At 45.1% G+C, this 57671-nt stretch carries 49 protein-coding genes (1 of these 49 running past the window's edge); 32 read left to right on the top strand and 17 right to left on the bottom strand.

Annotation, left to right across the window (positions count from 1 at the left end; all coding sequences use genetic code 11):
* Window positions 1–400 precede the first annotated feature (400 nt).
* The 10 genes from HMPREF9446_RS13835 (at window position 401) to HMPREF9446_RS13880 (ending at window position 15948) form a co-directional block, all read left to right on the top strand.
* Complete coding sequence (locus tag HMPREF9446_RS13835; RefSeq protein ID WP_009126331.1) at window positions 401–973, top strand: DUF3575 domain-containing protein; 573 nt, start codon at window positions 401–403, stop codon at window positions 971–973.
* Between the two features lie 13 nt (window positions 974–986).
* A complete protein-coding gene (locus HMPREF9446_RS13840) occupies window positions 987–2456 on the top strand; it encodes an OmpA family protein (RefSeq protein ID WP_009126332.1) in 1470 nt (489 codons plus the stop codon).
* Window positions 2457–2509: 53 nt separating this feature from the next.
* A complete protein-coding gene (locus tag HMPREF9446_RS18920; protein WP_009126333.1) occupies window positions 2510–3739 on the top strand; it encodes a conserved domain protein in 1230 nt (409 codons plus the stop codon).
* A gap of 110 nt (window positions 3740–3849) precedes the next feature.
* Window positions 3850–4800 (top strand): FimB/Mfa2 family fimbrial subunit, encoded by a 951-nt coding sequence (locus HMPREF9446_RS13850; protein WP_087943585.1) that lies wholly within the window; start codon window positions 3850–3852, stop codon window positions 4798–4800.
* A gap of 18 nt (window positions 4801–4818) precedes the next feature.
* Window positions 4819–6234 (top strand): FimB/Mfa2 family fimbrial subunit, encoded by a 1416-nt coding sequence (locus tag HMPREF9446_RS13855; protein ID WP_009126335.1) that lies wholly within the window; start codon window positions 4819–4821, stop codon window positions 6232–6234.
* Between the two features lie 2 nt (window positions 6235–6236).
* Complete coding sequence (gene fimD / locus HMPREF9446_RS13860) at window positions 6237–8318, top strand: fimbrial tip adhesin FimD (RefSeq protein ID WP_009126336.1); 2082 nt, start codon at window positions 6237–6239, stop codon at window positions 8316–8318.
* Between the two features lie 26 nt (window positions 8319–8344).
* The gene (locus HMPREF9446_RS13865; protein WP_009126337.1) at window positions 8345–10675 is read left to right on the top strand and encodes a fimbria major subunit; all 2331 of its coding nucleotides are present in this window, start codon (window positions 8345–8347) and stop codon (window positions 10673–10675) included.
* Between the two features lie 363 nt (window positions 10676–11038).
* Window positions 11039–12238: a glycoside hydrolase family 88 protein gene (locus HMPREF9446_RS13870; RefSeq protein ID WP_039969678.1), complete on the top strand. Its 1200-nt coding sequence runs from the start codon at window positions 11039–11041 to the stop codon at window positions 12236–12238.
* Window positions 12235–13788: a sulfatase family protein gene (locus tag HMPREF9446_RS13875; RefSeq protein ID WP_009126339.1), complete on the top strand. Its 1554-nt coding sequence runs from the start codon at window positions 12235–12237 to the stop codon at window positions 13786–13788. Before HMPREF9446_RS13870 ends, HMPREF9446_RS13875 begins: the two co-directional genes overlap by 4 nt.
* A gap of 126 nt (window positions 13789–13914) precedes the next feature.
* The gene (locus tag HMPREF9446_RS13880) at window positions 13915–15948 is read left to right on the top strand and encodes a patatin-like phospholipase family protein (protein WP_009126340.1); all 2034 of its coding nucleotides are present in this window, start codon (window positions 13915–13917) and stop codon (window positions 15946–15948) included.
* Window positions 15949–16041: 93 nt separating this feature from the next.
* Here the strand turns inward: HMPREF9446_RS13880 and cysS are convergent, their stop codons facing one another.
* Both cysS and HMPREF9446_RS13890 read right to left on the bottom strand, forming a co-directional pair.
* Window positions 16042–17517 carry a cysteine--tRNA ligase gene (cysS, locus tag HMPREF9446_RS13885; RefSeq protein ID WP_009126341.1) on the bottom strand — a complete coding sequence of 492 codons (1476 nt, stop codon included), beginning with the start codon at window positions 17515–17517 and terminating at the stop codon, window positions 16042–16044.
* A gap of 35 nt (window positions 17518–17552) precedes the next feature.
* The gene (locus tag HMPREF9446_RS13890) at window positions 17553–18407 is read right to left on the bottom strand and encodes a Cof-type HAD-IIB family hydrolase (protein WP_009126342.1); all 855 of its coding nucleotides are present in this window, start codon (window positions 18405–18407) and stop codon (window positions 17553–17555) included.
* 72 nt (window positions 18408–18479) lie between these two features.
* Here HMPREF9446_RS13890 and mnmA point away from each other — a divergent pair, with 72 nt between their 5' ends.
* Window positions 18480–19532, top strand: coding sequence for a tRNA 2-thiouridine(34) synthase MnmA (gene mnmA, locus HMPREF9446_RS13895; RefSeq protein WP_050797305.1), 1053 nt, complete (start codon window positions 18480–18482; stop codon window positions 19530–19532).
* 146 nt (window positions 19533–19678) lie between these two features.
* Here the strand turns inward: mnmA and HMPREF9446_RS13900 are convergent, their stop codons facing one another.
* Window positions 19679–21190, bottom strand: a complete 1512-nt coding sequence (locus HMPREF9446_RS13900; RefSeq protein WP_009126344.1) for a GH3 auxin-responsive promoter family protein — start codon at window positions 21188–21190, stop codon at window positions 19679–19681.
* A 130-nt stretch (window positions 21191–21320) separates the two neighbouring features.
* Between HMPREF9446_RS13900 and HMPREF9446_RS13905 the strand changes: the two genes are divergently transcribed.
* Complete coding sequence (locus tag HMPREF9446_RS13905; RefSeq protein ID WP_009126345.1) at window positions 21321–22331, top strand: ATP-dependent 6-phosphofructokinase; 1011 nt, start codon at window positions 21321–21323, stop codon at window positions 22329–22331.
* Here the strand turns inward: HMPREF9446_RS13905 and rnc are convergent.
* From rnc to HMPREF9446_RS13920, 3 genes are read right to left on the bottom strand one after another with little or no spacing between them, the layout of a single operon-like run.
* The gene (gene rnc, locus HMPREF9446_RS13910; protein WP_009126346.1) at window positions 22290–23174 is read right to left on the bottom strand and encodes a ribonuclease III; all 885 of its coding nucleotides are present in this window, start codon (window positions 23172–23174) and stop codon (window positions 22290–22292) included. The two genes, HMPREF9446_RS13905 and rnc, sit on opposite strands and share 42 nt — an antisense overlap.
* A 7-nt stretch (window positions 23175–23181) precedes the next feature.
* Entirely contained in the window at window positions 23182–24447 is a 1266-nt protein-coding gene (gene fabF, locus HMPREF9446_RS13915; RefSeq protein ID WP_009126347.1) for a beta-ketoacyl-ACP synthase II, read from the bottom strand.
* Window positions 24448–24468: 21 nt separating this feature from the next.
* On the bottom strand, window positions 24469–24705 hold the full coding sequence (locus tag HMPREF9446_RS13920; protein WP_002558672.1) for an acyl carrier protein: 237 nt from the start codon (window positions 24703–24705) through the stop codon (window positions 24469–24471).
* 149 nt (window positions 24706–24854) lie between these two features.
* Here HMPREF9446_RS13920 and purN point away from each other — a divergent pair, with 149 nt between their 5' ends.
* Window positions 24855–25427, top strand: a complete 573-nt coding sequence (gene purN / locus HMPREF9446_RS13925) for a phosphoribosylglycinamide formyltransferase (RefSeq protein WP_039969681.1) — start codon at window positions 24855–24857, stop codon at window positions 25425–25427.
* Between the two features lie 86 nt (window positions 25428–25513).
* Here purN and pdxB read toward each other — a convergent pair whose 3' ends face one another.
* Window positions 25514–26575 carry a 4-phosphoerythronate dehydrogenase PdxB gene (gene pdxB, locus HMPREF9446_RS13930; protein WP_009126349.1) on the bottom strand — a complete coding sequence of 354 codons (1062 nt, stop codon included), beginning with the start codon at window positions 26573–26575 and terminating at the stop codon, window positions 25514–25516.
* 169 nt (window positions 26576–26744) lie between these two features.
* Between pdxB and HMPREF9446_RS13935 the strand changes: the two genes are divergently transcribed.
* Window positions 26745–27620, top strand: coding sequence for a glycosyltransferase (locus HMPREF9446_RS13935; RefSeq protein WP_009126351.1), 876 nt, complete (start codon window positions 26745–26747; stop codon window positions 27618–27620).
* Window positions 27621–27629: 9 nt separating this feature from the next.
* On the opposite strand, the gene HMPREF9446_RS13940 is transcribed toward HMPREF9446_RS13935, so the two are convergent.
* Both HMPREF9446_RS13940 and HMPREF9446_RS13945 read right to left on the bottom strand, forming a co-directional pair.
* Window positions 27630–28418 carry a DUF5672 family protein gene (locus HMPREF9446_RS13940; RefSeq protein WP_009126352.1) on the bottom strand — a complete coding sequence of 263 codons (789 nt, stop codon included), beginning with the start codon at window positions 28416–28418 and terminating at the stop codon, window positions 27630–27632.
* Window positions 28419–28428: 10 nt separating this feature from the next.
* Window positions 28429–29196 carry a lipopolysaccharide kinase InaA family protein gene (locus tag HMPREF9446_RS13945; protein WP_009126353.1) on the bottom strand — a complete coding sequence of 256 codons (768 nt, stop codon included), beginning with the start codon at window positions 29194–29196 and terminating at the stop codon, window positions 28429–28431.
* Window positions 29197–29436: 240 nt separating this feature from the next.
* Here HMPREF9446_RS13945 and HMPREF9446_RS13950 point away from each other — a divergent pair, with 240 nt between their 5' ends.
* Genes HMPREF9446_RS13950 through HMPREF9446_RS13960 form a run of 3 tightly spaced genes read left to right on the top strand, consistent with a single transcriptional unit; the run spans window position 29437 to window position 32264 of the window.
* A complete protein-coding gene (locus HMPREF9446_RS13950) occupies window positions 29437–30480 on the top strand; it encodes a galactofuranosyltransferase (protein ID WP_039969731.1) in 1044 nt (347 codons plus the stop codon).
* Window positions 30481–30492: 12 nt separating this feature from the next.
* Window positions 30493–31443: a glycosyltransferase family 8 protein gene (locus HMPREF9446_RS13955; RefSeq protein WP_009126355.1), complete on the top strand. Its 951-nt coding sequence runs from the start codon at window positions 30493–30495 to the stop codon at window positions 31441–31443.
* On the top strand, window positions 31428–32264 hold the full coding sequence (locus HMPREF9446_RS13960; RefSeq protein ID WP_009126356.1) for a glycosyltransferase family 2 protein: 837 nt from the start codon (window positions 31428–31430) through the stop codon (window positions 32262–32264). Before HMPREF9446_RS13955 ends, HMPREF9446_RS13960 begins: the two co-directional genes overlap by 16 nt.
* Window positions 32265–32293: 29 nt before the next feature.
* On the opposite strand, the gene glf is transcribed toward HMPREF9446_RS13960, so the two are convergent.
* From glf to HMPREF9446_RS13975, 3 genes are read right to left on the bottom strand one after another with little or no spacing between them, the layout of a single operon-like run.
* Window positions 32294–33418, bottom strand: coding sequence for a UDP-galactopyranose mutase (glf, locus tag HMPREF9446_RS13965; protein WP_009126357.1), 1125 nt, complete (start codon window positions 33416–33418; stop codon window positions 32294–32296).
* Window positions 33393–34445 carry a glycosyltransferase family 9 protein gene (locus HMPREF9446_RS13970; protein WP_009126358.1) on the bottom strand — a complete coding sequence of 351 codons (1053 nt, stop codon included), beginning with the start codon at window positions 34443–34445 and terminating at the stop codon, window positions 33393–33395. Before HMPREF9446_RS13970 ends, glf begins: the two co-directional genes overlap by 26 nt.
* Window positions 34442–35047, bottom strand: coding sequence for a DUF4254 domain-containing protein (locus HMPREF9446_RS13975; protein WP_009126359.1), 606 nt, complete (start codon window positions 35045–35047; stop codon window positions 34442–34444). The genes HMPREF9446_RS13970 and HMPREF9446_RS13975 overlap by 4 nt, the downstream gene beginning before the upstream one ends.
* A gap of 274 nt (window positions 35048–35321) precedes the next feature.
* Between HMPREF9446_RS13975 and HMPREF9446_RS13980 the strand changes: the two genes are divergently transcribed.
* Genes HMPREF9446_RS13980 through HMPREF9446_RS13990 form a run of 3 tightly spaced genes read left to right on the top strand, consistent with a single transcriptional unit; the run spans window position 35322 to window position 38777 of the window.
* Entirely contained in the window at window positions 35322–36458 is a 1137-nt protein-coding gene (locus tag HMPREF9446_RS13980) for a glycosyltransferase (RefSeq protein ID WP_009126360.1), read from the top strand.
* A 23-nt stretch (window positions 36459–36481) separates the two neighbouring features.
* Window positions 36482–37546 (top strand): glycosyltransferase family 2 protein, encoded by a 1065-nt coding sequence (locus HMPREF9446_RS13985; RefSeq protein WP_009126361.1) that lies wholly within the window; start codon window positions 36482–36484, stop codon window positions 37544–37546.
* A 4-nt stretch (window positions 37547–37550) separates the two neighbouring features.
* Complete coding sequence (locus HMPREF9446_RS13990; protein ID WP_009126362.1) at window positions 37551–38777, top strand: glycosyltransferase family 4 protein; 1227 nt, start codon at window positions 37551–37553, stop codon at window positions 38775–38777.
* 47 nt (window positions 38778–38824) lie between these two features.
* Here the strand turns inward: HMPREF9446_RS13990 and HMPREF9446_RS13995 are convergent, their stop codons facing one another.
* Entirely contained in the window at window positions 38825–39997 is a 1173-nt protein-coding gene (locus HMPREF9446_RS13995) for a glycosyltransferase family 4 protein (protein ID WP_009126363.1), read from the bottom strand.
* A 210-nt stretch (window positions 39998–40207) separates the two neighbouring features.
* Here HMPREF9446_RS13995 and HMPREF9446_RS14000 point away from each other — a divergent pair, with 210 nt between their 5' ends.
* Entirely contained in the window at window positions 40208–42046 is a 1839-nt protein-coding gene (locus HMPREF9446_RS14000) for an ABC transporter ATP-binding protein (RefSeq protein WP_009126364.1), read from the top strand.
* A 51-nt stretch (window positions 42047–42097) separates the two neighbouring features.
* Here the strand turns inward: HMPREF9446_RS14000 and HMPREF9446_RS14005 are convergent, their stop codons facing one another.
* Complete coding sequence (locus HMPREF9446_RS14005; protein WP_039969735.1) at window positions 42098–42733, bottom strand: ribonuclease H1 domain-containing protein; 636 nt, start codon at window positions 42731–42733, stop codon at window positions 42098–42100.
* 126 nt (window positions 42734–42859) lie between these two features.
* Here HMPREF9446_RS14005 and HMPREF9446_RS14010 point away from each other — a divergent pair, with 126 nt between their 5' ends.
* The 6 genes from HMPREF9446_RS14010 to HMPREF9446_RS14035 all read left to right on the top strand — a co-directional run bounded on the left by HMPREF9446_RS14010 (window position 42860) and on the right by HMPREF9446_RS14035 (window position 47933).
* Window positions 42860–43462 carry a nitroreductase family protein gene (locus HMPREF9446_RS14010; RefSeq protein ID WP_009126366.1) on the top strand — a complete coding sequence of 201 codons (603 nt, stop codon included), beginning with the start codon at window positions 42860–42862 and terminating at the stop codon, window positions 43460–43462.
* 95 nt (window positions 43463–43557) lie between these two features.
* Window positions 43558–44085, top strand: a complete 528-nt coding sequence (locus tag HMPREF9446_RS14015) for a shikimate kinase (RefSeq protein WP_009126367.1) — start codon at window positions 43558–43560, stop codon at window positions 44083–44085.
* Between the two features lie 108 nt (window positions 44086–44193).
* The gene (gene speA / locus HMPREF9446_RS14020; RefSeq protein WP_009126368.1) at window positions 44194–46086 is read left to right on the top strand and encodes a biosynthetic arginine decarboxylase; all 1893 of its coding nucleotides are present in this window, start codon (window positions 44194–44196) and stop codon (window positions 46084–46086) included.
* Between the two features lie 12 nt (window positions 46087–46098).
* Window positions 46099–46890, top strand: coding sequence for an acetylglutamate kinase (gene argB, locus HMPREF9446_RS14025; RefSeq protein ID WP_009126369.1), 792 nt, complete (start codon window positions 46099–46101; stop codon window positions 46888–46890).
* A 61-nt stretch (window positions 46891–46951) separates the two neighbouring features.
* Window positions 46952–47461, top strand: coding sequence for an RNA polymerase sigma factor (locus HMPREF9446_RS14030; protein ID WP_009126370.1), 510 nt, complete (start codon window positions 46952–46954; stop codon window positions 47459–47461).
* Entirely contained in the window at window positions 47451–47933 is a 483-nt protein-coding gene (locus HMPREF9446_RS14035) for a hypothetical protein (protein WP_009126371.1), read from the top strand. The genes HMPREF9446_RS14030 and HMPREF9446_RS14035 overlap by 11 nt, the downstream gene beginning before the upstream one ends.
* Window positions 47934–48235: 302 nt before the next feature.
* Here the strand turns inward: HMPREF9446_RS14035 and HMPREF9446_RS14040 are convergent, their stop codons facing one another.
* On the bottom strand, window positions 48236–49099 hold the full coding sequence (locus HMPREF9446_RS14040) for a head GIN domain-containing protein (protein WP_009126372.1): 864 nt from the start codon (window positions 49097–49099) through the stop codon (window positions 48236–48238).
* Between the two features lie 262 nt (window positions 49100–49361).
* Here HMPREF9446_RS14040 and HMPREF9446_RS14050 point away from each other — a divergent pair, with 262 nt between their 5' ends.
* Entirely contained in the window at window positions 49362–50066 is a 705-nt protein-coding gene (locus tag HMPREF9446_RS14050) for a YgjP family zinc-dependent metalloprotease (RefSeq protein WP_009126374.1), read from the top strand.
* Window positions 50067–50072: 6 nt separating this feature from the next.
* Here HMPREF9446_RS14050 and HMPREF9446_RS14055 read toward each other — a convergent pair whose 3' ends face one another.
* Window positions 50073–50474, bottom strand: a complete 402-nt coding sequence (locus HMPREF9446_RS14055) for a hypothetical protein (protein ID WP_009126375.1) — start codon at window positions 50472–50474, stop codon at window positions 50073–50075.
* Window positions 50475–50632: 158 nt separating this feature from the next.
* On the opposite strand from HMPREF9446_RS14055, the gene HMPREF9446_RS14060 reads away from it, so the two are divergent.
* Window positions 50633–52507, top strand: coding sequence for an alpha-L-fucosidase (locus HMPREF9446_RS14060; protein ID WP_245532289.1), 1875 nt, complete (start codon window positions 50633–50635; stop codon window positions 52505–52507).
* A gap of 150 nt (window positions 52508–52657) precedes the next feature.
* Here HMPREF9446_RS14060 and HMPREF9446_RS14065 read toward each other — a convergent pair whose 3' ends face one another.
* A complete protein-coding gene (locus HMPREF9446_RS14065; protein ID WP_039969685.1) occupies window positions 52658–53287 on the bottom strand; it encodes an HU family DNA-binding protein in 630 nt (209 codons plus the stop codon).
* Between the two features lie 78 nt (window positions 53288–53365).
* On the opposite strand from HMPREF9446_RS14065, the gene HMPREF9446_RS18790 reads away from it, so the two are divergent.
* From HMPREF9446_RS18790 to HMPREF9446_RS14075, 3 genes are all read left to right on the top strand, one after another.
* Window positions 53366–53515, top strand: a complete 150-nt coding sequence (locus tag HMPREF9446_RS18790) for a hypothetical protein (RefSeq protein ID WP_009126378.1) — start codon at window positions 53366–53368, stop codon at window positions 53513–53515.
* Between the two features lie 207 nt (window positions 53516–53722).
* Window positions 53723–55816 (top strand): BT4734/BF3469 family protein, encoded by a 2094-nt coding sequence (locus tag HMPREF9446_RS14070; protein ID WP_009126380.1) that lies wholly within the window; start codon window positions 53723–53725, stop codon window positions 55814–55816.
* A 129-nt stretch (window positions 55817–55945) separates the two neighbouring features.
* A protein-coding gene (locus tag HMPREF9446_RS14075) for a tetratricopeptide repeat protein (protein ID WP_009126381.1) crosses the window boundary here: on the top strand, window positions 55946–57671 show its 5' portion. It continues 2 nt past the right edge of the window; 1726 of the gene's 1728 nt are visible here — the first part of the coding sequence; its start codon is at window positions 55946–55948; the stop codon is cut by the window's right edge — 1 of its three bases falls inside, at window position 57671.

A 57671-nucleotide genomic window follows, 5' to 3' on the forward strand; every position in this document is an offset into this window, starting at 1 on the left:
AACATCGGGACATCTGTTACTTTGTAGGTAACGGAACGTCTGTATCCGTCGCAAATATCAACAGAAAATTTGGAAAGAACAAGAAAAAATACCTTTTTTTTATAAAAAAAGAAACAAATATTTCTTTCACATCGCGTATATATGTATATAACTCAAATCCAGCGCATTGCTCTTCGGGAAAGCATGCAATGCCTGTCCCTCCGTGTTATATTAAATTAACACAGAAGAAATACCCGTGCCCTCCCTTCTCTCCCGACAGGAAAGGGCAGTTCTTGTATATGCCTGCAGAAAGTGGGCCCGTTGCGTTCCTTCATGCTATTCCGTTCCCGTACCCGTTACCTACAAAGTAACGGAAATGTTAATCCTCCGTTGGGAACCAAAGAATGTTTACACATAAATTATGAAGAGCATGAGAAAAAGTCTTTTCGTCATTTTATTGTTCATCGGCATTTCCCTGCCGGCCCAGAACGTGGCCGTGAAGACGAACCTGCTGTATGATGCCACGGCGACCCTCAATCTGGGAGCCGAAATCGGTCTTGCGCCTCGGTGGACGCTGGACCTGTCCGCCAACTATAATCCTTTTTCCTTCTCGGACAACAGGAAGTGGAAGCACTGGATGGCGCAGCCCGAGGCGCGGTACTGGTTCTGCGAGCGCTTCAACGGCCACTTCATGGGGCTGCACTTGCTGGGCGGGCAGTACAACGTGGGGAACGTGAAGTTCCCGCTGGGAATCCTCCCCTCCACCGAGGACTACCGCTACGAGGGGTACTACTACGGTGTCGGGCTTTCCTACGGGTACCAGTGGGTACTGGGCAGGCGCTGGAGTATAGAGGCGAGCTTGGGTCTGGGATATGTACGCGCCCACTATGACAAGTACGACTGCCCCAAATGCGGCGAGTGGAAGGAGAAGGGCGACAAGAACTATCTGGGGGTGACGAAGGCCGCTATATCATTGATCTATGTAATAAAGTAAGGAGGAACGGCAAATGAGAAAAGTGATATATACCATAGGATTCCTGCTGTGTCTCCCTCTCTTGGGACATGCGCAACAGGGGGGACTTGTCCATGTGAAAGTCCTCGACGAGCAGGTGAAAAAGAACGGGCGGGAAGTGGATGTACGCTTCACCCTCGACCTTACGGACGTGAAGTTGGGCGGGCAGGAGAGCCTGCGCCTACATCCGGTAGTGGTGGCGAAAGAGGGACAGAAGGAACTGGTCCTGTCTCCCGTGGTGGTAGATGGAAAGATACGCAGCCGGGTGCATGAAAGAGAGAAAGCCCTTAAGGGTATCTCCGCCACGGACGGCGCCTACACGGTAGTGCGCCGCAGGAACGGAAAACCGCAGCAGGTGGAATACACCGCCACGCTGCCCTACGAGCCGTGGATGGCGCAGAGTCGCCTGGTACTGCGACAGCAGGTGACGGGCTGTCTGGAATGCGCGGGAAAGGAACTCGCCACGGAGGAATCTCCTGTAAGGAACACGTTCCTGCAACTGTTCCGGCCGCAATATTCCACGGCTTTCGTGCAACCGGAAAAGGAAACGGTGAAGGTGCGCGACGAGGTGCGTGTGGCAAGGCTACAGTTCCGGCAGGACAGCCGCAAGATAGACCCCAAGTTCAAGAACAACGAGGCGGAGCTTGCCACGGTGACCGGTTCGATAGAGGCGGTGAAGACCAATTCCGACCTGAAGATAACCGGCATCTACATCACCGGATACGCCTCTCCCGAGGGTACGGTGGAATATAACCTGAAGCTTTCCAAGGACCGTGCCGACGCCCTTGCCGCGTATGCGCAGAAGAACACTAGGCTGGATGCCTTGCTGTGGCACGTGACGGGTGCTGGCGAGGATTGGGAAGGCCTGCGCGAGGAGGTGAAGAAGCACCCGAAGTTGCTACGCATAGACGACGTACTGAAAATCATCGACGAGTGCGAAGGCGACCAAGATTTGTGCGAGCAGCGTATCAGGGACCTGGTTCCGCCCGACATCTACCAGCGCCTTCTGAACGAGATGTACGGCCCGCTTCGACGCAACGAGTACCGCATAGAATATAATGTGAGGAACTTTAACCTTGAGGAGGCTAAGAAACAGCTGCAGGCCCGCCCCGACCTGCTGAGCGTGGAGGAAATCTACTCCGTGGCTGACTCTTACGGAAAAGGCACTGCGGGCTACAACGATGCCATGTTGATTGCCGCCCGTACCTATCCCTCCAATGCGGCAGCCGTGGTGAACGGTGCTTACGTGAAGATGGAGCAGGGTGACGTGAAAGGTGCCGTCACACTGCTGGAGGGATGCAAGGTGAAGGAGGACGCCGTGGTGCTGAACGCACTGGGCGTGGCCTATGCCAGGGACAAGCAGTACGACAAGGCAAGATTCACATTGGAAAGCGCACTGAAGGCGGGCAGCACGGAAGCACGGACCAACCTGGAACAGCTGGCAGGCGTGGTTGCGGACCTATAGACGGATACGGAGAGACTATTAATCTTTTATTTATTTACTAATTCTTAATAATCATGAAGTTAAACAAGTTTTTTATGCTGGGACTGGCAGGATTGGCATTCACAGCATGTAGCAATGAAGAAGAATTTGATCCGAACGATTCGGGCAAGGAAAACAAGGTGCTTGTCAATCTGACATTAGGCAGGGCTTCCACTAAAAGTTTGAGTGAGAGTGCGGCAAATCTGTACAACAATATCAATAATCTGGATATTGTATTCTATAATGCGGGAGGGGCTTATATAGAGGTACCCGAAACAGTGGAAAACGATGACAGTTATTCTAAGAACGAAGAGTTTGAGAAGGCAAAAGTGGCCTTGCAAAACAATCAGGAAGCTACTCTGACTATCAAAGGTGTACCTGTGTCGGCAAAATATATGTACATTGTGGTCAATCAGCCTCAAGAGCATGCTATCGGTACGTCTTCCTTAGACGATGCCAAAAAGTCCCCTATTTACTTAGCGGATCAGGTGACGGAAGTTGGTGAAGACTACAAATTCTCGGGCATCAATTCCACACTGACCGGTCTTGGAGAGATTGGACCGACAGATACCAAAAATATAGCTAAAGTAAGTGTCGAACTGCGTCCTGTTCCTTCGCGCATTGAAATTGCAGATGTGAGAGCCATTCCTCTTCCTACTGGAGAATCTTGGGGGGGTGCAAACATTAAGTCTTTTATTGTAGCGGGATTCTATATCAACAGCTTCTATACTTCCGGTTCCTTGGATCCAGACAGCGATGATGCAGGACGTCAGAGAGTGGATAATGCCAGTGATGCCAACAAGTATACTATGAAATCTTATGCCAATGCTGGCTATTCATATATGTGCGATGAGCCTACAAACGGACAGATGACAAGTCAGTCAGGTGCAGATGTTAGTAAAGTAATTTGGGAGAACATTACCAACGATTTGACGGTAGGAGGTGCTTCCAAACCCGGTTGGTGGGGTTATCAGATACTTCAAGGTGAGGTTCCCCATATTGTAGTGAAACTGAATGTAACATTTGATGATGACACTACAGCCATAAAATTCCTGACTATCACTAAATTCAAGAGGCTCGGTGATTCAGGAGTTGATGCAGGTTCACTCCAGAAGGTAGAAAGAGGCAAGGTATATAGAATCGAGAATATAGATTTCGATGTGACAGACTTGACGGATATTCCTTATGAAGGGACTAAGACGGTGAGTGCAGAGGTTCAAGTTCTTGCTTGGATACCTGTACCCATTGCTCCAGATTTTGACTGATGCTCTCTTGCCATCTATAGAGATACCTATAACGGTTCAGTGGTGGAATACCTCCACCACTGGATCTGTCAATCTACAACTACGATTTTATCCATAAACTTGAACTTGCGATGAAATATTCATTAAGAAATATGCTTCTGGCGACCTCGTTGCTCTGCTTTGCGTCAGGCTGCATCAAGGAAGACCGCTCCGAATGTAACCCCGGGGTGTTGCTGAAGTATGACTACTCGCTTAATACAGAACACACCAACCTATTTGGGGCGGAAGTGGGCAAAGTCACCGTCTATGTCTTCGACGAGAAAGGATTCTATTACGGTACCTACTCTGAAGAAGGCGGACATCTGACAAACGACTACCAGATGTTGTTGCCGCTGCCTGTGGGAAATTACACCACGGTGACCTGGGGAGGAAAGCTGGGCACATACCAAGTCGGCGAGACCAATGCCGATGAGACTGCATTTCAGAGCGAGTTGAAAAAGGGGGTTACACACATTGACGACTTTATGCTGACTGCCGAGAACGGAGGACAGCCTCTGGTGCATCTGGACAACCTGTACCACGGCAGGGCTGACGTAGCATCGGTTTACTGGCCCGGAACGGCGACAACCGTAGAATTGATAAGAGATACCAAGCACCTGACCGTCACGGTGGAAGACCTGTCCGTGGGACGTGGAAAGGCAAACGGGGATGCACCCTACGAAGTATATTGCACGGGCACCAACGCCCGATACCTGGCAGACAACAGCTTCGGAAAGAAAGCGGAAGAAATAACCAATCTTCCTTATGATACCTATACCGAACCGGGGAAGGCGGTTTCGAAACTCAACCTGCTGCGGCTGGTGATAGGCCGCGAATTTCGCCTGACGGTGAAGGACAAGGAAGGGGACAGGGTCTTTGACAAGGACCTGGTGGAAGCCATGCTCGCAACGGGGAGATTCAAGACACAAGAGGATTTTGACCGGGAACAGGAATACAACATTGTCATCCGTATGGACAAGGATGTGGTGATTTCCATATTCATCAACGGCTGGGAAGTGGTGGATATTGTACCGGACTTATAACAAGAAAGGAATTAGACTATGAACTATATACTGAAAAACAGATATGCCTCTCTGGTGTTCCTGCTGTCAGTGGTGCTGTGGGCAGCTTCCTGTATCAAGGACGATTTTTCCGGTGGCACGGGAACCGGTGAGGAAGACATAACCATCAAACTGGGCATCACTACGCGTGCGGGTGAGGATGGTCTGATAAGGGACAATGATGACCGGTTCGGCAGCCTGGCCGTATATGCCTTTGATGAAGGAGGAAATTTTCTGGCGCTCTACAAATACAATTTGGAGGAAGCGGCCAATACTTATACCACTCCGGCGTTCAATTGCGGAATAAAGGTACGCAAGTTGCTGGGAATAGCCAATTACGCCGCTTATCCGGATTTGGATGAAAAACTGGTGAAAGGTCTTTCGGAGGATGCAGTCAAAGCGTTGACCGCCAACGATGGAGGTACCGTTGCCCTCTCGGCAGCCAACCTGTTGATGATAGGTGAAACCACCGTGGCTTTTGCAAAGCCCGATGATGAGGACGAGGAGGTAACGGCAAGCCTGGAACTGAAACGCCTGGCGGCGCGGGTGGATGTGTTTGTATTTAAAGAAACGGGATGGACGGCAGAGGTCCAATTGGAAACGGTTGAATTTTTCAATGGCGTGAAAAATACGGCACTGAAATGGAACACCGGACAGGTGGAACTGCCTGCTCCTCTTCAATATGCCGCCCCTCAGACCGGTAAAAGCGGAGGACTTTTGGAACCAGCCCCGTCCGGCGACTATACCTATGAAAGCTATGAGAAAGGGCGTTTCTATTCTTACCGTACCCAGCAGGCAATAGCAGCCGATAATGCGCCAAAACTGAATATCACCGTGCGGGTAAACGGAAATATCACCCGGACCTATTCCGCTGTCATTGCAAACAAGGATGTGTCGGAGGCGGTACTTGATGCGGGCAACGTCTATCAGGTAAAGGCTGTGCTGGCGAAAAGCGGGCTTGTCGTTAGCACTAACGTTGTCCCGTGGGATGCAGAAGACTATGTACTCGATTTCAAGGATGACCTGCTATACAAGAGTGAAGGGTGGGCTTTCGGCTCGTTTGTGGCCATGCAGGGAAATACGGTCCAATTGTATACCGACAAGCCGGGCATTCTCAGGTTTTCATTGCTTTCGCCCAACACGGTAAGATGGAAAGCATCTCTGACCAATAATCAAGACTTCAAATTGGGCCCAGTAGAAGGCAGCTACGAAGAAGATGCTGCCGGAAACGCCATTGTACAGAAGTTGGAGGTCAGTTCCATTCCCGAGGGGAACAATGATTACGCCTCTACCGAGCTATCCGTATTTGCTGTGATTGGAGGTGTCAGTTACGAAATGGACCTGACTACCGATCAAGAAATGGGGGGAAGTCCCGGGACAATTAACAGATTTACCATAACAAGAGGAAACAGATAGTTATGAAAAGATATATTTTGATAACAGGCATTTTGACAGTATGTGCGTGGTTGCTCAACTCTTGTCAGGAAGATTTAGGGGCAGGAACCGATAATGATAAAGGTGTACTTACTATTCAGTTGAACAGTATGGCCGCCACTCGTGCCGATGGTCCTATAGCCGGTATTGAAGACCTGAATGAGAATTTGCTGAAGCAAGCGGATGTTTTCTTTTTCGATGAAAATGGCGGAAGCCAACTTTATTACGAGGAAAAGGTGAGTGTGGAGAACAACACGCTGCTGCTGATGTTGCCCGCAGAGGTGGAGGGAAAGAACTGCAAGATAGGCATCATTGCGAACTATGGCGGTTTCAGCAAGACAGATGTGGAAGGAAAGTCCTGGGCGGAATTGCAAAAGCTACAGATTACTACTGCTTTCAAAAATAATGATACGAAGGAGGAGCAATTTGTGATGCAAGGGATATCGGACAAAGCTTATCCATTGGCCAGCGGCACGACAGTGGGCCCTATAGAATTGAAGCGTGTAGCCGCAAAGATATCGCTTTATCCACAGATTCCAGAGGAGATAATTAGGGATGGACTGGAGATAGACGGCGTAACCTATAAACCCCTGTTGGGCAGAATGAGCGTGTCTATGCAGAATGTGGTGAAAAAGGCTTCGGTGGACGGCATTACTTATGCCCCGGGCAGTGATGATTTCACCACAGCACAGCGTACTTATAAGCGTGGAGGAGACCATACCGGTGATTCGGATGCGTATTCTCATTTGCCGCTTTATACCTATCCCAATGATTGGACAACGGGAAAGGAAGAGCAGGAGAGTTACCTGCGCCTTTGTATTCCCTGGACCTATACCCGGAATGGAGTCACATCTGCCACGGACTACTTCTACAGAGTGGCGATTGGCGGTGACAATAAGATAAAGAGCAACGCTTTCTATCGCATTACGGTGAATGTATCTATTTTAGGTAGTGTAGATCCTGACAATCTGACCCCTGTAGAAGGGAAATTTCTAATAAAAGATTGGACTACTCAGAAGATAGACGCTGATATGAACCGCTACGAGTACTTGGTGCTTGAAACAAATTCCGTTACGTTGAATAACGAGGACGAGGCGACTATCTATTTGGCAACCAGTAGTGCCGCTTCAGCAAAAGTGGTAAAAGTCAGCTACCCTGATTATTCAAGAGTAAATTCAACGGTTACTACCATTACCAATCCTTCCCAACTAACCGATTATGAGGTGGATGTATTCGGGCAGACATTGGTATTCAAACATGAGGTGGATCCAGAGGCATTTACTCCGCAAACTATTGAAATTGAAGTGACAAATGAGGATGGAAAAAAAGAGACGCTGATGATTGTACAGTATCCGCCGATTTATATTGTGGCGGAGAATAATCAAGCTAATGGTGGTAATAATCGTTTTGTGTATGGGGTAAAAAAGAATGGAGCAGAAGTATATGACGACCGGAATAGCAGCTTAGGTGGTGTCTATAGCTATAATTATTCAACTGGTAGTAATTCAAACCCTAATCAATATACCATATATATATCTGCATTGGATGTTAATGATAAATATTTGATTGGTGATCCTCGTCAAGAAAGCCCAACAAAATTATCGAATTTGAACAATAAGAATGGAGGATTGCAATCTTATATGCCAACGCAAGACGATAATGGAAATACAAATTTAGTGATAGCACCTGCTTTTAAAATAGCTTCATCGTGGGGTATGACAACCGGGGGAAGTTATACCCAAATGCAAAGACGATGTGCTTCCTATCAAGAAAACGGCTATCCAGCTGGCCGTTGGCGGTTGCCGACAGAGAGTGAAATTGAATATATTGTTAAGTTGTCAGACCAAAGAAAAATTCCAGAGTTGTTTGATGGAGAATATTTTGCTGCCTCAGGTAGAGTTTATAAGACTAGTACAAGTGGGGGTAGTTTTAGTAAAAATCCAGATAAAAATAGTGAACACGCTGTCCGTTGCGTTTACGATGTCTGGTATTGGGGCAATGATAAGATACCCAATCCCAATGTCTTTACATGGGGTGATACCGATCCGATAAGACCTAGTAATTAATCCTACTCTGAACCTAGTTATACGATATGAAAAAGATTTGTTTATTATTAATAAGTCTCTTCCTGCTACTCCTTACATCGTGCCAGGAAGACGAAATAGGCCAAGGTACTCAGTTACAGAAAGGCCGTACGCTCTTTACGGTCTCTCTGTCCGAACCGGTTGTCTCTACCCGTGCCGGATGGGGAGAACCGGGATCGGAGCCGATTGAGAACCTGCATGTGTTGGTCTTTGACGAGAATGGCTTTTTTGTGGCAAACTCGAAGGCTGAAATCAAGGAACAGAATGCAAGCGGAGGAACTTTTGCTGTAAACCTGCCTGTTTCCAACAATTTGCGTCGGCTGCATTTTGTGGCCAACTACGATGAGGAGAGTTATGGCGCCTATTCTAGTACTGACAGTGAAAGTTCCGTAGTGGGGGCGATGACTACTTCCAACGAGGAAGGTGCCTATTGGGGAATGGTCGAAGTGGGATATATTCCCGATCAAAGTGAAGGATGGAACTTGGGACAAACGGTTTCATTGGTACGTAATTTTGCCAAGATCACTCTTAATAGTACGGCTGTAGGTGGCAGTTTTGTAGCGGAAGGTTATGCCATATTCAATACCTCTTCTTCAGGATTGGTTGCTCCATACAACCCGGAAAACGGAACGTTTGCCGATTGTGTGACTCCGACTGATTATGTGGATTTTGTCGAGAAAAATACAGATTACGAGGGTGTTACGCAAGGAGAAATCAATGAGAATGCTCCTACGGATTTTATATCATTGGGACAATCGGTGTATGTGTATGAACGCAACCAGGACAACTCTGACATTCCGACCTCTTTGATTGTAAAAGGAGCGTATAATGGTACTACATGTTATTATAAACTGGATATCGTAAGTTTCAATGCGGATACGTATGAAACGACCACCTATAATCTTTACCGTAATTTTCATTATAATATCAACATTACCAATGTGCGTAGCGCCGGGTATGCAACAATAGAAGAAGCCATGGCCGCCGCCGCTTCCAATAACCTGTCGGCTTCCATACAGGTGAGCAATGTAAAGGAAATCAGTGACGGAAACTATACATTGGGAGTCAGTCTGATGGATACGCTGATTGTCACTTCCGATCCTCTGGAAATAACCTATCATTATAAGGGGAGAGAGGGAGACTTGACCTCGACCGAACAAGTGAAAGTGAATTTTGAACGGAACGAGAACGCTTTTTCCAGCATTACTTACGAGAAGGGTATTATTACACTGACTCCGGTGGCTAGCCTGCCCGAAATCATGGAGACACAGGAAATCGTGGTGGCTACGGAATCGGGGCTGAATCGTCGCATCGTGGTGCGTGTGCGAAAGCCCTATAAATTTGTAGCCACCGATTGCCAACAGCGTGTTAAGGAAGAAATTCAGGCTCCTTTTACTTTCATTATGGAATTGCCGTCGGAAATGCCTTCATCCATATTCCCCATCACGTTGCAGTTGGATTTGGAGAAGAATACGCTGTACCCCGATGCCAGTCGTAACTTGATGCCGGTAAAGTTGACCGGCAATAGGGATTATGTCTATGACTTGAAAGTGGATTACAACACTTATCGGCAAAACCGTACCATCTATTGCCATTTCAAGAGCAATACGGCATCCAGTGCCACTTCAATTGTGGCAAAAGGAAAATATTTTGAAGAGTCGGAAGAGGAAAGTTTTATCAATGAAGATCCGTTGGATTTCAGTAATATCACTTTCAACGGTGTAGCATATAATTCAACGAATCCTGCTCCGACCATACCTTTTGGTACCGGGCAAACAGGAACATTGCAATTCAGGATGAATCTGTTGCCGGATGAATCTGTACGTATCTTTACGCGATATCTGACGGAGCCGGTTACCGATACGGGGAAGATAAGGGCTGAACTGAACAGCGAAGGTTCCGTGGTGTGCTACCTTTACGAACCGCTCAGTGCAACTACCCCTGTACAGATAATCCGTTTCAAATCAAAAGGTGAAATTGCAGCCGAAACCATTGAACTTTTCTCTGAATATTATGCACCGTTGCTAATTCCTTATACGAATCCTTATGTGAATGTATTGTTTACTTATGGCAATGATGACACTCCAGTCCGTAATGGAGTGGTAAAGGTATATACGGACAAATACTATCAAAACTATACGGCGGATTTGGCAGCTACGGATACAAGAGGGAAAACTGTCATGCGCTCGTTTGCAGGAAATACCCGGGAGACGACCTTGTATTTCTTATACACTGCAGGGCAGACTTCCTATAGAGGTGAGGCTCTTGTCGGTGACTTGATAGACCAAGGTGACAGCAGCAAGGGTGGAGAAATAACGATAAATCTGAAAGTCAGATAAAACTCATTCCATCGTAAAAATGGAATATTAGTAATTAAGAAAATCCTATGGGCACGGACGGAAGTGTATGCCACGTCCGGCTTTCATCGATCTAGTCTGTGACAGCAGACTTTATTTTCCCCACTGTCCGGGTGGTCTGTGAAGATACAATGCCAGGACAGATTTGTTTGTTTGCTGGATGCCCTAGTCCAAGAGTGGACGGGGCATCTCGTTTTATGCCATCCTGCACGGATTTGTACATTTTCGGATGACAAGATAACGATTTTGGCTGTTTATTGGATGATTTGTGAGGGTGGATTCAGGTTGCTTTCCCTACTTTTGCAGCAAAGAAATCGTAAAACATTAATAAACAAATCCCTTATTATGAAAACAGTCCTCACTTCGTTGGGAATTTCCCTACTTGTTCTGACTGGTTGCACTGGGCAAAAGCAGGCAGAAAGCAACTTCATCCAAGAAAACATCGACAATGCGGTAGCTCAGGAAACCATTCAGACAGGCATTATCGAAAAATCTGGCAAGATTCTTAATCCGCGTACTATCCGTAAAGACGGCAGCATCGTTTATGTTCCCATTGACGACTGGTGTTCAGGTTTCTTTCCCGGTAACATTTGGTACACGTACGAATTGACCGGTGACAAGAAATGGTTGCCTTTGGCTGAAAAATATACAGAAGCGTTGGATTCTGTACAATATCTCACTTGGCATCATGATGTCGGTTTCATGATTGGCTCCAGCTACCTGAACGGATACCGTTTTGCCGGCAAGGAAGAATACAAACCGGTGATCATACAGACTGCCAAATCTCTGTCAACCCGTTTCCGTCCGGCAGCAGGTGTACTCCAGTCATGGGATGCTGACAAAGGATGGCAAGCCGAGCGCGGCTGGAAATGTCCCGTTATCATTGATAACATGATGAATCTTGAACTGTTGTTTGAAGCTACCAAACTCTCGGGGGATTCCACCTTTTATAATATAGCGAAGAAACATGCTGATACAACGATGGCACACCACTTCCGTGCCGACAATAGCTGCTATCACGTAGTGGATTATGATCCGGAAACCGGTGAGGTCCGTAAGAAGCAGACGGCTCAAGGATACGCAGACGAGTCTGCATGGGCACGCGGACAAGCTTGGGCCCTGTATGGCTATACCATGTGCTATCGCTATACACACGATCCCAAATATCTGGAGCAGGCTGAAAAGATTTATAACTTCATCTTCAACAACAAGAATATGCCGGAGGATCTCGTTCCTTATTGGGATTATGATGCTCCTAACATTCCGGACGAACCTCGTGATGCATCAGCTGCCGCCTGTACGGCATCCGCCCTTTATGAGTTGAGTACTTATCTTCCGGACAAGGGTTACAAGGAAACCGCAGACAAGATTATGGAAAGCCTGGGATCTCCGGCTTACCGTGCAGAGGTCGGTACGAACGGAAACTTTATTCTGATGCACTCTGTGGGCAGTATTCCTCACGGTGCAGAGATTGATGTGCCTTTGAATTATGCCGATTATTATTTTCTGGAAGGTTTGAAACGTAAAAGAGAATTGGAGAAATGAGAAAACAATATCCTATTTTGTTAGGTGGTTTAGGCCTGTTTGCCTTGCAGGGATGTAAATCCCCGCAGGCCGAACAGGTTCAGCAACCGAATGTCATTTATGTTTTTCCGGACCAGTACCGGAACCAGGCGATGGAGTTCTGGGGACAGGAGGGCTTTCGGGAAAAGGTGAACTTTCGTAACGACCCGGTACATACTCCTCGCTTGAACGAGTTTGCAAGAGAGTCCATGGTCTTGAGTTCTGCCATGAGCAACTGCCCGCTGAGTAGTCCTCACCGAGGCTCGTTGCTAACCGGAATGTATCCCAACAAGAGTGGGGTACCTTTGAATTGTAATTCAAGCCGTCCTATCAGTTCTTTGCGTGAAGATGCCACTTGTGTGAGCGATGTATTCAGCAATGCCGGTTATGATTGTGCTTATTTCGGTAAGTTGCATGCCGATTTCCCGACTCCCAATGACCCTGAACATCCGGGTAAATATGTGGAAGACCGTGTTCCGGCATGGGATGCCTATACTCCAAAGGAGCGCCGCCATGGATTTAATTATTGGTATTCTTACGGGACCTTCGACGAACATAAGAATCCCCATTATTGGGATACTGACGGAAAACGCCATGATCCACACGAATGGTCACCGCTGCATGAATCGGGCATGGTCGTTTCCTATCTGAAGAATGAAGGAAATGTACGCGATCCGAAGAAGCCTTTCTTTATCATGGTAGGCATGAACCCTCCCCATAGCCCGTATCGTTCCCAAGACGATTGTATGGAACAGGATTTCAATCTTTATAAGAACCAGCCGCTGGATAGTCTGCTGATTCGCCCGAATGCCGATCCTAAGATGGAAAAAGCGGAAAGTGCACGCTACTATTTCGCTTCCGTGACGGGAGTTGACCGTGCTTTCGGACAGATTCTCGATGCATTGAAGGAACTTGGATTGGATAAGAATACGATTGTTGTGTTTGCTTCCGATCACGGTGAAACCATGTGTAGCCAGCGTACTGACGATCCGAAAAACTCTCCGTATTCCGAGGCTATGAACATACCTTTCTTGGTTCGTTTTCCGGAGAAAATCAAGCCCCGTGTGGATGACCTGATACTGTCTTCACCGGACATTATGCCTACTTTGTTGGGGTTGGCAGGTCTTTCCGACTCTATACCGGCAGAGGTACAGGGACGCAATTATGCACCTCTTTTCTTCGATGAAAAGGCAGATATTGTACGTCCTTCCGGAGCACTTTATATCCAGAATCTGGATGGGGAGAAGGATGCCGACGGCAAAGTGCGTTCGTACTTCCCCTCATCCCGTGGCTTCAAAACGGCTCATTACACGCTGGCGTTCTATATTGACCGTGAAAACCATAAGTTGGTAAAGAGCTTGCTGTTCGATGACAAGAAAGACCCGTACCAGATGAATAATCTTCCTTTGGAGGAAAATCAGGAGATTGTAAAGGAACTCTGTACGAAGATGGGCAAGGTCTTGGAAGAAATTGATGATCCTTGGTATAAGGAAAGAATCCTTTCGGATATGATACCGTATGGAGAACAGTAAGCGATAGAATTTAGCTTCTGTTTTATTTATTGGGAATTTTCATGGCAACTCGTTTCGATGGATAGTGAACTATCTGTCGGAGCGGGTTGTTTTATTTTTCTCATATTCATGTAAATCCATATAAAGATGAAATATAGATTATTAGTCGGGTTATTGCTCCTGCCGTTTTTTCTTTGGGCGCAGAACCGTCCGAAGGTGGCTGTTGTGCTAAGCGGTGGCGGTGCTAAAGGTACGGCACATATCGGTGCCCTGAAAGTGATAGAAAAGGCAGGCATTCCTGTCGATTATGTAGTGGGTACCAGTATGGGGGCACTTGTAGGGGCATTGTATTCTATTGGATACACTCCGGAACAGTTGGATAGCATGGTGAATGCACAAAACTGGAAGTTCCTGCTTTCGGATAATCCCAATCCTAAAGAGGTATTGCTGGATGACCGGTTGAAGTCGGAGCAGTATGTGCTTTCTGTTCCTTTCTCCTTGAAATCTTCCAATGTGGCAGATGCAGGCATTATAAAAGGCCGGAATCTGGCACGTCTGTTTTCTGTTTTGACGGAAGGATATCAGGATTCTGTCGAATTCAATATGCTGCCTATTCCGTTTGCCTGTGTTTCCGAAAATCTGGTGGATGGCAGCGAAATAGTGTTCCATCGGGGAATATTGGCAACAGCCATGCGTTCCAGTATGTCGATTCCCGGTGTATTCGCTCCTATTTATTTGAACGGTATGGTACTGGTGGATGGGGGAATGGTAAATAATTATCCGGTGGATGTGGCTTTGAAGATGGGAGCGAATCTGGTCATCGGTGTAGATGTGCAGAGCCCTTTGCTGGATGCTTCCGGACTGAAATCGGTAAAGGATATTTTCGGACAGATTATCAATCTGCAGGGAGAGAAGAAATATCAGGAAAATTTGCGCAGGACTGATGTACATATCAAGGTCAATGTTTCGGGCTATTCGGCGGCAAGTTTTACCAAAGAGGCTATTGATACGCTGATTGTCAGGGGAGAGCAGGCGGCTATGGCGAGTTGGGATAAACTGGTTGCTTTGAAAAAGAAACTGGGATTCAGTGAACAGTACCAATTTTGCCGTCCGGGACCATTTGTGGTGCCGGATGCAGCGAAGATAAAAGAAATTCCGGTTGATTCACAGATTACCGCTCCTGCAGTACGTGAAAGCCGCTTGAATGTAGGTCTCCGTTTCGATACGGAGGAACTGGCGGCTTTGCTGGCTAATGCCGACTATTATTTCGGGAAGCAAAAGGAGTCCCAGCTAAATTTTACGGCACGTCTGGGAAAGCGTACACTGGCACGTCTGGGTTATAACTACCAATGGAGTGAAGGCTGGCAGGCAGGGCTTGCCTATCAGTTCGGCTATAAGGATATCAATATCTATAATGAGGGCAAACGGACACTTGACTTGACGTTTACCCACCAATTGGTTCATGGCGGAGTGACGAAAGATTGGAATAAAGTGCAGGTCAGCGCGGGGGTCAATTTTGAGTATTACCGCTATCATGACCTGCTGTCATTGGAACCTGTAGATGCCATGATGTTCAAGAATGAATCGCTGTTCGGATACTATGCAGGATTGTTGTTTAATAGCCTGAACGGAAGGAGTGTCCCGACAAAGGGCATGTCGTGGGCGGTGACATACAATCTATATACCGACAATCTTTTTCAATATAAGAATGCTAATCCCGTCTCTGCATTGTCTGCCCATTGGCAAGGTTGTTTTTCTCCGTCAAGCCATTTTACCATTATTCCGTCTGTTGACGGGCGTGCCTTGATGGGAGGACATGGTGACTATGCTTTTGCCGTTACCAATATGTTGGGAGGAAGCATTGCGGGACGTTATATGCCACAACAGATTCCGTTTGCCGGTATTAATCGTGCAGAGTTGGCTCCGGCTACTTTGGTGGTTACCGGGCTGCAACTCCGCCAACGGATATTGAAGAACCAGTATCTGCTATTGACGGGAAATTACGGGCGGAGTTCAGAAAAGCTGCATCGGATTTTGGATGCTTCGGAATCGAATGATTTAGTTGGAGCAGGTATCGGATATATGTATAATAGTTTTTTGGGGCCTTTGGAGATTCAGTTGAACTGGTCTAACCAAACAAAAAGTGTAGGTTGGTATGCAGGTTTCGGCTTTGTATTCTAAATGATGGTGCAAGGGCAGGATACAAAATATCCGTCATGCCGGACTTGTCGAGGCATGACGGATAAATATTGAGAAAATTCGGGTTACTTCAGTTTACTTGTTCAGTTTCCATTCACATCCTTCTTTACCGTCCTTAATTTCAAAGCCGAGGGCGGTAAGCTCGTTACGGATTTTGTCACTGGTTGCCCAGTCTTTGTTGGCTTTTGCTTTCATGCGTTCTTCCAGCAACATATCCACTACTTTGCCGAAAGCGGCTTCGCGTTCTTCGTTGGAAGCGTTGTCCTCTTTCAGTCCCAGAATGTCGAAGCAGAAAGTGTGGAAAGTTTCTTTCAGCTCTTTCAAGTCTTCAGTTGTGACGGTGTCGTTTCCGGCAAGGATATTGTTCACCATTTTGGCGCCGTCGAAGAGATGGGCAATGACAATCGGTGAGTTGAGGTCATCGTTCATGGCTTCGTAGCATTTGGCACGTAAGGTCTTCACATCTACCGTGGAAACTGCTGCGGGTGTAATCTTGTCCAGTCCGTGTACGGCATCCATCAGTCTTGATAATCCCTTTTCTGCAGCTTGCAGAGCCTCGTTGCTGAAATCTACCGTACTGCGGTAATGTGCCTGTAGGGTGAAGAAGCGGATGGTCATCGGGCTGTAGGCTTGTTCCAACAGAGGATGTGTACCCTTGAAGAGTTCTTCCAGGGTAATGAAGTTACCATAGGACTTGCCCATCTTCTGTCCATTTATGGTCAGCATATTGTTGTGCATCCAGTAATGTACCATGTCGTCGCCTTGCGAAGCTACGGATTGTGCTATTTCACATTCATGGTGTGGGAATACGAGATCCATACCGCCACCGTGGATGTCGAAGTGTTCGCCCAGATATTTTTTCCCCATGGCTGTACATTCGGCGTGCCAACCCGGAAAACCGTCGCTCCACGGACTGGGCCAGCGCATGATGTGTTCTGGCTGTGCACACTTCCACAAAGCGAAATCGGCAGGGTTGCGTTTTTCACTTTGTCCGTCCAGTTCACGGGTAGTATTGAGCACATCGTCCAGATTGCGGCCGGATAGTTTGCCGTAATGATGATCCTTGTTATATTTGGCTACATCGAAATAAACGGAACCTTCGCTTTCGTAGGCATATCCGTTCTTCATGATTTCTTTTACAAGTTCTATCTGCTCAATGATATGTCCGCTGGCATGTGGCTCGATGCTGGGAGAGAGTACGTTCAGTGCCTCCATTGCCTTGTGGTAGCGGTTGATGTAGTATTGCGCCACTTCCATAGGTTCCAGTTCTTCCAGGCGGGCTTTCTTGGCAATTTTGTCTTCACCTTCATCGGCATCGTGTTCCAGATGGCCTACATCGGTAATGTTACGGACATAACGTACCTTATAACCGATATGTGTAAGATAACGGAATAGCAGGTCGAAAGTGATGGCAGGCCGTGCGTGTCCCAGATGCGGGTCGCCATAAACGGTAGGACCGCAGACATACATGCCTACATGCGGGGCATGAAGAGGTACAAATAACTCCTTTTTCCTATCTAAGGTGTTGTAAATGGTCAGTTGTTGTTCCATAACGTTTGTCTTTTTAATTCTTATGAGATACAAAGTTACAGATTTTCTGTGAATATATGGCGCTGGGGATGAAATATTAGGGAGAAATATCGTTCTATAGCTTGGGCTACTCCATCCTCGTCATTACTTGGGGCGATATAGTCCGCTGCTGCTTTTACAGGCTCTTGTGCATTCCCCATAGCTATACCCACTCCAGCGTATTTTATCATGCTGAGGTCATTGTAACCGTCACCTATGGCTATCATTTCTTCGCAGGTCATGTTTAATTTCTTCAGTAGTACGGCGAGTGAGCGTGCCTTGTCTATGCCCAGAGGTACGAGTTCCAGAAAATAGGGTTCGGAGCGATAGACGCTGATTTGTGTCTGCAGACATAGGCTTAGTTCGATTTCCGTCTTTATAAGTTGTTCCGGTTCACCCACAATGAGGCACTTGGGTAGTGGACGGGGTACTTCCTGCAAGAAATGGTTGATATGGCGTACCTGCATTTTATTGAGGAATGCTTCTTTTTGTACATAGGGGTCATCGGGATTTTCAGTCAAGATAAACTCATTGTCATATGTAAGGATAGTCTGTCCGTTATCGGTTGCAGTTTGGTAGAGGAGAGGCAACACATCATCGGGAAGCAGGTTCTTGTATAACAACTCATTGTTGCGCCAATCTATGATTTCTCCGCCGTTGTACGAAAGGATATAGCCACCGTATTCTTTCATCTTTAGCTGTTCTGCTAAAGGAGCAATACCATAGGTAGGGCGGCCCGAAGCCAATACTAGTCGTACACCGTTTTGTTGCAAGTGCAACAGGGTACGGAGGTTGCGCGGTGAGATTTCCTTCTTTGAATTGGTCAAGGTTCCATCCAGGTCAAGGACGAGTAGGCGATAGTCTTGTCTCATTGTTTTTGAAATATATAATTTTGAAGGTGGCAAAGATAGAGTTTTCTCAGGATGAAACATTATTTTTGTGGCATGAAGTCAAAAGAACGTGTATTATTAGGGATGAGCGGTGGTACGGACAGTTCTGTTGCTGCCATGAGATTGCAGGATGCGGGTTATGAAGTCACCGGTGTGACGTTCCGTTTCTACGAGAAGGACGGAGCGACGAACTACCTGGATGATGCCCGTAGTTTGGCCTCAAGGCTGGGGATAGAACACGTTACTTATGATGCCCGTGAAATGTTCCGTTCGCGTATTATCCGTTATTTTATAGATGAATATCTGGCAGGACACACTCCTGTTCCCTGTACCCTTTGTAACAATGAACTGAAATGGGCGCTTCTTGCTAAGATAGCCGATGAAAAGGGAATTTATTGGGTTTCTACCGGACATTATGTACGCAAGGTTCTACAGGGAGGAAAGTATTACATGGCTCCTGCGGTGGATAAGGACAAGGATCAGACTTTCTTTTTATGGGGCTTGAAACAGGATATCATGCGGCGCATGTTGCTTCCTATGGGAGATATAACAAAGGTGGAAGCCCGTGCTTTTGCGAAGGCTCGCGGGTTTCATGAAGTAGCAACAAAAAAAGACAGTATCGGAGTATGCTTCTGCCCGCTGGATTATCGTTCGTTTTTGCAACGTGAAGCAGATGTCCGGAGATTACCCGGCAAGGGGAAATTCATCGATGAAAACGGTCGTTTTTTGGGATGGCATGAAGGATATCCCTTCTATACGATAGGGCAGCGCAGGGGACTGGGTATCCAGATGAACAAGGCTGTATTTGTCAAGGAGATCTCAGTAGAGAAAAACGAGGTGGTACTTGCCCCTCTGTCTTCTCTATATAAACAGGAGATGTGGCTGAAGGCATGGAACCTTGTAGAAGATAGCCGTGTGTTCTGCGCGGAAGAGGTGATTGTGAAGATACGTTACCGCAAGCAGTCAAACCGTTGCAGGGTGACGCTTACAGCCGGTGGCCTGTTGCACGTACGGCTGATAGAGCCTTTGGAGTCTATTGCTACAGGGCAGGCGGCCGCTTTTTATGCAAAGGACGGTTTGCTGCTGGGTGGTGGAATCATTGTATAATCATTGAGGAGTATCCTTTTATTTTGCTTTGTCTGATAATTAAAGTGCACAGGAAATTTTAAGGCGCGGATTATGCGAATTATACGGATAAAAATAAAAATCCGTACAAGCTGCAAAATCCGCGCCTGATTCTATCTGATATTAACTTATTTATTCAGTTTCAGCATCTCCTCGATGTATTCCCTTGTATTGCTGAGGCGGGGTATTTTGTGTTGCCCACCTAGTTTCCCTTTGCTGTCCAGCCAGTCGTGGAAGAGATTATTCCGGGCAACAATTATCTCTAACGGTTGTAGAGCAAGGTTATTCTGTCGTTTGGCTTCGTAATCAGAGTTTACTTCCTTTAAGGTATCGTCCAGTATTTTGGCAAAGTTTTCCAGGCTGTCCGGCATCTGTGCAAATTCTATCAGCCATTGATGGCGGCATTTGGCATGCTTGTCCATAAATACAGGAGCGGCGGAATAGTCTATGACTCGTGCACCGGTTTCTGCACATGCTCTGGAAAGTCCTTTTTCGGCATTATCCACAATGAGTTCTTCACCAAAAGCGTTTATGAAATGCTTGGTACGTCCGGTAATGACGAATTTATAGGGATTCTTCGATGTGAATTTGACGGTATCTCCAATCATATAACGCCATAATCCGGCAGAAGTGGAAATTACCATTGCATAATTCTTGTCAAGTTCCACCTCTTCCAGGCAATAGGCACGGGGGGTGGTTTTGCCGACATCCTCCAGCGGGATAAACTCATAAAAAACGCCATAGTCTATCATTAGTAACATAGCAGGGTCATCCGGGTCGTTTTGAGTACCGAAATAACCTTCGGATGCATTGTATGTTTCTACATAATGCATCTTGCTGCTACGGATAACATCTTTATATTGTTCGCGGTAAGGAGTAAAAGCTACGCCGCCATGGAAAAAAACTTCCAAGTTGGGCCATATCTCTTCCAAACTCTGTTTTCCGGTTTTCTCAAGTATATGTTTGATGAGTACAAGCATCCAAGACGGCACGCCGGAAAGATTGCTGACGTTAGCATGAATGGTTTCGTTGGCAATGGCTTCTATTTTAGGTTCGAAATGTTCCATCAAGGCTGTTCGCTTGCCGGGTACACGGACAAAATTTACCAACGGATTGATATTTTCAATCAGAATGGCAGAAAGGTCACCTACAAGGCTGTGGTTTGTGTTCAGATTGGGAGCGTGGCTTCCACCTAGAATAAGCCCCTTACCGGAGAAGAACCGGCTTTCCGGATTTTGTCCCAGATAGATGGCAACAGCGTCTTTACCTCCCTGATAATGGGTGTCATGCAAGGATTCTTTGCTGACAGGCAGGAATTTGCTTTTGTCATTAGTCGTTCCGGATGATTTGGCAAACCAACGTATTTCTGAAGGCCAAAGCAGATTCTGTTCACCTGCGCGCAAACGGGTAACGTATGGTTTTACTTCTTCATAAGTCTGTATAGGAAGGCGTTTTCTGAAATCTTCATAAGTACGGATAGAGGCATAATCATATTTTTTTCCCCATTCGGTATTTACCGCCATACGGACGAGACGTTGCAATACGCGTTGTTGCAACTCGCCGGAATGGTCGGTGTATTGTTCGATTTCTTTCAGACGGGGAGCAAAATATACTCTATTCAAAAACTTTGTAATATTCATCGTTCTTGTTTAAATCTGATTTTAAGGTGCAAAATTAATCTTATTTATCGTCATCTCTACCTTTTTTCTGTTTTTTTTCTATCTTTACGTCCGTATAAGCGAAAAGAAACGCCTTTTAAACTAAAATGTCATGAGAATCGGTATTTTGACCTCAGGAGGAGACTGTCCCGGCATTAATGCTACGATACGTGGTGTGTGCAAAACAGCCATTAACCATTATGGTATGGAAGTAATAGGTATCCACAGCGGTTTTCAAGGATTGCTGACTAAGGATGTGGAGTCATTCACCGAAAAATCTTTATCAGGCTTGCTGAATTTGGGTGGAACGATGTTGGGCACTTCCCGTGAGAAACCGTTCAAAAAAAACGGTGTGCTATCTGATGTCAACAAACCGGCTTTGATAGAACAGAATGTGAAGGAGTTGGGCTTGGATTGCATTGTCTGTATTGGTGGAAACGGTACGCAGAAGACGGCTGCCAAACTTGCCGCAATGGGGTTGAATATTGTTTCTGTACCCAAAACCATTGACAATGATATATGGGGGACGGATTTTTCTTTTGGATTTGACTCTGCAGTAAGTATCGCTACGGATGCTATTGACAGATTGCATTCTACAGCCAGTTCTCACAAACGTGTGATGGTGATTGAAGTAATGGGGCATAAGGCAGGCTGGATCGCTCTTTATTCGGGTATGGCAGGAGGTGGTGACGTTATTCTTATACCTGAAATCTCTTACAGCATCCACAATATCGGTGAAACTATCTTGAACCGTTTGAAGAAGGGGAAACCTTATTCTATCGTGGTGGTAGCTGAAGGCATTCAAACGGATGGGCGTAAACGCGCGGCCGAGTATATTGCGCAGGAAATAGAATATGAAACAGGTATCGAGACACGCGAAACAGTATTGGGTTATATTCAGCGGGGGGGCTCACCGACTCCTTTTGACCGTAATTTATCTACTCGTATGGGGGGACATGCAACGGAGTTGATAGCAACAGGGCAATTCGGGCGTATGATTACTTTGAAAGGTAATGAGATAGCCTCAGTACCGTTGGAAGAAATTGCAGGTAAATTGAAATTGGTGACCGAAGATAATGACTTAGTCATCCAAGGGCGTAGGATGGGTATCTGTTTCGGTTGAAATATCAGCCATTTCCGTTGTAGGCGTTTCTTCTGAAATAGTCTCTTCCAAGATTTTTTTTTCTTCCGTATGGTTTTGTATTTTGGCTGCCTGGATTTCTTCTTTGAAGATTTCGTCATCTTTAATCTTCTTTAGTGTCATCCGGGCAGCGTTCTGCTGTGATTCCTTTTTGGAATATCCAGTTCCTGTGCCGGCTGAAATACCTTCAATACGTACCTCTGTATGAAACATCGGGTTATAATCTTCATCAAGAAGTTGCTCGATAAGCTCAAAAGATACTTCCATCTTATTTTTCTGGCTCCATTCTATCAGTTTGGACTTGAAGTTGACTTCTTTGCGTGACATCTTATCGAGGTCAATATAATTTTTGAAGATTTTCTCTTCCATGAACTGTTTGCAGCGGTCGTATCCTTGGTCCAGATAAATGGCGCCTATGAAAGCTTCGAAAGCATTGCCATACATATAACTGTTGTGTGAAGAGGAGCGGGTGGAGTATTTTACCAGCTTATCCAATCCTATTTCGACAGCAAGTTTATTGAGCGTTTCCCGCTGTACAATCTTGGAGCGGGTATTAGTCAGGAAACCTTCACGACGGCCGTCGAAATGTTTATAAACAATATCCCCTACAATGGCGTCAAGGATAGCATCCCCCAAAAATTCCAGCCGTTCATTGTTCAACGGGCGTCCTTTTTCAGAGCGTATGGAAGTGGACTTATGCAGCAGGGCCTGCTGATAAATCTGAATATTGTGTGGAAAGAAACCTAATATCTTATAAAAACAAAGATAAGACCTTTTATCCTTACGGAATAAAAGCCTTATCTTGTCTATTTGGTTACGTAACACGACCTAATTATTCTGCGTATTTTTTGAAAATAACACATGCATTATGACCGCCAAATCCAAAAGTATTGGACAAGGCTACGTTCACTTCGCGCTTTTGAGCTTTGTTGAACGTAAGGTTCAAGTCATAGTCGATGTTTTCGTCGTTATCACCCTCTTCGTGATTGATGGTCGGAGGCACAATGCCATTCTTGATAGCAAGGATACTCGCAATGGATTCTACCGCACCGGCAGCGCCCAACAAGTGACCAGTCATGGATTTGGTAGAACTGATATTCAGTTCATAAGCATGTTGGCCGAATACCTCTTTAATGGCTTTGGCTTCTGATATATCACCTACAGGAGTAGATGTACCGTGAACATTGATATAATCTACTTCGTTGGGGTTCATCTCTGCATCTTCCAACGCATTGATCATCACTAATTTGGCTCCTAAACCTTCAGGATGAGAAGCTGTGAGGTGATGAGCGTCGGCAGACATACCTACGCCGGCAACTTCCGCATAAATCTTGGCACCGCGTGCCTTGGCATGTTCCAGTTCTTCAAGAACAAGGCAACCGCCACCTTCACCCATCACGAAACCGTCACGGCTTGCGCTGAACGGACGAGACGCTGTTTCAGGAGAATCATTACGGGTTGACAATGCATGCATGGCGTTAAAACCACCTACACCGCAAGCGGCGATGGCAGCTTCCGAGCCACCGGTTACGATAGCATTGGCTTTACCCAGACGGATCAAGTTGAATGCATCGGCAATGGCGTTCGTGGAAGTGGCGCATGCAGAACAAGTTGCGTAGTTAGGACCATGGAAACCGTACATGATGGAAATTTGTCCGGCAGCAATATCCGAAATCATCTTGGGGATGAAGAACGGGTTGAACTTGGGACCGTTTTCTTTACCAGTCAAGGCATAGTTACCTGCCTCTTCTTCAAATGTACGGATACCACCGATACCGGCACCAAAAATGACGCCGATTCTGTTTAAATCCTCATTTTCGACGTCAAGACCAGAATCACCTACCGCTTCTTTGGCTACAGCAATGGCATATTGTGTATATAAGTCCATCTTGCGGGCCTCTTTGCGGTCTATATATTTGGTGGCATCGAAGCCTTTTACTTCGCATGCAAATTGAGTCTTGAAAAGGGATGCATCGAAATGAGTAATAGGCCCTGCTCCACTAACCCCATTCACAAGGTTTTCCCAAAATTCGGGAACGCTGTTGCCAATAGGAGTAATGGCGCCAAGACCTGTTACTACAACTCTTTTTAATTCCATGTTATAAATTAATGGATAAGATTACTTAGCGTGTTCTTCGATGTAAGATACAGCATCACCTACAGTACCGATCTTTTCAGCTTGGTCATCAGGAATAGAGATACCGAACTCTTTTTCGAATTCCATGATAAGTTCTACAGTGTCAAGAGAATCAGCTCCCAGGTCGTTAGTGAAGCTAGCTTCGGTTGTAACTTCTGATTCTTCGACGCCTAATTTGTCGACGATAATCGCTTTCACTCTTGATGCAATTTCAGACATAACTTTAAGTTTTTAATTAATAATTAGTTTTATTTCTTTAAATTTGCGCTGCAAAGGAATAAATATTTATCGTTCCTCGCAAATATTTGATGAATTAAATGCACCTTTTTGCACAATTTTCACGGTTTTGTGCACTAAATGGAGGGATTATGAAGAAAAATATCGCAATTTTAGCTTCAGGAAGCGGAACGAATGCGGAGAATATCATTCGTTATTTTCAAGAAAAGGATTCTGCTATTGTACGTTTGGTTTTGACTAACAGGCAGAATGCGTTCGTTTTAGAGCGTGCAAAGGGCTTGGAAGTGCCTGGCTTCTATTTTCCGAAAGGTGAATGGGAGAGGGGCGAGGCTATTTTGTCATTGTTGAAAGAACATGCTATCGATTTTGTAGTATTGGCCGGTTTTCTGGCTCGTGTGCCGGATAACATTTTGCATGCTTATCCTAATAAAATGATAAATATACATCCCTCTCTACTTCCGAAGTTCGGCGGGAAAGGAATGTATGGCGACCGCGTACATGAAGCGGTAATTGCTGCCGGAGAAAAAGAAAGTGGCATTACGATTCATTATACAAACGAGCATTACGATGAAGGTGCCGTTATTTGCCAGAAGAAGTGTCCGGTATTACCGGAAGACACTCCGGTGGAGTTGGCACAACGCATTCATCAGTTGGAATATGAAAATTATCCGAAAGTGATAGAAGAGCTGATATTTAAATTATAACTAACCCTGTTCACAAATGCTTGTAGGCTTGTTTTAAAAGGGCTACACCCTTTGGGTACCAGGGCTACACCCTTTATCTGTTATGGCTACACCTTTTGATGCAAAGGGTGTAGCCTTATTGAATAGGCTTCTTTTTCTCTTCTTAGCGGATAGCAGCCACGCAATTTTTCAAATAGTTCAGGATGCTCTTTCAGTGCTTCACTGTCTTTTTGGGGGTCATAGATCTGCAGATATGCCTCTGTTGCGGTTTTTGCAGTAATAACAGGCTTTTCCGGTTGCGGGGGGGTGATTTGATAATCGGTCTTTATGTGGAAGAAACGGCAGAGTGCATCCAATGACATGCGTGTGGCATTTGCTTTCCCGTCAGCGGAATAGCCGGCAATATGTGGGGTTCCGAGAAATACCTTATTTAATAAGGTGGTATTGATCTCTGGCTCGTTTTCCCACACGTCAATGACTGCATCGGAAATGGTTCCGGTTTCCAAGGCATTAAGAAGCGCTTGGGTGTCGATTACTTCTCCACGCGAAGTATTGATAATGATAGGGCAGCGTTTTAAGCTATGGAAGAAGCGGTTGTCAGCCAAATGAAATGTTTTATATTTCCCTTCCTTATATAAAGGTACATGGAAAGTTAGTATGTCGCATTTTTCAGCCAAAGTTTTCAGGGGACAGAACGTAGAGCTTTCTTCTTTGTCCTGTCGGGGAAGGTCGTTCAATAATACTTGCATTCCCAACTCATGTGCCACTTGTGCCACTTTGCTGCCCACGTTTCCTGCTCCAATGATGCCAATAATCATTTCCGACAGTTTTTTACCCTTTAATAACTCCAGTAATAGGAGGGAAGATTGCAGGTACTGGGCTACGGAGGCTGAATTGCATCCGGGAGCATTAGTCCAGGTGATACCTGCCTCTTGGCAGTATTGTGTATCTATATGGTCAAAGCCGATAGTGGCGGTGGCAATGAAACGGACTTTGCTGCCTTCAAGTAATTCACGGTTACAATGTGTACGTGTACGGATAATTAGGGCATCTGCATTCTTTACTAGCGCAGGGGTGAAATCTTTTCCTGGAGCAAATATTACTTGGTCGGCTATCTTTTCGATAGCTTCTTTGATATAAGGTATCTTGTCGTCAACAATGACTTTCATAAGGGTATCGTTGTTTTGGGAAAGCAAATATATGCTTTTGTTTTAGGAATTTCTCTAAAAGAATTCTTTTTTTGTTTCAAAACTTGGTTTGTCAGCTCATATTCTGATATTTTATTTGTTTCTTTGCCTTGGAATGGTTAACTTCTTTTTTTTAATATAAATTTTGACTATGTATTCGATAATCTGCTGCTCGGTTAATCCGGATGAAGTTGCTTCTTTAAAGTCCAATGTAGCTGATACAATTGGAATGCCTTTCGAATTTATAGCCTTTGATAATAGAGAGAGTCATTACGGCCTTTGTAAAGTTTATAATATTTGTGCAGAAAAGGCAAAATATGATTTCCTGTGTTTTGTTCATGAGGATGTGCGTTTTCTGACTAAAGATTGGGGAAAACTGATGGCAGAGCAATTGCGGCAGGAAGGATGCGGAGTGATTGGTTTTGCCGGAAGTATTCTTAAATTGAAACGCTTGACGGGCTGGAATACTTGTGGCAAAGATTTAAGGGCTAACTATGTGCAATATATGCGGGGTGGAGCCCATCCTCGTTGTGTCAATCCGGAGAAGCGGTCTTTCTCTCCGGTAGTAACGCTTGACGGTCTTTGTTTATTGGCAAGAAGAAGCGTATGGAAGGAAATGCGTTTTGATGAAGTGACCTTTCCGGGTTTTCATTGTTACGATATTGACTTCTCGCTTGCCGTAGCGTGTCACTACACCAATTATGTTTGTCATACGGTATTGGTGGAGCATTATTCTCAAGGTTCTTTCTCTCGTTCCTGGCTTCAGGGATTAGAGGCTCTGCATGAAAAGTGGCAGAACTGCCTCCCTATTGCCGCTAAGCCACTTACCGATAGGGAAATGGAGCGATATGACCGTTTGGGCGAAGGCTATTTTATCAAATTTTTATGGCAAAAAGGGTGTTTTGATGTGTGTGGCTTTCATGATGCTTTGCGTTATTTTTATCGTTATCCTTTTACGTTTACGGCGTGGATGCTTTTTCCTAAATACTTAAAATATAGGTTGCGTTACAGGCATAAGTTTCCATAGGTCTGATGATTAAGGATTGATAATGGGGAACCAGAAATCTTTCATACGTCGTTTGTACCATGAGTGGCAGCCGAAGGGTAGTTGATTATTGTTCAGTTTATAGCATAAAGAGGGATATTTGTCGAAGCTAAACTGCAGGGCCTCCATATAGTCCGGATAGGTGAAGTTCATTCCGTGCTTATTGACTTCTACAGAGAAAAATACATCTTCATTGAATATGTGGTTTCCCGGGTGCTGTTCAAAAAAATGGATAATGTCTTGTAGTTGTGAGACAGCTCTTAAATGGCTGCTTGTCTTGCGCAGAGACAAGCCTCCGTTACCAACCTTGAAATTGGTAATTTGTGCGTTGGGCAACCCGAATACGTTGCAAAATTGTTTTTTGATCCAGGAGGTCAAGCGTAATAAGGGGAATCGGTAGATGGGACGTACAAGCCAGGGAGCACCGACATAATCATAATCTTTGTTGCACCACTCTTTCAATTCGTCTTTAAATATGTATGCGTCTAATTGGCAGATTAATATGTACTTATAGTTAAGAAAACGACGATAGAATTCTTCGGACATCATCAAATGGTTGTAACCGCTGATTCCATGAAAGTATTTATCATCAAAATTTTCAAAGGTAAGTTGCGGGTATTGTTTGGAAATGGCAGTAACGTCCAATGTTGCAGGTTTGATGACTGTTAATGGATAATCTTTCAGTATGTGGCATACCTGCTGTATGGACACCTCTTCGAAATGGTTGAACTTTGGGCGGTAAATCGGTATGATAACTTTTACAAGATTATATTTGCTCATATTCAATGTCTTATTTGGCTGTAGAAGAGTGCTTGAAGTGGCACATCTTTTTTATTGCATGTTTAACTTTTCTCCTCTTTTCAAATTTGTCTAACGCTTTCATAACTGTTTCCACGCTTTGGCCGGTATCCCATTTTCTCAATATGGCGTATTGTGTAGTGATGTATTGCAGTAATTTTCGTTGGTGGGTTATGCGTTTTAGGTTGTCTAGACATTCTTGTTGGGTAGGTGAAGATTTGAAAACGGAACGATTGGTATCAATGACTGAGAATGAAACGTTGCCTTCCTTGTCTTTATGATAGAGTATATTGTTTAGATTGGGATCTCCGTGCAGAAATCCTTTAGTATGCATTTGTACGAAAAAGGCAGCCAGGCAATCGGCAAGATACGTATCGAATTCTTCACTTCCTCCTAATGTAGGGTAGATTGCGGGAATGTTACATGGGGTAGAAATGAAGAAGTATTCATGGACAAGCCCGTTTTTCTTTTGTTCGATATAGGCGATTCCTTCCGGAGTACTGATACCTTTGGATTGCAATATCTGAGCATAAAGGTAAGCCCTTTCGGCCTTGCTCTTTTTAAAGAAAGTATAGATTATCTGCTGTATAAGATTAGGCTTTTTATAGCGCTTTACAATCCATTCTCTGTTGTTGTATATAAAACTTTTTATGGTGTTGCGTCCTTGGTATAGAATCTTTCCACTGGTATCAAAGATTCCCGGTAGTTGTGAAATGAAAGGTCGGAAAATTTGGTATTTGGGCAAGATAATGATTCGCATGTACTTTAATTGTTTCTGATTTGGGTTACAAAGATACTGCAAATAAGTTAAATAGAGAAATTAACGATGGAAGAACCTGAAATATTCAAGTACTCTTTTGGAGATGCTTTAGGTGATCATAAGATAACATTTGTTTGCCATATAACCTGTTTCTCGATTCTTTTGCTTACATTTGTATTCATTGACCTTTTTAAATCGGTTAATGACATTAATTTATGTTTCTATATAAAATTGAAGAGTATGGTCTGTTACCTGTCCAAAAGTTATAAAGAGGTTAATAGTGCCGGTAGTAAGGCAAAAATGGATATTGAGCGGATAATGGAAGACTTGGGCTTTCGTAATGTCGGTCTTAGGCAGGCTCTGTTTTCAAATGCGGTCATTGCTTATTTCTATACATTGTTCAGTGTATTGAAGGGCATTTTTTGTTTGCATAAGGACGATGTACTGGTATTGCAATATCCGTTGAAGAAGTATTATTCTTTTATTTGCAATGCCGCCCATTGGAAAGGCTGTAAGGTGATAACGGTAATCCATGATTTGGGAAGTTTCCGTAGAAAGAGACTCACGGTGGAGCAGGAGATAGCAAGACTGAACCATTCGGATTATGTGATAGCCCATAATAAAAAAATGAAAGGCTGGTTGGAAAATCATGGGTGTAAGGCTTTGTTGGGTACTTTGGGCATATTCGATTACCTTTCTTCCACGATGGCTTCCGCACCGGAACCCTCAGAAACCTTTAGGGTGCTTTATGCCGGAGGCTTAAGCTTGCGTAAGAATGCATTTTTGTATGAGGTGGGGAAGTATATCCATTCTTCTTGCCGCTTTAGTTTGTATGGGAACGGTTTTGAATTGGAAAATGCTGCAGGAAAGGAGTTTTTTGATTATATGGGCTTTGTGAGCTCAGATGATTTGATTGCAGGTGCTCAGGGTGATTTCGGGCTTGTATGGGATGGGGCTTCTGTCTCTTCGTGTACGGGTGATTTCGGGGAATATTTACAATATAATAACCCTCATAAGACATCTCTTTATATCCGTTGCAATTTGCCTGTTATCATTTGGAATAAAGCGGCATTGGCTGATTTTGTCCGTGAAAACGGTATTGGGCTTTGTCTGGATTCTTTGGAAGACCTGGATGCTACCCTTGCGGCGTTGACACCCGAACAATATCAAACAATGAAGAGGAATGTTGTTGCGGTCAGTGACAGGCTTGCAGGGGGAGGCTTCTTTACGCAGGCGGTAATGGATGCGATAGAGACTTTAAAGAAAGAGAGAAATGATTGTTGACATGAAGAATGTATGGAAAAGGAAGTGATACAGATTGTTTGTAATATTGATACTTCTTATGTGAAGTATTGTATCGTTATGCTTACTTCTTTGTTGGAAAACAATAAGAATGAAAGGATTTGTGTTCATCTTATAGCCTCTGAATTGACCGATGAAGCCCGGATTGAAATATTGGAGGTTGTAGAAGGGAAGTATGGGCAAACGATTTGCTTTTATTTGATTGGGGAAGAAATACTGCAAGATTGTTCCATTTATGGAGACAGTCATATTTCTTTGGCTACCTACTACCGGATATTCCTTTGCTCGATATTGCCGGCCGATCTTTCGAAAGCTCTTTATCTGGATTGTGATTTGGTGGTGCTTGGTTCTATAAACGAATTATGGAATACGGATATTTCTCAATATGCTGTCGCTTGTGTGGAAGATATGTGGAGTGGAAAGCCGGATAATTATGAGCGCCTTCATTATGCTTCTTCTGATTCCTATTTTAATGCGGGCGTTTTGCTGGTCAATTTAGACTACTGGCGAGAGTTGGATTTTGAAGGGCTTGCAATGGCGTATATCAAGGCGCATCATTCAGAATTGGTGTTCAATGATCAGGATGTATTGAATGCGTTGTTGCATGACAGAAAGCTTTTTTTGCCTTTTAGATGGAATGTGCAGGATGGCTTTTTGAGGAGAAAACGCCGAATCAGACAAGAAAGCATAGCAATGCTGGATGAAGAGTTGAAGTCTCCGGTAATTATTCATTATACGGGAGGAAAAAAGCCATGGCAATATAAGTCTGTGCATCCGTATAAATCTTTTTATTATTTCTATTTGGACAAGACGAGATGGAGAGGCGAACGGCCTGTGGTGCCATTTTCATATAAATCGAAGTTGGCGTTGGATAAGTTTTTGTGCTTCTGTAAATTGGCAAAACCTAAATATTTGAAACCTGCTGTTTTATGTGTCGAGAATTGATAACGGTTGTAACCATAAGCTTTAATGCCGGAAGTTCCATCAGGAAGACGATGGAAAGTGTTTTGGCGCAGACTTACCGCCCGTTGGAGTATATCATTGTAGATGGGGGATCTTCGGACAATACGATGGAAATTGTGAAAGAATTGGAACCTGATTTTAGGAATCGGGGGATTGCTTTCCGTAGTTTGTCGGAAAGAGATAAAGGAATCTATGATGCGATGAATAAGGGGATACAGTTGGCTAGCGGCCGTTGGATAAATTTCATGAATTCGGGAGATGTGTTTTGCAATAAAAATGTGATATCCGGATTGTTCTCTTTTGATTTATGCGCAGATGTAAAGTTGTTGTATGGAGATACCCTTAGGGTAAAGTCCTATGCCGTAGTACCTTCTAAAGGTAGCGTACCGGAGGTGACTCCCTTGAGGATGCCTGCTTGCCATCAGGCTATGTTTGCGGATGTTGCCGAGATGAAGAAGAATCTGTTCGATTTGTCTTATCATTTGGCTGCTGATTATCATTTTGTATATAATTTGTATAGAAGAGGTGCCCGTTTGCAGTATATCCCTATGGATGTTGCTTTATGTGAGGCTGTTGATGGCGTTTCCTCTGTGTATAAGTTGGAAGTGAAAAGTGAATGTGCACGAATTAGAGGTATTGACAAAACATTTAAATGGCGTCTTTTTTTTCTGCGAAAGAAAATTTCCTTTCGTGTGCAGAAAGCTATAGAAAAACTGATTCCTTCCCGTTATTTACTGGAAGTCAAAAAAGCCAACCGTAAGAGGTTGGAAGCAAGGACTCGCTCAATGGATGCTCATCGTTGATAAGGAACCCCCGTTATAATGGCGTATTTTTATTTTTCTCCCAAGTTTCTCCATAGCTCAAGGGCTGCGGTAATTGTGTCATCCATGTCTGCGTATGTATATTGAGCCAAACGGCCTCCGAATAGAGTTTGGGTTTGCTGATTGGCCAACTCTTGATAACTTTTAAACAAGAGATTATTTTTATTGTCATTAATAGGATAATATGGCTCTTTTCCCGTTTCAAAAGAATCTGGATATTCCCGGGTGATGACGGTAAAGGGTTGTGTTCCGAACTCAAAGTGCTTGTGTTCTATAATTCTTGTGTAGGGTATTTCCCGCTCACAGTAGTTTACGACAGCATTGCCCTGGTAGTTGGCTGTATCATCTATGCATATATGCTCAAAGCGCAGGCTCCGATATTCCAAATTCCCAAAGCGATGATCGAAATATTCATCTATACAACCTGTATAAAGAATCTTTTTTGCAATAGAACTAAATTCTGTGCGGTGTTTAAGGAAGTCTGTGTTTGTTTTTACTTCTATTCCTTCCAGCAAGGCGCTTATTAATTTGTTGTATCCTCCTATGGGAATTCCTTGATAAGGGTCATTAAAATAATTATTGTCAAAAGTCAAGCGAAAAGGAATTCTGTTGATGATGAATGTTGGAAGTTCTGTGGCCGCACGTCCCCATTGCTTTTCTGTATATCCTTTTATCAGACGCTCATAAATATCTTTTCCGCAAAGTTTGAGAGCCTGTTCCTCTAAATTTTTCGGCTTTATGATGTGGGCAAATTCATTGCGCTGTTCGTTGATTTTGTCCATTGCTTCTTGAGGGGTACGTACTCCCCATAATTGATAGAAGGTATTCATGTTGAAAGGTAAGTTGTATAACTTGCCTTTGTAGTTGGCTATAGGCGAATTGGTATATCGGTTGAATTTGACTAACTGATTGACATATTCCCATGTCTTGTCATTGTCTGTATGAAAGATATGGGCACCGTATTTGTGTACGTTGATGCCGTTTATCTCTTCACAGTAGATGTTTCCTCCAATGTGCGCGCGCTTCTCTATGACAAGGCATCTTTTTCCTGCTTTATATGCTTCATGGGCAAATACGGATCCGAATAAACCACTCCCGACAATCAAATAATCATATAAGGCTTTTGGAGGTATCATTTTCTATTGTATTTTTTATTTTGTTTACTATATCTTTTACTTTTATGCCAGTAAGGCAGGCATAATCTTTCCTGAAGCATGGCTTGTTTCCGAAGATGGAGCAAGGCCGGCATGATAATTCTGTCTGTATGGCCTTATCTGTAGTTTGTCCCCATCCCATAAACCCGGCAAAAGGATGAGTGGCTCCCCAAACAGAAATGACAGGAGTGCCGGTAAGGGATGCAAGGTGCATGTTTGCTGAATCCATTGATACCATTACATTCAGATGGCTAATGAGGGCAAGCTCTTCATATAGATTTAACCTGCCTGCCAAGGACTGCACATTGGGATAGTCTGAGGCCCAGTGTTCCAATAAACGCCTTTCGGTCTTTCCGCCTCCAAAAAGAAAAATCTTCCAATTGTCATGAGTTGCCAATTCTTGAATAAGGGAAGCTATTGTTGTTTCGGGAAGCATTTTTCCTCTGTGTGCAGCGAACGGTGCAATTCCTATCCATTGCTTGCCGTCTGGTATGCCTGCGATGGCTTGAAAAAGGGAAACATCTCCTTTGCCTTTTTTGAAGATGGAATGAAATTCTGTATTCACAGGGTATCCCAATTCCGCAAATACCTCTTCATAGCGTGTAAAGGAAGACGGAAGCTGTTTCAATACTTTATGCCGGAACCGAACCAAGGCTTTCTTTTCTTTGCGTCCCTTTTTGATATGGGCAACTTTGGCCCCTGAAAATAAAAAAAAAGTCCGCAATATTTTGCTGCGTAGTACATCATGCAAGTCAGCAACAGCATCATAGCCACCCTCTCTCTTCAATTTGCGGTATAATTGGAATAACCCTCCCAAGCCTTTATATCTGTTTACATCAACCCCCCGAAAAACAACGTTGGACGGCATTTTTGCAAATAACGGTTGCATAAAGGACTTGCTCAATACCGTAATCTCTATTTCCGGGTATTGTTCAGCCAATGAAGTAAGGACGGGGACGGTCATCGCTACATCACCGAGTGCTGAAAGTCTCAGAGCTAAAATTCTCATTTCTTGCCGTAAAGAACGGGGTTCAAGTTTGGATCATTGTACATTTTCATCTGTTTATAGACTTTCATGTATTTATGTCCGGCTTCGATGTCTGCAATGAGTTGGTTGATGGCTGTAGATAAGTCTTTTTGTTGTTCCAATAAAATATTCAGTTTGGTTTCGCATTGTGTATGATGCTCCGGAGTGATGTCTGTGCGTTCTACTTCCTGATGCATATGATAAATTTTCAATGCAAGGATAGACAGGCGGTCAATAGCCCAGGCAGGGCTTTCGGTATTGATTGTTGCGTCCGCTTTTACTTGGGTGCCTTTGTACTTGTCAAGAAAATAGCTGTCTATCAATTCTACCAGGTCTGTACGGTCCTGATTGGATTTGTCTATTCTTCTTTTTATTTTCAAAGCTTCTTCCGGATTGATATTCGGATCACGGATAATATCTTCCAGATGCCATTGGACGGTATCAATCCAATTCTTCAGGTATAGATAATATTCTATGCTTTGGTGCGGATAAGGATTCTGGATGGGTGTATCGACATGATCCATTTTATGATAATCAAGAATGGCTTGTTTGAAAATTCGGTTGCTATTTTCTGTAAAGTTCATAAATTTACTTGTTTAAATGTGGCATAAATTTTTATGTTATTGGTACAAAGCTATGTAAATTTATCAAGACTTCCAATTATTTGTTATTAAAAATGGCATCTGCACCGTTTGCTCCATGAAATATTGGGTTCAGCGTTTTTTGGGTATATGTTTTTTTGGTATTGATGCAGTATATAGTATATATTTGCATTCTTTTTATAAATGCCTGATGCGATCATGCTATATGGCTTGTTTATTGAACTTAGATTTAAATTAGATTATTTCTATTGGTAAGATGAAAAGATTACTTTATATTGACCATGACTTTCATAATAAAACCAAGTCTTCGCAATTCTTGGAAGAGCTTTTAAAAAGTGCTTATGAGGTTGAGGTCTGTAATTTTGATCCTTATGATAAGGATCCGGAATCTGCCTTTGAATGCTTGAAAAATAAGGAATTTGATATATTGGTGTTGTTTCAGGTGACGCCTGATCTTGAAAGATTGAAAAAGAATGTGAGTTTTAAACATGCTGTATTTTTCCCAATGTATGATGCGTCAGGAGGGTTGGATGATGATTTTTGGGAACAATATAGAAGTTTTAATATCATTAATTTTTCCCGCTCTCTTCATGAACGGCTTTTGGGTTTAGGATTGTCTTCCTATTATATACAGTATTTTCCTAAGCCTGCCGAATCTTTGAAGTACGGGAATCCGGGCCATGTGTTTTTTTGGCAACGGTTAACGGATTTGAATATTGACTTGGTAGAAAGGTTGTTGAGGAAGATTAGGGTGGAGAGAATCCATGTGCATAAAGTTTTGGATCCTTATCAGACATTCTCGGAACCTTCTCTTGCCATCGCCGGTAAGATAAAGTATTCTGTATGGTTTGACACGCGTGAAGAAATGTTGAGAGTCATGGAGTCTTGTGCTCTTTATATTGCTCCGCGGTTGTATGAAGGGATCGGGATGAGTTTTTTGGAGGCTATGGCTATGGGGCGATGCGTGATTGCTCCCGACAGTCCGACGATGAATGAATATATTGTTCATGGCAAGAACGGATTGCTGTATAATTATCATAAACCTAAACCGATAAAAGCCAGGCGCATTGAAAAAATCCAAAGAAACGCATATGAGTATATGAAAGAAGGGTATGCTCGGTGGACAAGGGATAAATACAAGATTCTGGATTGGTTGGAGGCTCCTTTACGTCAAGACGACTGGAGAAGGATAAAAAAACAAAAAAAGTATCAGAATATTAAGATTTATCTTCTGTTTGGTTTTCTCCCTTTGTTGGTGTTAAGAGAGAAGGCTTATAAACGGTATTATGATTTATTCGGCTTTTTGCGGATTTTGAAAAGCCGGAAGAAAGAAACTGAAATGATTTTCTATTTGTTGGGAATTATTCCTGTGTGGAAATCTAAACTGGCTTAAGACAATAATAGTAAACTTTGATTATGAATGATAATTTGGTGTTGGAAAAAGAAGCAAACGTGCCTTTGGTCACCATTGTGACCATTACCTACAATCTGATAGAGAAGAAGCGTGAGGCATGCATAAAACAATGCATAGAGAGTGTGCATGATCAGACCTATCCTTGCATTGAGCATTTGATCATTGATGGCGCGTCCAATGACGGGACATTGGAATTGTTGGGACAGTATCAGAAGCAAGGATCTATTGAGATCGTTTCCGAAGCGGACGAGGGGATATATGATGCGATGAATAAAGGAATTGCACGGGCAAAAGGGAAATATATTAATTTTCTGAATTCAGACGATTTCTTTCATAATAATAAAGCGGTAGAAATGAGTGTCAGGGCGCTGGAGGAAAAGCACGCTGACTATTCATTTGCCGATGCCATGTTGCTGTTTGAAAACGGTAAGGAGTATTTGTGGGAGGGAGATGTGTCGAAACTCCTTTGGGGGTCGCATTATTGCCACCAGACAATGTTTGTCAGAACAGAGTTGATGAGGGCTATTGGCGGTTTTGATCTTTCTTACAAAATTTCGGCGGATACAGAGATGATGATAAGGCTGTATGCACAGAAAGCTTTGTATGTGAAAGTTCCTTTTTCTATTGTAACTTATCGTGTCGGTGGTTATTCTTCGCAAAACCAGGCTCAGTCAAGAATGGACCATTCTGCCGCTTTTTATAAGCATATAGGCATGAAGATAGGCCTTAGCGAGAAGGACTGCTTTTTTTGCTGGAATCTTCGCTTTTTTGATGAGTTGTCAAAAGAACAGCAGTTTGAACTGATCAGTAAAGTTCCGCGCGAATATGGATTGAAGCATTTACTGCATGAATTTATGGCCAGGACTTATGCCGGTTCGGAAGTGTCGGCTAAATTATACTATCTTTTTGGGTTTGTTCCTGTTCTGAAGTGTAAGTGTCGTGGGAATAAGAGGTATTTCCGGCTTTTTGGTGTGCTGCCCGTTTTAAAGGTGGTAAAGTCTGTCCGTAAAGATAAATATTATCTGTTTGGGTTTATTCTTATGTTGAAAGTAAAACGTTATATGTAGGCTTATGAATAAAATATTGTTTGTATATCCGCATAACTTTTTGGAACCCAATATGGGAACCAATATCCGTGTATATTCTCTTGCTAAGGAGCTCCGTGCAAAAGGTTTTAAGATAGATCTGTTCGCTTTTCGTAATTTCATTTCTAAATATGACCGTTTTGAGGATCAGAATAAAGAAAAGTTGGTAAATCAGCTTTACCTGTATGATTATAGAAATACATCCTCGTTTAAGAGAAGAAAAGGGCTTGGAAAATATCTAAATAAGCTTTTTTCCCGTGGAGAGCTGGATAATTGGGTAACCCCTGGTATGCAGCGTCAATTTAATGAAATAGTTTCTTCTGTAGAATATGACTATATTGTAATGTTTTACGCTTATACTGCGGAACTTCTTTCTCCGGCTAATTATAAAGGAACGGCTTCCAAGGTATATTTCATGGAAGATCTTTTGTCGGTGTCTCATTTCATATCACGCAGGACCAAGTCTATTGGCAGATCATTGGACAGTGAAATTCAGCGGGTTTCTTATTTTGACAAAATAGTTTGTATATCGTCGGATGAGAAAACTCTTTTTGAGAAACTGCTTCCTGATAAATCGTTCTATTTTCTGCCCCATTTGATTGGTCGGAAAGAATCAGGGAAAAAGGCCGTGGCTCAAGTAACGAAGGTGTTATTCATTGGTTATGACAATGAATATAATATTGAAGCCATGCGTTGGTTCTTTCAGAACGTCTATAGCCGGTTGCTTACAGGCATAGAGATAATGGTAGTGGGCAAAGTTGTGAAACACATAAATGTTGACTATCCAAATCTGAAGAAAGTAGAGTATGTGGAAAGTCTGGATGAACTATATAAGACGGTGGATATCGTCATTTGCCCATTGCGGAATGGTACCGGTATGAAAATCAAGGTTATCGAAGCTATGAGTTATGGGATTCCTGTTGTCTGCACTTCCAGAGGTGTGGATGGGTTGCCTGATAAGAATGAAAACGGCTGTCTGGTAGAAGATACTCCGGAAGCATTTGCGGAGGCAATAAACAGATTGGCTACTGATAAACTTTTCTATAAGAAATGCCAGGACAGGATTGATGCCTACTTCTCGGAAACATTGGACTGGAATGTACACAATGTCATGTTGGCAAGGTTGTTTGAGCACAAGTCATCAGTGAATGCCGTGCGTTTCAATGAACTTCCGTATTCGGTTTTTGCCACAAAAGAGTGGTGCCGGGTTTGAGTTTGGATGAAAGTGTGTGTCAAAAGATAGCGGGATTCTGTTTGGGGTCACTCTTTAAAAGTACATTCTTTTTGAGAGGCTTGGTATGCTTTCCGGTAAACGGCTTCGGTTTTTTGGGCCGTTTTTCCCCAAGAGTACATTTGTAATCTTTCGCTGCCGGCTTTGATAAGCGCTTCGCGTTTCTGTGGATCGTATAATACGCTTTTGACAGCCTGGGCTATGGACTCTTCGGAATATGGGTTGAAATAGCATCCGGCCTCTCCTGCTATTTCTGGGAAGCAGCTGGTGTTGCTGAGTGCAAGGGGGCAATGACATGCATAGGCTTCTAATATGGGGATGCCGAATCCTTCGTATAAGGAAGGATAAACAAAAAGCGATGCCCTGCTGTATAGTTCGCTAAGAGCTTGGTCCGAAGCTTTTATATGGACTATGCGGTCTAAGACTCCTAATCGGGAGAGAGCTTCTTTTTCGGGGCGTTTAATGCTGTGTCCGGTACATACGACGTATAGGTCTGGGTCATTTTTCTGTAAGATGGAGAAAGCCTTTATGAATCGGTCGAAGTTTTTGTATGGAGTCCGGTCTCCTACATATAACAGAAATCTTTCCGGAAGTTTTAACCGCTGTTTTCCTGAGAAAGGACGCATGCTTGTGCCATGATAGATGACGTCTATTTTATCGGCATCTATATGCAATAATCTGATGATGTCCCTTTTCGTGTTCTCGCTGATGGCGATGATTCGGGTAGCCCGGGTTATAGTTTCTTTCTTTTCTTGTATCATGATGTCGGAATCACTGCAAAACTCGGGAAATATCTCGTGAATCATGTCATGGACTGTAATGACATAGGGATAATTGCCTATATATTTCAAGAAATAAGAATTATAATACGTTGGATGGAATATGTAGTTTTTCTTTTCTTGCAGCAGGCGTATCGTCAGTTCACGGTTCTTTTGTTCACAGTACTTTTTGTAGTGCTTTAGGATGAATCGGGGAATGGGAATCAGATGTTTTCCCAAGTGCCATGTCGTTAGATAGTAGTTGATGGAAAACCATATTCCGATATCCCATCTGCTGTTTAGTCTGCGGATAATTTCACAAAAATAGCGGGAAATACCGCCGAAGCGCTGTATTCCAAAAATTTGGTAATCATATAGAACCGAGAAACTGGATTCTTGGACGTGGGGATTTGTTTTGTGAACGGCGTTATTTCTTTGTTTCATGTAGCGGCTTTTTCATGAAAAAATAATAGAATTTGCTTTAAAATTACAAATTTAACATTAATGCGGCATATATAGAAATGTTTTATGTTAATTTCCTTGAAGTTTGTGTGTCTGAAGAACTGAATTGGCTTAAGCAGTTGGGTATCTTGATGTTTTTTTGTATTTTTGCACCCTCTATAATTATATCTATTTAGATTAGATTTTGCTGATATGTTGAAACAATTTTTTTCTTTGATGAAGCGGTATATTATGCCGTATCGTAAATACTTGACTTGGGCGTTGATTCTGAATTTTCTGTCTCAATGGTTGAATGTATTTTCCTTTATGGCTATTATTCCTATTCTGAATATTCTGTTCAAAATAGATACGAAAGTATATGAATACATGCCGATGGAGTGGGGACATATCGACAAGGATATTTTGGTGAATAACGCTTACTATTGGATTAGCCAGTTTGTGCTGGATCATGGTGCTTTCTTGACGCTTACCATGTTGGGAGGAGTATTGGTCTGTATGACGCTTTTGAAGACTTCCGGCTATTTTGCTTCTTCCGCCATTATGGTGCCTCTTCGTACCGGTATAGTCCGGGACATTCGCATTCAAGTGTATAATAAAGTATTGGATTTACCGTTGAGTTTTTTTTCCGAGGAACGTAAAGGAGACATTATTGCGCGTATGAGTGCCGATGTTACGGTTGTCGAGAATTCTCTGACCAGTTCCATTGATATGTTGATTCGTAATCCGATAGCTCTTTTGGTCTGCTTCGTGACTTTGTTTACGGTGAGCTGGGAAATGACGTTGTTTGTTTTAGTGATTCTTCCTTTAGCCGGTTGGATAATGGGGGTGATTAGCCGTAAACTAAAACGGCAATCGTCTGCTGCACAGGCTCAATGGGGAGATATTATGTCGCAGTTGGACGAGACTTTGGGAGGTTTGCGTGTCATCAAGGCTTTTATTGCCGAGAAAAAAATGTCGGCACGTTTTGCAAAGACCAACAATGACTTTAGAGATGCGATGAATGAGATGGTCATCCGCCAAAGTTCGGCACATCCGATGAGTGAGTTCCTGGGAACGTGTATTATTGTTATCGTGTTGTTGTTCGGTGGCTCTTTGATTCTGGGTAATACCTATTCGCCCATGGATGCGGCGACATTCATTTTTTATCTGGTCATTCTTTATAGTATCATCAATCCGTTGAAGGAATTCTCAAAGGCATTTTATAACATTCCGCAGGGGCTTGCCAGTATGGAACGTATTGATATGATTTTGAAGGCGGAGAACCATATAGAGGATCCGAAACATCCTTTGCCGCTGAAGGAGTTTACGGAACGGTTGGAATTCCGTAATCTTAGTTTCAGCTACATAGAGGGGCGGATGGTGCTGAAGCATATCAATTTGGTAGTGCCTAAAGGTAAAACGATTGCCTTGGTGGGACAGTCAGGATCGGGAAAATCCACTCTGGTGGATTTGGTGCCCCGTTACCATGACGTGACGGATGGAGAGCTGCTGATAGACGGTAAGAACGTAAAAGATGTTTCTATTTGCAGTTTGCGTTCCTTGATAGGCAATGTGAATCAAGAGGCTATCCTGTTCAATGATACCTTCTATAATAACATTACTTTCGGTGTTGAGAATGCCACTATGGAACAGGTGATTGAGGCCGCGAAAATTGCTAACGCGCACGACTTTATTATGGAAACCGAACGAGGGTACGACACGATGATCGGTGATCGTGGAGGACGATTGTCGGGCGGGCAGCGTCAGCGTGTCAGCATAGCCCGCGCCATCTTGAAGAATCCGCCTATTTTGATTTTGGATGAGGCAACCTCGGCACTCGACACGGAAAGTGAACGTTTGGTTCAGGAAGCTTTGGAACGTTTGATGAAGTCGCGTACGACCATTGCCATTGCCCATAGACTTAGCACGATTAAGAATGCCGATGAAATATGTGTGCTGTACGAGGGTGAAATTGTAGAACGCGGTACGCATGACGAACTGATTGCTCTTAATGGATACTATAAGAAACTGAACGACATGCAGAGTCTTTAAGAACTCTGCATGTTGTGCCTGCCGTCTGTATTGTTCCTTTGTGAACTCCCTTTATTTCCTGCCGAAATCGGCGGGAATTTCTCCCCATTGTTTGGTCTCCCATTTTAAGATGGGGGTGTTATAAGTATTTTCGCGCAACCACTTCTCTGCACGTTCTATTAAAACGAAAAGCTCTTCTGTCTTGGAGTCGCGGGGAAGTTTGGTTTTGCATTTCTTTTGTTTAACCCAGCTGATGGCATTCACGCTGTCGCTGTAGATGGGCATATCAAAACCTTTTTGCTTCAGTAAGGCAAGCCCATGAACGATGGCCAGAAATTCTCCGATATTATTAGTGCCGTACATGGGGCCGAAATGAAAAATCCGTTGGCGGCTGGCAACGTGCACGCCCTGATACTCCATTGCTCCGGGATTTCCGCTGCAGGCAGCATCTACAGCCAAACTGTTGTCTATGACAGAAAGGGGCAGAGGAGCATCTGCACCGCTTTGTTTGGAAACCTTGGATACGGAATTCTTGCCTATATAGGCATAGGGGGAGGAGGCAAAGGCCTTTTCCGCTTCTTTACGCGTCTCGAAAGACTTGTACTTTGCGCCTTCGTACCCTTTTATTTGTAGTTGGCAATCTGTCCACGAAGTATAAATACCGGGATTGACGCCTGCCCATACGACATAAAATTTCTCTTTCTTCATAATGGGGGCAAAGGTAGGAAATAAAAATATCTTCAGTGAAAAGAATTGGAAATACTTGAGGGGTAGAACAAACCGCCTTTTGTTTTGTTCTTTTATATAAGATAAAATTGAAAAAAAGAAATAATCATGAAACGAACATTTGAAGAAGCCTTGGAGCATCGCCGCAGTTATTACGCTATCGGCAGTGACTCACCGGTATTGGATGAAGAAATAGTACATGTCGTACGCGAAGCAGTAAAGAATGTGCCTTCGGCATTTAACTCCCAGTCAACGAGAATTGTATTGTTGTTTGGAGACGAACATCGGAAATTGTGGGATATTGTGAAGTCCACTCTCAAGAAACGCATCTCTGCAGAAGCTTTTGTGCAGACAGAGGCCAAGATAGACGGCTGCTTTGCCAGCGGGCACGGTACTGTACTCTATTTGGAGGATACGTCCGTTGTCAAGAAGCTTCAAGATTCATTCCCCTCCTATAAAGACCGTTTCCCGACTTGGTCGCAGCATGCTTCTGCCATGCATCAACTGGCTGTCTGGGCTATGCTTGAAGATTTGGGGTTGGGTGCTTCCCTGCAGCATTACAATCCATTGATCGATGAGGAGGTGCGCCGTACCTGGAACCTCCCCGAAGAGTGGGAACTGGTTGCGGAAATGCCTTTCGGAACACCGACCGGTGAACCGGGAGAGAAGGAATTTGAAGATTTAAGCAAGCGTATCAAGATTTTCCGGTGATCTAGAGTACTCCCAACCCAGAATTGCTTACCTTTGCCCATATCTTTGGGAGCTACTGGTGGTTCCCGGCTCTAAACTTGTAATTCGTGGCAGATATGATACGTATATTCTTGACCGGCTATATGGGGGCCGGTAAAACAACATTAGGAAAGGCTTTTGCCCGTGCATTGAATGTGCCGTTCGTTGATTTGGACTGGTATATCGAGGAACGTTTTCACAAATCTATCCGTGAATTGTTCACTGAGCGGGGAGAAGCCTCTTTTCGTGAACTGGAACGGAATATGCTCCACGAGGTAGCTGAATTTGAAGATGTGATTGTCTCTACCGGAGGGGGCACACCTTGTTTTTTCGATAATATGGAATATATGAACGGGCATGGGCAGACCGTATTCCTGGACGTCCATCCTGATATCCTGTTCCGCCGCCTTCGCATAGCTACCGTGCAACGCCCTATTCTACAGGGAAAAACGGATGAAGAACTGTATGCCTTTATTGTGGATGCATTGGCCAAGCGTGCCCCTTACTACACACAGGCGCGGTATCGTTTTGACGGAGGACATCTGGAAAGTCATCGGCAAATCGCTGAGTCCGTGCAACAATTACGTAAACTCTTGGAGGTTTAATCCCTTGTAAATGTGAATTTTCCGATTAAAACGGCGGGAAATATCATATTTATATGTATTTTTGTCCCCCTTATAAATTAAACTACTAAAACTGCAGAGTAACAGAAAATGAGAAAATGGCGTATTGAAGATTCAGAAGAGCTGTACAACATAACAGGTTGGGGCACTTCGTACTTTAGTATCAATGACAAAGGTCATGTTGTGGTAACACCGCGTAAGGATGGAGTTGCCGTCGATTTAAAAGAATTGGTGGATGAGCTGCAGCTGCGTGATGTAGCGGCTCCTATGCTGGTGCGTTTTCCCGATATTCTTGACAACCGGATTGAAAAGATTTCCTGCTGTTTCAAGCAGGCGTCTGAGGAATATGGCTACAAGGCGGAGAATTTTATCATCTACCCCATTAAGGTCAATCAGATGCGCCCTGTGGTCGAGGAGATTATCAGTCATGGGAAGAAGTTCAACCTGGGACTGGAAGCAGGCTCCAAACCGGAGTTGCATGCGGTGATTGCCACCAATATGGACTCTGATTCGCTGATTATCTGTAATGGATATAAGGACGAGAGTTACATAGAGCTTGCCCTGTTGGCTCAGAAGATGGGAAAGCGCATTTTCCTCGTAGTAGAAAAAATGAACGAGTTGAAGCTGATAGCCAAGATGGCGAAGCGATTGGGGGTCAAACCCAATCTTGGCATTCGTATCAAGCTGGCTTCTTCGGGAAGTGGCAAATGGGAGGATTCCGGAGGCGATGCCAGCAAGTTCGGCCTTTCTTCCAGCGAATTGTTGGAGGCGCTCGATTATTTGGTGGAAAAAAACATGCAGGACTGTCTGAAGTTGATCCATTTCCATATCGGAAGCCAGATTACTAAGATCCGTCGCATCAAGACGGCGCTGCGTGAGGCTTCACAATTCTATGTACAGTTGCATGCCATGGGTTTCAAAGTGGAATTTGTGGATGTAGGCGGTGGTCTGGGTGTGGATTATGACGGTACGCGTTCTTCCAATAGCGAAGGGAGCGTGAACTACTCCATCCAGGAATATGTGAACGACTCGATTTCCACGCTTGTCGATGCCAGTGACAAGAACGGCATTCCCCATCCCAATATCATTACTGAAAGCGGGCGCGCTTTGACGGCACATCACTCTGTACTCATTTTTGAAGTGTTGGAGACTGCGACCTTGCCCGAATGGGATGATGAGGAGGAGGTGACGAAGGAAGATCATGAACTGCTTCAGGAATTGTACAGCATCTGGGATACATTGAATCAGAACAGAATGCTGGAAGCATGGCACGATGCGCAGCAGATACGCGAGGAAGCCCTTGATTTGTTCAGCCATGGTATCGTCGATTTGCAGACACGTGCCAAAATCGAACGTCTGTATTGGTCAATCATGCGTGAGGTGAACCAGATAGCCGGTGGCTTGAAGCATGCGCCCGATGAATTCCGCGGACTTCCTAAGTTATTGGCAGATAAATACTTCTGTAACTTTTCACTTTTCCAGTCCTTGCCGGACTCTTGGGCGATAGACCAGATTTTCCCGATTCTACCTATCCAGCGCCTGGATGAGAAACCCGACCGTACGGCTACGTTGCAGGATGTTACCTGTGATTCGGATGGAAAGATTGCCAACTTCGTCTCTACCAAGAATGTTTCCCATTACTTGCCGGTGCATACTCTGAAAGGCAAGGAACCTTACTATGTGGGTGTCTTTTTGGCGGGGGCTTATCAGGAGATTCTCGGTGATATGCACAACCTGTTCGGTGACACGAATGCCGTGCATGTATCTGTAAACGAGAAAGGCTATACCGTTGAACAAGTAATTGACGGCGAAACAGTCGCGGAAGTGCTTGACTATGTACAATATAACCCTAAGAAATTGGTAAGGACCCTTGAAACTTGGGTGACCCAGTCTGTCAAGGAAGGGCGTATCTCCTTGGAAGAAGGGAAGGAATTCTTGTCCAATTACCGTTCGGGATTGTACGGATATACATACTTGGAATAATTTGTTTAATGAATGACCGGTAATAAGAAAGTGAGAGAAAAGCTGACTGTAATCAAAGTGGGTGGCAAGATTGTAGAAGAAGAAGCCACCCTCTGCAAGTTGTTGGATGATTTTGCTGCCATTGACGGCTATAAAGTCCTGGTACATGGGGGCGGACGCTCGGCTACGAAGCTGGCCGCCCAACTGGGCATCGAGAGTAAAATGGTAAACGGCCGCCGCATTACTGACGCCGAAACCCTGAAAGTGGTGACTATGGTGTATGGCGGATTGGTAAACAAGAATATTGTGGCCGGGCTTCAGGCGCGTGGCGTGAATGCATTGGGGCTTACCGGTGCCGACATGAACGTGATCCGTTCCGTAAAACGTCCGGTGAAAGAGGTGGATTATGGCTTTGTAGGCGATGTGAAGCAAGTGGACGGGGCTTTCTTGGGCGAACTTATCCACAAGGGTGTGGTGCCGGTCATGGCTCCGTTGACCCATGACGGCAATGGAAATATGCTGAACACGAATGCCGATACCATTGCCGGAGAAACAGCCAAGGCGTTGGCGGAGCAGTTCGATGTGACCTTGGTGTATTGCTTTGAGAAGAAAGGCGTACTGCGTGACGAGAATGATGACGACAGTGTCATTCCGCAGATTACGCCCGATGAGTTCAGGCAATACGTTGCCGATGGAGTGATTCAAGGAGGGATGATTCCCAAACTGGAAAATTCTTTTGAGGCAATAAATGCCGGAGTGTCTGAGGTCGTAATTACCTTGGCTTCAGCCATTAATGCTACCGGTGGAACTCGGATCAAAAAATAATCCGAAAAAATATGGCGGCAGCCTGTAACTTTCCGAATACTTAACCGTCAATTTATTAGAGATGCAAGAAATCAGCTTTCGCAATGATATTCTTCCGCTGAAAGACAAACTCTTTCGGTTAGCCTTGAGAATCACATTTGACAGGGCGGAAGCGGAAGATGTGGTGCAGGAAACGCTGATACGGGTCTGGAAAAAGCGTGACGAGTGGACGCAGTTCGGTTCTATCGAAGCCTATTGCTTGACAGTGGCAAAGAATCTGGCGATAGACCGCAGCGAAAAGAAAGACGCTCAAACCGTGGAATTGACGTCCGAGATGGAGCAGGCCTCCGATGCATCGAGCCCTTACGAGAAGCTGGTGACTAAAGAACGGATGGCGCTGATTCACCGGCTGATGAACGGACTTCCCGAAAAGCAACGGCTGATTATGCAGCTGAGGGATATCGAAGGTAAGAGCTATAAGGAAATAGCGATTGTCTTGAGCCTGACGGAGGAGCAAGTGAAAGTGAACCTCTTCAGGGCAAGGCAAAAAGTAAAACAAAAGTTTATAGATATAGAAGGTTATGGACTCTAAATATATAGAACAACTCTTGGAACGCTACTGGCAGTGTGAAACTTCCCTGGAGGAAGAAGATCAGCTACGTGCTTTCTTTAATGGAAATTGTGTTCCCGGACACTTGCTGCGTTACAAGGAATTGTTTGTATATCAGCAACTCCAGCAAGAAGAGTGCTTGGGCGAAGATTTCGATGCACGGGTACTTGCCGAGATTGAAGTTCCGGTTGTCAAGGCGAGACGTCTGACATTGACTGCACGCTTCCTGCCGTTGTTCAAAGCCGCCGCGGTAGTGGCAGTGGTTCTTTCACTGGGGAACGTGATGCAACATTCGTTTTTCTCGGATGTGAAGGAGGTAGCCGCAGCCGACACTATCGGTAAACAGATTTCCGCACCGTCGGTAGCCCTTTCGGGGGATGCAAGCGTGGCACACGAGAAGCAGATCATAGACAGTCTGCGACGTGTGGATAAGGAGCAGGAAATCAAGGAATAGACATTTTCATTTGCTTTTTAAATAACATTTTCATTTGCTTTAAACATAATATAGTTAGTGTGCTTTATTAAAACAACTTGAGGCTGTGAAGTTTCAATTCTCTCAAAATCTTATAAAAACTAACTAAAATAAATGGGACGCCGCGTGATGCAGCGTCCCTTTTATATTTTTATCTACTGGCTATCCGGATAACACATAAGGCTTCCTCACGGAAGCCTTATGCCTTTTGTTAAAATAATCTTTTAGAGAGAATCTTGTTTAGGTCTATATCGATTGATTTCCGGATTTATTATACCATCCGGTTAGAGTTTATACAGTCCTTTCTTGGGAATGTCCAATTGCGGCTCGCCTTTATAACCTACACTGCCGCTGCCACTGGTACGGACTTTTAAGAACTTTGTGGCAAAGCACTTGATGTCACCCGAACCGGCAATGAAGGTATTGACTTTCTGGGCTTCCAGTCCTTCTGCAAATAAATCTCCCGAACCGGAAATGGAATAAGACGCATCTTGTGCGGTACCGCTCAGCACGATTGTTCCGGAACCTGCGATGCTGGCTTCTACATCCGTGGCCGTGATGTTCTTGATATGTATGTCGCCCGAACCTGCAACAGATGTTTTCAGGCTGTTGCACGTGATGGCTTGTGCGTTGATATCTCCCGAACCCGCGATGGAAACCTTCATGTGGCTGCAACTGATATCCTGCCCTTTGATGTCTCCCGAGCCCGCAACGCTGATTGAAAGGTCGTTTTCGGTTTTCAGTCCGTTGGCAAAGATGAAATCTCCGGAGCCCGCTAATGAAACGCCGCTTAAATCGGGAGAAGTGACACGCACTTCAAGTTTGTCGTAAGATACTTTTGTATTCTTTTTGAATCCGATGTGCAGCGTGCTGCCCTTCACTTGGATGTCAAGCAAGTCGATGATATTGTCAGAAGTATAGATTTCCAGGTCCGGTGAACCCGCTTTTTGCTTGTAGCTCACATCCATACTGCCGGCCACGGAGATTTTTTCGAACTTATCTATTTTCATCTTTTTGGTTACATAATTCTTGCTGGCCTTGATGGTTTTTCCAAAGATGCTGCCTGTACTGACCGTACGTTGCTGTGAACAAGCGGTCGTGCAGAATGCCAGACTGATGATGGCGAGGAATGTAGTTAAACTTTTCATATTCGTTTGTTATTTTAGATTTTGTATTTACTCATTAGACGTGAACCGTTCTCCAAAAGTTGCACATTGAAGTGTTTTTTTTTGAAGAACCTGTATTGCTGCATTATATCCAATTTCTGTGCCATAAATGTAACCTGTTGATACAGTGCGTGTAGATAAAGTGTCTGGGTGTTCGTTATCGGACACCTTGTTCGCTTTTGATAAACAATTACTTGTTTTTTCAGCCAATTCTTCGTTCTTTTGTTCCTTCATAAAGAATTTGATGGAACCAGAACGCATATTGGAAGATGAAGAACTGGGGCGTTTGTTTGTCCGGGTAAACGTCCGGGCAAAACGCTTGACTTTCCGCACGAAGGAGGAGGGGGTATATGTGACTATACCTCCCGGTACCACATTGACAGAGCTGAAGAAGGCTATAGAGCAGCTGCGCCCGCGTTTGAAGGTTGCCAAAGAAAGGCACTCCCGTCCGTTGATCGACTTGAATTACCGGATTGACACGGAGTACTTCAAACTGACGCTGGTCGGCGGGCAGAGAGAACGTTTCCTGTCGCGTTCCGAACTTGGAGAGATGCAGATTATCTGTCCTCCGGGTGCCGACTTTTCGGATAAGTCCCTGCAAACCTGGCTTCGCAAAGTCATTGAGGAGGCTTTGCGCCGGAATGCCAAGATCATTTTACCTCCCCGTTTGTACATGCTCTCCATGCAGCACAACCTTCCTTATAAGCGTGTGAAGATAAATTCCAGCAGCGGGCGCTGGGGGAGTTGTTCTGCCCGGGGCGACATTAACCTGTCCTATTATCTGGTATTGCTTCCCGGGCATCTGATAGACTATGTGCTGTTGCACGAATTGGCTCATACCCGTGAGATGAACCACGGAGAACGCTTCTGGGCCTTGCTGGACCGGCTGACCGGAGGCCGGGCGCAAGCTTTGCGGGAAGAACTGAAGCAATGCCGCACAGGTATCTGAGCCGGACTATTGCTCTTGTGACAGTTGCTTTACTTCTTCCCCTTCTTTTTCGAAGCGGTATTTTCCGCCCTTCTCGCTCAATTCGAATAATGAGAGTTTTTCCGTTGCGTTATTGACAATCATCAGTGCGCTTTGTTCGGCAAAGCGTTTTACCTCGATGGTGAAAGGCTCTTCGGTGATGTTCCGGTTGACCAACAGGCTGTCATTGATAAAAATGGAGGTGGAGTCGCCGGCAAACCCGCCGGTGAGGGTGATGGTATATACTTCATTGAAAACCCTGTCTTCCGCTTTTCGCTGTTGCAGCCTCATGCTCATGTAAACGAAGATTACGACTACGAAGATGACGGCAAAGGCAAGAATACCGTTGCCTACCATAAACTGTTTGTTGGTGTTAAGACGATGTGCCATATACGGGATAGTTTTAAGAACATTGCAAATGTAGTGATTAAAATTGAGCCGGCAGACTTTTCTCTCTCTTAAAGCCGTGTATTTGTGGCAGGAATGAATATTTTTCCGTAATTTTGTCATTGACAATTAAATGTAATGCTATGAAATCTTTTGCATCAATGACTTTCAGTCTCGCTGTAGCTTTGGCTGTAGCCTCTTGTTCCTCGCCGGACGTCAAGGCGCCGGAACCAGTTTTGCCTATTCCCGAACAGAAACAGGTGGAGTGGCAAAAAATGGAAACATACGCTTTTATCCATTTCGGCCTGAATACGTTCAATGACCGTGAATGGGGATATGGTGATTCCGATCCCGCTACCTTCAACCCTGCCCGGCTGGACTGCGAACAGTGGGCGAAGACCTTGGTGAACTCCGGCATGAAAGGAGTGATCCTCACCGCCAAGCATCATGACGGTTTTTGCCTTTGGCCCTTCAAGGGTACAGACTACAGCATAGCCAATTCTCCTTATAAGGGAGGGAAGGGCGATATCGTACGCGAACTTTCGGACGCCTGCCGGAAATACGGGCTGAAGTTCGCCGTCTATCTTTCTCCGTGGGACCGGCATCAGGCCAATTACGGCACGCCGGAATATCTGGATTATTTCTATGCGCAGCTGCGTGACCTGCTGACCAATTACGGTGAAGTGTTCGAAGTCTGGTTTGACGGCGCCAATGGCGGTGACGGCTGGTATGGAGGCGCCAAGGAAGCACGTACCATAGACCGCAGGAACTATTATAATTACCCGCGTATTTATGAGATGCTGGACAGTATCCAGCCGCAGGCGGTGGTTTTCTCCGACGGAGGTCCCGGATGCCGTTGGGTGGGCAACGAAAGGGGCTTTGCCGGTGCTACCAACTGGTCGCTTCTGCGCAAGGGAGAGGTCTATCCCGGCTATAACAAGCACCTGGAGTTGCAATACGGGCATGCGGACGGCAATCAATGGGTTCCGGCGGAGTGTGATGTATCCATCCGTCCGGGCTGGTTCTACCATCCCGAAGAGGACGGGCGCGTCAAGACTCCCGAACAACTGGTTGACCTGTATTACCGCAGTGTGGGGCATAACGGCACGCTTCTGCTGAACTTCCCCGTTGACCGTAACGGACTGATTCATCCGGTGGACTCGGCCAATGCCGTCAAGTTTCATCAGCTTGTGCAGGAAGAATTGAAGACCAACCTGGTGGCAGGCGTGGTTCCGGAGGTTTCCAACGAACGGGGCGGCAAGTTCACGGCATCTGCCATGACGGATACCGGCTATGATACGTATTGGGCTACGGAAGACGGGGTACATGCCGCTGATGTGGAATTTTCGTTCCGCCGGCCTCAGCGCATGAACCGTATGCTGCTGCAGGAATATATCCCGCTTGGGCAGCGGGTGAAATCTTTTGTGGTGGAATATAAGGATAAGGGCGGCGAATGGCTTCCTGTACGTCTGAATGAAGAAACGACCACGGTAGGCTATAAGCGTTTGCTGCGTTTCGAGACGGTTGTATCCGATGGCATCCGCATTCGTTTTACAGATTCCCGCGGTCCTTTGTGCATCAATAATATAGGCGTCTATGATGCGGGCGAAGGAGCCGACGTAGTTTATGCAGTGCCGGCAGAACAGATACAAAGCATGTCTTTCAGCCTGCCGGGCAAGTCGGAGGAAGCAATGGCGGCTGCTTCCGACCGCAACGGGCAGACTACTCTCTTCATAGACGGTGACAGCCTGGTCATCGACTTGGGCAAGGAACGTACCGTTTCTTCTTTCCACTTCCTGCCCGACCAGGGAGAACCGAATAAAGGACTTATCGCCAATTATGAACTGTCGGTGGGCACGGATGCCGGTCGCATCAATCGGGTGGTGAAAGCCGGTGAGTTTTCCAACATCAAGAACAATCCGGTCATGCAATCGGTGTATTTCACTCCGGTCACGGCCCGTTACATCCTCTTGAAGGCCACCCGGATGATTGTCCCCGGCGAGGCCATGGGATTTGCCGAGATAGCCGTTCAGTGATATTCTCTCTACAGGGAGTTTTTTCATATTTTGCCGTCACTCCGTCACTGCTGTCCTGAAACTCCCTCTCCATCGGCATTTGCGTAGTGACGGCAAGCGTGACGGCAACGTGACGGCAACTGCTTGCCGTCACTTTTTTTTTCTTTAATATCAACAATTTTCTTCTGTAACTTCCTGTTTCATAGGCCTTACGTAAACTTTGTGAGACCCTCTTCCCATTGCTTCCAAATAACCTTTGTTAACAAGCAAATTGAGGTCATTCAGCGCTTTGTTCTTCAAAAGTCCTGTAATTCCGCTATATTCCTTGCGTGTAATGAAGGGATGAGTGTCGAGATACGCCGTCAGCCGGCGGTAACGTTCGCCTCCGCTCACTTCCTGGCTTTGCCGGAAACCATATCCGGGGCGGACGCGCTCCAGAAATCCGCCGCACTGCTTGCGGAAGGCGGGCGACACGCGGAAATTTACTTTCCCGAAACTGATACTCTGTGCGTGAATCTCACCCTTGTCTTCTACGGGGCGGGCGGTGAGTCCGGCGGAAAAGAATCCCATATTTCCCATCTGCACGTGGTGCCCCTCGGAAAGATAATAGGAAATGCGGTCCTCGAATGCCGCGAGCAGTCCTTTGATGTCGCCGGGCGTGAAACTGGACATGTGGCTGATGTCGCTCACCAGCCGTTCGGTGTCGATGGTCCCTTTGTTTACGATGCGTGGATACATGAGTTGTGGTTTGTCGTCGCCTTTAGCGTGCGGCATGGGTTTGAAATCGTACTTTGCTGCCATAAAGCTTGTTGTTTTAAAGGTTGAATCTATAGATTGGAGTTTCGGGACATTGGTGTATTTTCTCCTTTCCATAGGTATATGATGCCGGAAAGAGTAGTGCAGAATGCCTTGAAGCCTTATGCAAAACTTCGTCCCACGACCCCGGGCTGTCCGGCACAGGCACGTGAACCGTCGGGCACACGTACCTGCCCCGTCGGGCACACGCCCGTGGGACGAGGCTTTGCATAAGGCAAAGATACAAAATGTATAAGGCAAATGCAAGTTTATGATTAATCTTTTCTTAATCTTTTGTCTATCTTTCAGACGTTGGGAAACGTTGTTCTTGATGCGCGCAAATGCCTTTGTTTATTTGGATATATGGACTTTTTCCCGTACCTTGCGGAAGCTAAGGGAATAGTCCTTTTAGTGTTTGATATTTTCAAAAACAGATAGAAAGTGAAGATCACATTGATAAGAACCGGTGCGGACACCGGAAGAGAGAGTCTCGTCACCTGCGAGGCGGGTGCCTTTATGGAACGGATAAAGACGGAGACCCAAGGGAAGTATGTCAGCGGTTTGCGCACCATGCTGGCCTATGGCTTCGGCACGGATCATGGAAGCTACACGCATATAGACCGCCTGCCCCGTGTCTGTCCCGGTGTGGAGTGGGGGCGTACCAGGGAGGGGGAACGGAAGTTGAAGCACTACAACGGCCTCGTGATGCTGGAGGTGCAGCGGCTTTCCGGATTTTCGGAGGTGGAGTTGGTGAAAAGACAGGCTGCGCTTCTGCCCCAGACCTGTGCCGCCTTTGCCGGAAGCAGCGGGCGGAGTGTGAAGATATGGGTGAATTTTGCCCTGCCGGACGGTAGCCTGCCGCAGGGGCCGGAGGAAGTCAGTCTGTTTCATGCACATGCCTACCGCATGGCGGTGCAGTGTTACCAGCCCATACTTCCTTTTCCCATTCTGCTGAAAGAGCCCTTGCCTGCGGACAGTTTCCGCATGACGCAGGACAGCGCGCCCTACTATAATCCTTCCTCTGTACCTTTTTGCCTGGAGCAACCCCTTTCCATGCCTGCCGAGCAGACCTTCGGGGAGCATAAGCTGGCGGAACGGAATCCCTTGCTGCGCCTTCAGCCGGGATATGAATCGTCGCAGACCTTCACGTTATTGTTTGAAACGGCGTTGGGCAGGGCGTTGGACGAATTGGAGAACTGGCGCCGAGGTGACGAGCTGTACCCTTTGCTGGTGCACCTGGGCGAGCCGTGTTTCCGGGCGGGCATCCCCGAAGAGGAGGCGGTGCGGCAAGTGCTGGTGCATTTTTACAGGCAGGCGGACGAGCAGACGGTGCGTGCCACCTTGCATAACATTTACCGTGAATGTAAGGGTTTCGGAAAGAAAAGCATACTCACTCCGGAACAATCCACTTGCCTGAAACTGGAAGAATTCATGGAGCGCCGTTACGAAATTCGTTACAACGAGCTGATGGGCGACCTGGAATATCGCCAACGCGACTCCATCCACTTTTATTTCCGGCCGATGGACCAGCGTGCCCGCAGCAGTGTGGCGTTGGATGCGTTGCAAGAGGGCATCCGCGTGTGGGACAGGGACGTTGCCCGTTACCTCACCTCCAACCGTATCCCCCTCTACAACCCCGTGGAAGAATATCTTTGCGATACAGGCCGTTGGGACGGCAAAGACCGCATCCGTGCCTTGGCCGACCTCGTCCCGTGCGACAATCCGCATTGGAGGGAGTTCTTTTATCGCTGGTTTCTCAATATGGTGGCGCATTGGCGCGGGTCGGACAAGCTTCACGCCAACAGTACCTCGCCCTTGCTGATAGGTGCGCAGGGGTACCGCAAGAGTACTTTCTGCAGGATATTGTTGCCGCCGGAACTCCGTTTCGGCTATACGGACAGCCTGGACTTCAATAGCAAGCGCGATGCGGAGATGTATCTGGGGCGCTTCCTGTTGGTGAATATAGACGAATTCGATCAAATCAGCGTCAATCAGCAGGGGTTTTTGAAGCATCTGTTGCAGAAGCCGGTGGCGAACTTGCGCAAGCCCTACGGCAGCAGCATTCGGGAGGTACGTCGTTATGCTTCGTTCATCGGCACAAGCAACCATAAAGATTTGCTTACAGATACTAGCGGCAGCCGTCGTTTTGTTTGTGTGGAGGTAACGGCGCCCATCCGTACGGATGTAACGATAAATTATAGGCAGCTGTATGCGCAGGCCATGCATGACATCGTGAAGGGGGAACGTTACTGGTTCAACGACGAGGATGAGGCGATTCTGAAAGAGACCAACCGTGAATTTGAACAACTCAGTCCGTTGGAGCAGCAGTTTCATTGCTGCTTCCGCCTGCCCGGGGAGGGTGAAGAGGGCGAGTATCTCTCGCCGATGCAGATATTGGAGGTGCTGCATGCACGGAACCGGGAGATAAAGTTGAGCGGCAGCCATGTGAGCACTTTCGGCAGGATACTGAAAAAGAATGGAGCACAGTCGAAACGGACGAACAAAGGGGTGGTTTATCGAGTGGTGAGGGTGTGACTTTTTCATTGCTTCAGCTTCAAAGTAAGTTGAAAGTTTGGCATTTTTCCGTTACATTTGCAGAAACACTTTGTAACCGGAAATCATCATCTGTAATGGTGTTTTCCTAATATATAGCAATCTGAGAAAATGAAAAATACACTATTGATAGGATTTTTACTAGCTTGCGGATTATGGAGTTCCTGCACCGAGAAAGCGGTGTTTGATGTTCTGGATAAGGCCGAGAGCTCTATGGAAACGCATCCCGACAGTGCGTTGTTTCTGTTGCATCATATATCTCATCCCGGGAAACTCCGTGGGAAGCAGCGGGCGGATTATGCGTTGCTGCTGACACAGGCCCGTGACAAGAACTATCTGGACAGTTTACAGTCCGATTCGTTGATAGGGATTGCGGTGGATTATTATAAGGACAGGGATGATGACGTAAAAGCAGGGAAATCTCTTTTTTATTATGGCAAGGTGGCGGCTTTGCAGGATAAGGACACGTTGGCTATGCAAGCCTATCTGGATGCCTTGGCCAGGCTGGAGAAAACGGGAGAGTATAAGTTGCGGGGATTGGTGTATGAATATATAGGCCGGATAAACGATGCCCGGAAGATGCATGACATGGCACTTGAAAATTATCGGAAATCAATATCCTGTTACCAAAGGGCGCACGATACATTAGGCATTGCGTATATATATCGTAATATAGCTTGGATTTATGAGGGCAGACACGAACAGGATAGTGTGAGACTGTATGTGGATCTTGGAATTTCTGCCTTAAATGGTGACAGCCTTTCTCCTGCTTTTCCTTCATTAATGCATCTTAAAGGGGTGATGGAAAGTAATTCGGGAAATTATTCTGAGGCAATGGAATGCTTTCGGACTGCTATCAGACATGAAAGAGGGGAGACTCCCGTGATTTATTATTGCACTTCGCCGGAAGGGGACAGTTATGCTCAACAAGGGCGTATAGATGAGGCTGAAAAATGCTTTCAAAATATATTGTCGTGGAATAAGGGAAATATGCGGTTTGGGGGATATCATTATCTTTATTTATTGGAAAAGCGAAGAGGAAAATATAAGAGAGCCCTTTCTTTCAAAGAAAAATCCGATTCATTGTTACAGGTGGTGCAGGACGAGAGGCTGCGGAGTGGTATCCGAAAGTTACAACAGGAATATGAGGTGGAAAAGTTGCGGTTAGAGGCAGAAGTACTTCGTAAGAGTCAGCAAATGCAACTTTTGGGTGGAATGGTTTTGTTGGTTTTCTTGATAAGTGCCGGTGCGTTTACCGTATATAAAATATTGGCTCGCCGTAAGTATCTTTATGAGAAGCGTTTGTATGAAGCGATGAGGCTGCATAAAGAAGTCATCAGTGTTAACGAGAAGACGATAGAAGAATATCAGTCCCGGATAGAAAATCTGAAACGGGCAGGAACATTGGCAGAGGATACTTTTAGAGAACAGATTGGAAAGTTGGAGCGGGAAATACAGGTTTTAGTCAATAAAAACCAAGAAGCCAGAGAGAATTCTTATGCGGGTGGAAGAACCATCTTGCTGCAGCTGAGGGGGCATCTCTTGGTTGTGGAGAATATGACTTTGGAGGAAAAACGGCAGCTTTTTGCTTATATGGATTTGTTGTTTGACAATTTTGCTACCCACTTGCGTAATGAATATAAGTTGAAAGACGGGTACTTGCTCTTGGCGACTTTCATGAAGCTGGGCTTTTCTTTTGAAGAATTGATGGCTGTCTTTGATTGCGGGCCGGAGGCTATTAGGAAACGAAAGCAACGTTTAAAAGAAAAATTGGAGTTGGATAGTACAATAAATTTATATGTTTTTTTGACATTCTATCCTCGGAAAATGTCCTGCT

It is taken from the genome of Bacteroides fluxus YIT 12057 (genome assembly GCF_000195635.1).
In the GTDB taxonomy this organism is placed as follows: domain Bacteria; phylum Bacteroidota; class Bacteroidia; order Bacteroidales; family Bacteroidaceae; genus Bacteroides; species Bacteroides fluxus.

Bases quoted from the DNA above. Each gene is read 5' to 3' on its own strand.
- HMPREF9446_RS13835 (WP_009126331.1), top strand. From the start codon at position 401: ATGAAGAGCATGAGAAAAAGTCTTTTCGTCATTTTATTGTTCATCGGC.
- HMPREF9446_RS13840 (WP_009126332.1), top strand. From the start codon at position 987: ATGAGAAAAGTGATATATACCATAGGATTCCTGCTGTGTCTCCCTCTC.
- HMPREF9446_RS18920 (WP_009126333.1), top strand. From the start codon at position 2,510: ATGAAGTTAAACAAGTTTTTTATGCTGGGACTGGCAGGATTGGCATTC.
- HMPREF9446_RS13850 (WP_087943585.1), top strand. From the start codon at position 3,850: ATGAAATATTCATTAAGAAATATGCTTCTGGCGACCTCGTTGCTCTGC.
- HMPREF9446_RS13855 (WP_009126335.1), top strand. From the start codon at position 4,819: ATGAACTATATACTGAAAAACAGATATGCCTCTCTGGTGTTCCTGCTG.
- fimD (WP_009126336.1), top strand. From the start codon at position 6,237: ATGAAAAGATATATTTTGATAACAGGCATTTTGACAGTATGTGCGTGG.
- HMPREF9446_RS13865 (WP_009126337.1), top strand. From the start codon at position 8,345: ATGAAAAAGATTTGTTTATTATTAATAAGTCTCTTCCTGCTACTCCTT.
- HMPREF9446_RS13870 (WP_039969678.1), top strand. From the start codon at position 11,039: ATGAAAACAGTCCTCACTTCGTTGGGAATTTCCCTACTTGTTCTGACT.
- HMPREF9446_RS13875 (WP_009126339.1), top strand. From the start codon at position 12,235: ATGAGAAAACAATATCCTATTTTGTTAGGTGGTTTAGGCCTGTTTGCC.
- HMPREF9446_RS13880 (WP_009126340.1), top strand. From the start codon at position 13,915: ATGAAATATAGATTATTAGTCGGGTTATTGCTCCTGCCGTTTTTTCTT.
- cysS (WP_009126341.1), bottom strand. From the start codon at position 17,517: ATGGAACAACAACTGACCATTTACAACACCTTAGATAGGAAAAAGGAG.
- HMPREF9446_RS13890 (WP_009126342.1), bottom strand. From the start codon at position 18,407: ATGAGACAAGACTATCGCCTACTCGTCCTTGACCTGGATGGAACCTTG.
- mnmA (WP_050797305.1), top strand. From the start codon at position 18,480: ATGAAGTCAAAAGAACGTGTATTATTAGGGATGAGCGGTGGTACGGAC.
- HMPREF9446_RS13900 (WP_009126344.1), bottom strand. From the start codon at position 21,190: ATGAATATTACAAAGTTTTTGAATAGAGTATATTTTGCTCCCCGTCTG.
- HMPREF9446_RS13905 (WP_009126345.1), top strand. From the start codon at position 21,321: ATGAGAATCGGTATTTTGACCTCAGGAGGAGACTGTCCCGGCATTAAT.
- fabF (WP_009126347.1), bottom strand. From the start codon at position 24,447: ATGGAATTAAAAAGAGTTGTAGTAACAGGTCTTGGCGCCATTACTCCT.
- HMPREF9446_RS13920 (WP_002558672.1), bottom strand. From the start codon at position 24,705: ATGTCTGAAATTGCATCAAGAGTGAAAGCGATTATCGTCGACAAATTA.
- purN (WP_039969681.1), top strand. From the start codon at position 24,855: ATGAAGAAAAATATCGCAATTTTAGCTTCAGGAAGCGGAACGAATGCG.
- pdxB (WP_009126349.1), bottom strand. From the start codon at position 26,575: ATGAAAGTCATTGTTGACGACAAGATACCTTATATCAAAGAAGCTATC.
- HMPREF9446_RS13935 (WP_009126351.1), top strand. From the start codon at position 26,745: ATGTATTCGATAATCTGCTGCTCGGTTAATCCGGATGAAGTTGCTTCT.
- HMPREF9446_RS13940 (WP_009126352.1), bottom strand. From the start codon at position 28,418: ATGAGCAAATATAATCTTGTAAAAGTTATCATACCGATTTACCGCCCA.
- HMPREF9446_RS13945 (WP_009126353.1), bottom strand. From the start codon at position 29,196: ATGCGAATCATTATCTTGCCCAAATACCAAATTTTCCGACCTTTCATT.
- HMPREF9446_RS13950 (WP_039969731.1), top strand. From the start codon at position 29,437: ATGGTCTGTTACCTGTCCAAAAGTTATAAAGAGGTTAATAGTGCCGGT.
- HMPREF9446_RS13955 (WP_009126355.1), top strand. From the start codon at position 30,493: ATGGAAAAGGAAGTGATACAGATTGTTTGTAATATTGATACTTCTTAT.
- HMPREF9446_RS13960 (WP_009126356.1), top strand. From the start codon at position 31,428: ATGTGTCGAGAATTGATAACGGTTGTAACCATAAGCTTTAATGCCGGA.
- glf (WP_009126357.1), bottom strand. From the start codon at position 33,418: ATGATACCTCCAAAAGCCTTATATGATTATTTGATTGTCGGGAGTGGT.
- HMPREF9446_RS13970 (WP_009126358.1), bottom strand. From the start codon at position 34,445: ATGAGAATTTTAGCTCTGAGACTTTCAGCACTCGGTGATGTAGCGATG.
- HMPREF9446_RS13975 (WP_009126359.1), bottom strand. From the start codon at position 35,047: ATGAACTTTACAGAAAATAGCAACCGAATTTTCAAACAAGCCATTCTT.
- HMPREF9446_RS13980 (WP_009126360.1), top strand. From the start codon at position 35,322: ATGAAAAGATTACTTTATATTGACCATGACTTTCATAATAAAACCAAG.
- HMPREF9446_RS13985 (WP_009126361.1), top strand. From the start codon at position 36,482: ATGAATGATAATTTGGTGTTGGAAAAAGAAGCAAACGTGCCTTTGGTC.
- HMPREF9446_RS13990 (WP_009126362.1), top strand. From the start codon at position 37,551: ATGAATAAAATATTGTTTGTATATCCGCATAACTTTTTGGAACCCAAT.
- HMPREF9446_RS13995 (WP_009126363.1), bottom strand. From the start codon at position 39,997: ATGAAACAAAGAAATAACGCCGTTCACAAAACAAATCCCCACGTCCAA.
- HMPREF9446_RS14000 (WP_009126364.1), top strand. From the start codon at position 40,208: ATGTTGAAACAATTTTTTTCTTTGATGAAGCGGTATATTATGCCGTAT.
- HMPREF9446_RS14005 (WP_039969735.1), bottom strand. From the start codon at position 42,733: ATGAAGAAAGAGAAATTTTATGTCGTATGGGCAGGCGTCAATCCCGGT.
- HMPREF9446_RS14010 (WP_009126366.1), top strand. From the start codon at position 42,860: ATGAAACGAACATTTGAAGAAGCCTTGGAGCATCGCCGCAGTTATTAC.
- HMPREF9446_RS14015 (WP_009126367.1), top strand. From the start codon at position 43,558: ATGATACGTATATTCTTGACCGGCTATATGGGGGCCGGTAAAACAACA.
- speA (WP_009126368.1), top strand. From the start codon at position 44,194: ATGAGAAAATGGCGTATTGAAGATTCAGAAGAGCTGTACAACATAACA.
- argB (WP_009126369.1), top strand. From the start codon at position 46,099: ATGACCGGTAATAAGAAAGTGAGAGAAAAGCTGACTGTAATCAAAGTG.
- HMPREF9446_RS14030 (WP_009126370.1), top strand. From the start codon at position 46,952: ATGCAAGAAATCAGCTTTCGCAATGATATTCTTCCGCTGAAAGACAAA.
- HMPREF9446_RS14035 (WP_009126371.1), top strand. From the start codon at position 47,451: ATGGACTCTAAATATATAGAACAACTCTTGGAACGCTACTGGCAGTGT.
- HMPREF9446_RS14040 (WP_009126372.1), bottom strand. From the start codon at position 49,099: ATGAAAAGTTTAACTACATTCCTCGCCATCATCAGTCTGGCATTCTGC.
- HMPREF9446_RS14050 (WP_009126374.1), top strand. From the start codon at position 49,362: ATGGAACCAGAACGCATATTGGAAGATGAAGAACTGGGGCGTTTGTTT.
- HMPREF9446_RS14055 (WP_009126375.1), bottom strand. From the start codon at position 50,474: ATGGCACATCGTCTTAACACCAACAAACAGTTTATGGTAGGCAACGGT.
- HMPREF9446_RS14060 (WP_245532289.1), top strand. From the start codon at position 50,633: ATGACTTTCAGTCTCGCTGTAGCTTTGGCTGTAGCCTCTTGTTCCTCG.
- HMPREF9446_RS14065 (WP_039969685.1), bottom strand. From the start codon at position 53,287: ATGGCAGCAAAGTACGATTTCAAACCCATGCCGCACGCTAAAGGCGAC.
- HMPREF9446_RS18790 (WP_009126378.1), top strand. From the start codon at position 53,366: ATGATGCCGGAAAGAGTAGTGCAGAATGCCTTGAAGCCTTATGCAAAA.